A 57671-nucleotide genomic window follows, 5' to 3' on the forward strand; every position below is an offset into this window, starting at 1 on the left:
TTGTGGCTGGCAGCGCCCGTCCACCGCAGCATGCAGCTTCGTGTTGAGTCCGCCCTTGGTGCGGCTCATGGCCTGTTGTTCCTGGCCTCCGGCGGGGTTGGCCCCGTCCCGGTGGACCTTGATGTGGGTGGAGTCAATCATGCCGAGGTTCTTGCCTGCATGCCATTTCATCTGCTGCATGGCCTGATCCCAGAGACCGGCCTTGGCCCAGCGGCGGAAGTGGCCGTAAACAGTTTCCCAGGCAACGCCAGGGACGTCCAAAGCACGCCAGGAGCCGCCTTCTTTGAGCACGTGCAGAACACCTGCGATGACCAGCTTCAAATCACTGAGAGGCCGACCTGGTCGGAGCCCAGCCTCCTCTTCCTTCTGGTATTTAGGAATCTATGGATTTTATAACCTCGGCCAGTTTGGGAACGACGGCTTGGTATTTTGGGTGCAGGTGCATCCCTCTTGTTAGGCCATTTTTAGAACTTGTACAGTTTTAAAACACGCCCTAAGAAGGCATAAGCTAATCGCATCCTGCTTCCCCGTGGCTAACACGGTGAAGCAGGATCGTGAAAATCATAGATTTCTCTTGTCGTCGCGATAGGAGTGCTGTCGTTGAACGCATCAAAAAAGAGATCCGAAATCTGGAACCAACAGACATCGAAGCACTACTTCGTGACCTTCAGAATGAGTATGTAATGCATTCTCCTGATGACGACGAGATTTCCGTAGAGGCAGAATGGGGGGCTGAGATTGACCGCCGGGTGCAGGAGATTGAGGAAGGAACGGTAGGGAGGATTTCCGGCAAAGACCTGCGCCGCAGCACCGAGGCGCTTTTTTGCCGAACTTGGCCTGCGAAGCTAAATATCCTTTGAACTACCGCCTGCCAAGCCTCTGGCAATCTTGGATGTGTTATTCTCCAGCGCCCTCTTTCCTGGCTGCCAGCAGTGTCACGATGAGGACGAAAAAGCACATTACGACGGAGAACAGCGGAAACTGCAAGGCTGCCGGGAGGCTATAAATCAGCGCAAGTGCAGGGATCCATACAAGCCAGTTAGTCATCATCACAGCAGGGCAGGTTCGCATCCAAAATTCGCGGCCCAAGGAGGCGCGGGTGCGTTTCCAGTTCGCTCCCAGCTCGATCCAGCGAAGGGCAATAAGGTAAGTAGGCACAAACCAGATGGGGCTGAAAACGAACTGGTCGAGAACCACTTTTTTGAGCAGGGTGAAAACATCATTGCCATGTCCAAAGACGAAGCCTTGAAAACGGTAAAACAGGTCGATTTCCATGCCGCGATAGCCCCAGAAGAGCATGCTCAGTAGGAGGCGTTTCCAGCGTCCGCCCTCTGGCAGCATGCCCATCAATGACTGAACACAGAAGGGGAGCACTGCGGCCGCAAAAATTGTGGAGGTCAGCGAGAAGGCGAAAGACCAACGCAGTTTAAAGTTCCCAATAGCCTCCCAGCCTCCCGCCACTGCGGGGACATGGTAATAGGAGGTCACTAAGGTGATCACCAGCACGTTCAGCAGCAGGCATGCAGTTCGATTCTGACGGAAGGCCGCTCCAATCATGCTGAAAATTCCGGGCGATTGGGGAAGGGGAGATGGCATGGATTGCAGACTTGGGAGAATATAATGATGGCCAGAATGCCATTCCTATGAGTCAGACTGCTGCGCAACTGGAGCTTCATTACACACGTTAATCTACTGCCCATGCCAAATTTCATCCTTGCCGCCACGGATCTTCATCGCAGTTACGCCTTGGCTGAGTCCGCTGTTCCAGCCTTGCGCGGGGTTTCGCTGCAATTGGAGGCGGGAGCCTTTGTGGCTGTGATGGGGCCATCTGGGTGTGGAAAATCCACGCTGTTGCAGCTTTGCGGTGCCATGGATAAGGCGGATTCAGGATCGCTGAAACTGGACGGACGGGAAGTCACCTCCATGACGGATACGGACCTGACTCGACTGCGCAGAGAACGAATCGGGTTTGTGTTCCAATTCTTCAATCTGTTGCCGACGTTGAGTGTGCTGGAAAACATCGCCATGCCGCTTTTACTGGCGAGGGTGAATGAGAAGACCGCTTTTGAGAAGGCCCGGGTTTTGGCAAAAAGGGTGGGCATTGATCATCGGTTGGGACACTTTCCCAATCAGATTTCCGGCGGGGAAGCACAACGTGCAGCTCTGGCCCGTGCGGTGATTCACGAGCCGGCATTGCTGATTGCGGATGAGCCAACGGGCAGCCTCGATAGCACCAATGGACAACGTGTTTTGGAACTGTTCCAAGAACTGAACCGCGATCTAGGAGTTGCGATTCTGATGGCGACACATGACGCCCAGGTCGCTGCCGTAGCTAAACAGGCTGTTCGAATGAAGGACGGGAGGGTGGTGGAATAATGGAAGTCTTGAATCAGGAGCCGATGTCTGAATCTGGCCGGATGACACGGGCTTCATCCTTGTTTGTACAATTCATTTTGCGGCCCATGCGGAAAGAACCTGCGCGCACAGCACTCACAGCCCTGGGGGTGATGCTGGGAGTGGCGGTGATGCTGGCGATTCAACTGGCTAACAGCGGCTCTCTGCGCGGGTTCTCAGCAGCGCTGGATGCGGTTTCTGGCAAGGCAGCTCTTGAGATCACTGCGCCGCCATTGGGAGTGGATGAAACTTTGCTGCCCGGGATGTCTTGGTTGCGAGAATACGGCATCGCCACACCAGTGATCGAATCCGATGTGATGGCGGTGGTCGGTGAGGGACGCGAGATGCTCCGCATCATCGGGGTAGATGCCATGCGGGATCCTGCGCTGCGAGATTATGCAGTAGCAGAAGGCAACTCCAGTGGTTCTTCTTCAGCGACTGGCATGGAACTCATGGCATTGCTGGGCAAGCCGGATTCGCTATTGATCACGAGCACTTTTGCGGAAAGGCACGAATTGCAAGCTGGAGATAAAATCAAACTCCAGATTGGGGATCGTGAGCGGCTTTGTAGCATCACGGCCATTCTGGGCAAAAGCGGACAAAAGGGGAAAGGCGGCACGCAGTCGGCGTTGGCTGCCCAGTCGCTGGCCATCATGGACATTGCCAATGCTCAAGTCATCCTGGGTAAAGCAGGGCGGGTGGACCGGGTGGAACTACGGCTGCATGAAGGTATTCCCGTGGAGAATGCCGAACAAGAAGTCAAACAACGAATGTCTAAAGGGCTGTCTGTGCAGAGACCGCAGAGGCGAAGTGCTGCGGTGGAAAAGATGCTCGCCGCTTTTCATTTCAACCTGACCATGCTGTCGGGCATTGCTCTCGTGGTGGGCGTGTTCTTGATTTACAATACGGTCTCTGTGGCGGTGATGACGCGGCGGCGTGAGATCGGGATGCTGCGTACTCTTGGGGTGACACGGGGGCAGGTGCTGCGTTTGTTTTTGGGGGAGGCGGCACTGCTCGGCCTCATCGGCGCTGTGCTGGGAGTGCCTCTGGCCAAGGTCCTGGCGGAAGCGGCGATCGCACTGACTTCGACAACCGTGGACACCCTTTATGTGGCGACTGCCGCGCAAGTGCCGGAACTAGCCTGGCAGCATTGGGTCATGGCTTTGGGCATCGCTTTACCGCTGTCTCTATTAGCTGCTGCATTACCCGCCCGAGAGGCCTCGCGGGTGACACCTGTGGAGGCGATGCGAAGCGATGCAGGCATGCTTTCTGATGCCCATCGTTCATCGTTATGGAAGGCGGCAGTGCCGGCAGTTCTTTGTTTGATCGCTGGTTATGTCGCGGCCGGGCAGCCTGCGGTTTCTGGGCTGCCACTGTGGGGGTATTTCGCATGTTTGTGCGCCATTGCTGGAATGTCTTTGCTGGTTCCGTTCGTTCTACGTGGGACTGCGGAAATTCTGCGGGGTTTTCTTGGGCGTTGTTTCGGCATTGAAGGCAGGCTGGCGGCATCCCAAATTCGGGCTTCCACACACAGGCTTTCGGTGTCAGTGGCTGCATTGGCGGTGAGCCTAGCTTTAACCGTGGCCATTGCGGTCATGGTCGGCAGCTTCAGGCAGACCGTGCTTTATTGGGTGGACCAGACTCTGGGGGCGGATCTATACATCCGCCCAGGTACTCCTCCACGCAGTCAGAGCCCGCCCACTTTTTCTGAACCCACGCTCAAAATTTTGCGCGAACATCCTGCGGTGCTGGCCTTTGACGGGCATCGTTCCATGGACATTCCCTATCAGGACAGGATCATCAAACTGGGGGCGGGAGATTTCGATGTTCAAATGCAGCATGGCCGCATCGCCCTAAAGACTCGAGGCAATGCCAAAGCCATCTTGGAACAGGCGAAGGCAAAGGGGGAGGTGTTCATTTCGGAAAGCTTTGCCTTGCGTTTCAAAGTTAGGGAAGGGGATGCCGTTACCCTTTCCACTCCGAAGGGTGAACATGCTTTCCGGGTTGCCGCGCAGTTCTACGATTATTCCAATGACAGTGGTACACTCACCATGGATAAAACATTGTTTAATAGTTGGTTTGGCGAAAGCCAGCCTACCCATGTGGCCATCTATTTGAAGCCTGGTTTTGATGCGGAAGCGGTGAAGACGGAACTGGTGCAGCAACTTGATGGGCGGGGTTTTGTCGCCATCTTTACCAATGCGGGCCTGCGACAAGAGGTGCTGCGTATTTTCGACAGCACCTTTGCCATCACCTGGGCGTTGGAGATCATTGCCATCCTGGTGGCCATGGCGGGGGTGGCTGCAACTATGATGACCCTTGTGCTGGAGCGAAAGGATGAGATTCGACTGCTGCGCATTGCGGGTGCAGAGGCTTCGCAGGTGAGGCGCACCATTGTCATCGAATCCGGTCTGCTGGGAGCGGTAAGCCAGGGGCTGGGTTTGGTGGTAGGGATGCTTCTGTCCCTGGTGCTTATCCACGTCATCAATCCTCAGAGCTTTGGCTGGAGCATCCAGTTTTACACACCATGGCTGTTTTTATTGGGCTCAACTTTGCTCACGGTGATAGGCACCATGATCGCGGGACTTTGGCCTGCCCGCCGCAGTGTCTCGCGGACGTTCATTGCTTGCGCAGTGCTGGTTCTGCTTTGTCCGGCGGCTGCATCTGCGCAGGAGTGGAAACCATCGCGGCCTGGCTATGAGTATGTCTTTCCAAGAGATCACGGCCAACATCCTGAGCATAAGATAGAATGGTGGTATTTTACAGGGAATCTGAATTCAAAAGAGGGACGGCGCTTTGGTTATCAGCTCACCTTTTTCCGCATCGGTGCTGTGGCTAAGCCCGAGGTGGATTCATCCTGGGCCCTGCGAGATGTATGGATGGCCCACTTGGCAGTCACGGATGCAGCGGGCAAGGAATACCATCATGCGGACCGCTTGAATCGGGCGGGGCCAGGGCTTGCCGGTGCGACAGAACAACGAGTCTGGAATGAGGACTGGGAGTGTCTAACCAAGCCGGAGGGGAAGTTCACACTCTCGGCTGGTGATCATGATTTTAGTATCGAACTGGAACTGTACTCGGGAAAACCTGCCGTCATTCACGGAGAGGCGGGCATCAGTCAAAAAGGTGCTACACCTGGCAACGCCAGCCATTATTATTCGCTGACGCGAATGCCTACAAGTGGAAGCATAAGACTGGGAGCAGAGACATTTGAAGTCACGGGGGAAAGCTGGATGGATCACGAATTCGGAACCAGTTTTCTTGAGAAAGGGACGCGCGGATGGGATTGGTTCAGCGCTCAGCTTAGTGATGGGAGTGAACTGATGCTTTTTCAGTTGCGAGGGGATGCGTCCGTGGATTCCAGTGCAGGAACCTGGATTGGGCCGGATGGTCAGGTGGTGGCCTTAACAGCCAAAGATTTTAAATTGACTCCGGGCAAGATTTGGAAGTCCCCAGGAGGGGCGGCTTACCCTATTGAATGGCGGATTGAAGTGCCCTCACAGGGTCTGTCCCTGACAAGCACCGCTGTCCTGCCGAACCAGGAGTTTAGAGCGGATACGACGCCAGGATTGGGGTACTGGGAAGGCGCGGTGGACTATAGTGGGAAGGCTGGAGAGAAAACTGTCAGCGGCCAGGGATACCTGGAGATGACAGGGTACTCCGGCCGGGCGATGAGTTTGTGGTTTGGCCAGGAGGAATGATGTCTTGAGACAAGTGGCCGCCTCGGGGTATTCTAAAGAAGCAAAAATAACATGAAACAAAGACCTGTTTGCGGGGTCTCATACCACAACTTATGAATTCCTGGTTTAAAGGCATCCTTATTTTCAGTGTTGTGGTCTGCCTGCTCTCCTTTGGCACGCTGGCCTGGCTGGCCGTGAAGACGACAGATGTGCCGGAACAGTCGGCTAAAAAATCACAGGCCTGGGATTGGGTATTTCAGCCGACTCAAGTTGGGCAGGATGCCGTCACTGCCGCTTTGGATCAAGCTGCTGCCGAGGCGGCCCGGTCCGTGGATGAATTGGCTGAGCGTCTTCAAAAGCTCAATTCAGCCCCAGGCGTGAAAGCGAATGAACTGCTGCTCACCTTCAAATCCCCTGAAGCGCTGAGGGCTTTCAAAGAGCGGGCGGCAGCTTTAGGATTGAAGGTTCTTCATGATGATGAGCGACTGCTTACGGCCAGAGTCGGCTACACTGATCCCGCCGCGATGGCGCGGGAACTGCGGCAAAATGCTGCCGATTTGGACAACATCGGCCTCAATTATCTGGCCTGGGTGCCTGGTCTGCCAGATCTCAGCCAAGTAGATACGGCAAACGCCGGGGGCACTGTTCCTTTTGGCGACAGCGGTCTGAACGCGATCGGGGCCGCCAGAGACCGTCGTGCCTGGGGAACCGGAACAACGGTGGCGGTGCTTGATACAGGTGTGACTGACCACGCCATGCTGGACAATTCTAAGATCACGCACATTGATCTGGTCAACGATGGTGAGGCACCGAATGGGCATGGAACGGCTATGACCTCACTCATTGCAGGGGTGGATGCACAGGAGGGAGGCGTTGCGCCTGCCTCGCAAATTCTCGATATTCGTGTGGCCGATACCAATGGGGAAAGCAACACGGCCTTGGTGGCCGAAGGCATCATGCGAGCGGTGGATGAAGGGGCGTTGGTGATCAATATCAGCCTTGGTACCACAGGGGATTCTGCGATGCTGCGCAAAGCGATTGATTATGCCCAGGACCGTGGAGTGATCGTCGTGGCAGCGGCCGGAAACGAACAGCAGACAGCTCTGGCATATCCCGCCGGGTATGAAGGGGTCATTAGTGTGGCTGCAGTGGATGCTTATGGCAACCAGGCCATCTTTTCCAACTCCGGAGAAAGCCTGACCATTGCCGCACCAGGTGTCGGCATTGTTTCCGCCTATGCGGATAACCGAATGGTCATCAGCAGTGGTACTTCCCAAGCGACGGCCCTCACCTCAGGGGTTGTTTCAGCGATGCTCGGTTTTGGTTATTCGGCAGAGAGTGTTACTGCGGCATTGATCAGCAATGCCAAGACCACCGGTGCTCCTAAGTCGCAGGTTGGCGCTGGTATTGTGCAGATCCCTCAGCGTTAAACGGGCTGCCGTTTTTTGAGGAGGGACATGGCGATAACAACCCCAGTGATGAGAAGCATCGCTATGGAAAAGACATCTCCCCACTGGGCATAAAATGTGAGTTTCCCAGCCTTCGGGACTTGCACCTCCCCTGGCAGGCAGCCTTCGATGAAGGTATTCCCCGTCTCTGGGTCCGAAAGTCGTGAAGTGATCTGACCATAGGCATTGATGAAACAAGAGATGCCTGTATTGGCAGCCCGGACCATGGGACGATGCAATTCTATGGCGCGAAACTTGGCGTTAGCCAGATGCACTTCTGTCTCGGTACTCTCGAGAAACCAGCCGTCATTGGTAATGTTCACCAGCATCTGCGGAGCCGGTCGGACAAATCTCCTGGCCAGACGTCCCACTGTATCTTCAAAGCAGATCAAGGGGATCAACTGCACCTGCGGCTTCTCCAAAAGAAGGGGCTCGGCCTTGGTGCCTGGCGCAAAATCTCCCGGCAGAACGCCCTTCAGAAACGAGAAAGGCGGGATATTCCGGTATGGGAGATACTCGCCGAAAGCTACAAGATGGATCTTGTTATACTCCTGGCGGTTTTCATAGTTGTCCCGAAATAGAACGGCCGAAACATGGCCTTGACGCCCTTCTTCATGCAACTCAGTTCCTGTTAAAAGGCTGTAATCTCCCAGTGCCAGTAACTCATCAAAATAAGGCTTATGATCCGGCAAGCCATGAAGATGAACGGGCAGTGCACTCTCTGGCCAGATGACCAAGTCGGTATGGGTGGTCCCATCGCGGGCTTCAGCGTAAAGTCGGGTAAAGGTACTCAACCGCTGATAGACTTGCGGGCCTAACTCACCTGACCAGGCATCGACTTGGGCCACATTCGGCTGCACCAGAACGGTGCGAACGGTCATGGTCTCTTCGGTTCGTTTACCCGCCAGTTTTTGCATGCCGTATCCCGCTACCGCGAGAACTACGATCAATGCAAAGGTGAAGTCCAAACGAGACCGACAGCGCTCGGCATGGCCGTAGGAGCAGATCATTCGCCCAATCGCATTCCAAGCCGTGCAGGCGACAAAGACCGGCAGGAAGGACAGTCCCATGACCCCCACGACGTCGGTGATCTGAATCAGGACATCATTCTGGTGCAATGCTACACCGAGACCGTTCCAGCCGAAGCCGGAGAATAACAAAAAGCTTCGTACCCATTCCAGTCCTACCCAGGCTGCACCCGCGATAAAGGCGGAACGCAGCGAAACCCAGGTGCTTTCCTGCCAGCGGGACTTGGACAGTCTCTCGAAATCAGGCTTGGCAAACCGACCGACGATCCACGCCCAAGCACCGAAATAGAGAGCGCAATAAAGAGCCAGTCCAACGACGGCCGCTGCGCCGAGAAGCTCCGATTCCCAGCCTATCCAGGCATCATCGCGTGCCCCGGCGATAACCCGTGATGAATGCCGTAGCCAAGCCAGATTTGGAATCCAAAAGGCGGCCCCGGCCAGCCAGCCGGAGAGGAAAAGTGAGGAGGTCTTTGCCCTCTCATTGCTTTTGATGGGCCATAGCAAAAACAGCAGGGGAAAAAGCCACAGCCATGCGGCCAGTTCAAAATTAGCCCCAGGAAAAGCCAGGGTCAAAATTCCGCCACTGATCAGCGGCAGGAGAAAACGAGGGAGGCGGTTAAGGAAACGCATGTAGCTAAATTTAAAAGACGCTCCTGACCAGGCCACCATCCACACGCAAAGCAGCACCATTGATGGCCGAAGCCAACGGGCTGCTGACGAAGGTGACAAAGTCCGCAATTTCCTGCGGCTTAATGAGGCGCTCGATCAATGATGTGGGACGGTTTTCCTGCATGAAGCGGCGTTCCGCATTCTCCTGCGTTTCATCGGGAAAGATGTCCTTCACAAACTTGGTTACTCCTTCTGTTTTGGTAGAGCCCGGCATGATGGTATTGACGGTGACCGCAGTGCCTTTGGTCAGTTCAGCCAAGCTGCGGGAAATGGAAAGCTGCATGGTCTTGGTGGCCGCATAGTGGGCCATTTCGGGCGACGGGCTCACGGCTGATTCGCTGGAGATAAAAATGATGCGCCCAGTGTTCTGGGCGATCATTTGTTTCAGGTAATGGCGTGCCAGACGCACACCGCTCATGATGTTCACCTCAAACAGTCGCTGCCAGTCTTCATCGGTCTCATCAAAAAAGCCCACGGCTTCATAGATGCCGAGGTTGTTCACTAGGATGTCCAGTTTCGGATATTGGAGCACCGTTTGCACCGCAGCTTCAGCCGTCCCGTTGTCTGCAGCCAGAGCCTCCAATTTTGCATCAGGCACTTGCTTGAGGATGTCCGTCATCGCGGACTCCACGGCCTCAAGGCTGCGGCCATTGATGATCACCGTAGCTCCTTCACGAGCTAATGAGGTGGCGATCTCTTTGCCAATGCCACCACTGGAGGCAGTCACGAGAGCGAGTTGATTTTCAAGTTTAAGATTCATGATGAAAGACGGGCTGAATGCGCATGTCATAGCGCATATCGACGTGTGTATCCAGGAATACGGACAGTCGCATGGATGAAGCGGAAAATGTCAGACGTGCTGGCGTGCTGACAGCCGATATTTTTAATGACACCCTTTCTATTAGCAAATGACACCGCATGACCTTTTAGCCCCGCAACAATTGGCCATTTCTCTGGGTTTAGGGTTGTTGCTGGGATTGGAGCGTGAGCGATCAGAAAGCTCCATTGCTGGCATCCGGACGTTTCCATTTATCTCACTACTGGGAACAGTCTGTGCGCAGGTGGCCGATCTCTCTTCACCCTGGATCATTGCAGCCGGACTGCTGGCCGTCACGGCGATCGTCATCACCGCCAATTACACCAAAATCAAAAATGGCGAACGTGATGCAGGAACAACCACCGAATTTGCCGCCGTGCTGTTGTATGGGGTAGGGGCGTTGATCGTCGTGGGCAGTATCGAGGCTTCACTGGTGGTGGGAGGGGTGATGGTCATTTTGCTGCATTTAAAGGGGCCGATGCATCGCATGGTCAATGCCATGGGGGATCATGACGTCCGCGCCATCATGCAGTTTGTGCTCATTTCCCTCATCATCCTGCCCGTGCTGCCGAATGGGGACTTCGGGCCTTACGGGGTGTGGAATCCATTTAAAATCTGGCTCTTGGTCGTGTTCATTGTCGGTATCAGCCTCAGCGGATATGTCCTGTACAAAATCTTCGGCGCACGTGCTGGGGCTATCCTCGGTGGGGTCATCGGCGGTCTTGTCTCCAGCACGGCCACCACCGTCAGTTTCGCACGCCGTTGTGCCAGTGATCCCGCCCTGGCACCGTTGGGTGTCCTGGTCATCATGATAGCTTCGTGCATCTCACTGGTGCGTGTTTTGGTGGAGGTCGCCGTGGTGGCTCCGGGCATCCTTCAGGCAGTTGCGGCTCCTTTGGGCATCCTTCTGGGTTGGTGCCTAGTTATATCAGTGGGCCTGTATTTTTTAAGCCGCAAGAGTGTCGTTGAGATGTCAGAGCAAAAGAATCCGGCTGAATTTAAATCAGCCATCTTTTTTGGTCTTCTGTTCGCTTTAGTCCTGTGGGGAGTGGCGGAGGCAAAGGAGCGTTATGGGGAGGCTGGAATGTATGTCATCAGCGTCATTTCCGGGCTCACAGACATGGATGCCATCACGCTTTCCACTGCCGGTATGGCGGCATCAGGAAACATTAGTACACGGGTGGCATGGCACTCCATCGTCGTGGCAGCCATGGCCAATTTTGCCTTTAAACTGGCTGCTGTCGCCATCCTGGGCTCTGCTGCGTTGATCTGGCGTACCGCGATCTCCTTTGGTCTGGCGGTGGCCGGGGGCGGTCTGTTACTGCTTTTGTGGCCGTGGTAAATCTCCCTCACATGCACTTGCGCATGACCGTCGCTCAGGCGAGGTCATCAATTCATGACAAATGCCGAAGTGCCAACCTCCCAACCCCAGTCCCACTCCTGGCTGGTGCGCATTCCTGAGATCTTTGAAGGCGTGGCTGGAGAAGTCTTGGAGCGGTTTGGAGCGACATCGACAACACGTCTGGGCCAGGATTACTACCTCATCAAAACGCCCAAGCCTTCGGCCATCCATGAGTCTGAATCTGCCAAATTTGCGCGGTGGAATCTGCCCCTAGATCACAGTTGGCCCTGCAATCCCCAAAAGATGGAGGGATTCATTGAGAAAGCTGCGCAGACCCTGCTGAAGAAATTTGGTGACCGGCAGCCCCAGGGACTGTTCATCGGACAGCTCAATCCCACCTCTCCAGACAAGTATTACAAAGGCCTGGCCTCCAATCTCCGCGGCCGGGCTTTGCAGTTATTCCCCAAACTGGACGCCAACACCGTGGAGGAGCAGGCTCCTGAAAAGCCCACCTTGTTTTGTCTAGTGGGCAAAGAAGGGCTCTTCTGTGGCATGCAGAGTCCGCGCTTATCCAATGGTCTTTATGCCGGAGGCAGCAAATACATCGACCAGGATTCACCGGATATCATCAGTCGTGCCGGGGCTAAAATTGCCGAAGCGCTGCACTATCTGCTGCTGCACCGACCGCCCCTGGTTAAGGGCAGTCATTGGGTGGAGCTTGGGGCCTGCCCCGGTGGGATGACATCGGAATTGCTAGCAAGAGAGCAGCGCGTCACGGCCATTGATCGGGCACCGCTGGACCGTCGGTTGGACAACCGGCCGGGATTAAAATTTGTGCATGCCGATGTGGCCACCTTTACCCCACAGGCTGGCACCGTATATGATGCTGTTCTTTCAGATCTCAACGGCCCACCATATGAATCCATGGATCATGTCATCCGCCTGTCTAGGTTCCTGAAACCTAGAGGGCTGGTTGTTTTCACCCTTAAAATTCCGCGGATTGAGAGCGTGGACGAGCCCTGTGAGCTTTTCCGCAAAACGGTGAAGACCGCAACCAAAGCGGGCCTTCGTCTCTTCGCCCAGACCCATCTGACGTATAACCGGCACGAGTTCACCCTGTTTTTCGAGAAGGTATCTTGAGGAATACACCGTCTTGCAGAACGCTCCGGATTGATCGAAAGAAAGTCGTTCATGCTGCCCCAAGTTGTCTTTGTCCAAAACTCCGTTCACCTGGCCGGGGCTCAAAAGTCCCTGTCCCGGCTGCTGAGTGCACCCGGGATGAAGCCGCATGATCCGGTGTTGCTGGCGGGTCAGGAGGGCTGGCTCACCCAGCATTGCAGCGCCCATGCCGTTCGCTGGTTGCGCCTGCCTTTTCCTGCTTCTCGCAGTCTTGCCGGGCGTCTATGGGGAAACTGGCTTTTTGCGAAACAGGCCGCCAAGTCGCTTCGCACTCTGCTTGAAAAGGACCGCCCACTCATCGTGCACACGAATGACCATCCAGACAGCCTGCTGGGACTGGCCTTGGCGCGGGAACTGGCTGCTGTGCCGTTGCTGACATTGAGGACGCCAGGGATGAGTCAGCGTGACTTTGAAAAGTATCGCTGTGGGGATCACTCGCACATCATCGCTGTTGGCGATGAGCTTTTTCATAAAGTGCATCCTTGGATCTCCGGCCAGCGGCCCCTCACCCTTGTTCATAACGGTGTCACCGCTGAGGAGATTCTCCCACCTCTTGATTGGCCTGCCGGGGAAAAGCTGGCTCGTGTGCTAGTGCTGGGCTCCATCATTCCCCGAAAAGGCTGGCAGGATCTTGTGGAAGCTCTTCTGATTCTGGAATCCAACCTGCCTGCCGGGCCGCTTCCCGAGATTCATTTCCTTGGAGATTTGCTGGGCCAGGATGCTGCTGCCACGCTGGATACGGCCCGGCTGAAACGTTTTGCGGTGTCTTTTCTCGGCGTTGATGAAAATTACCGGGAGCGCCTTCGCCAGTATGCCTTGGCGGTGCATCCTTCGCGGAGTGAAAGTTTCGGCATGGCGGCTCTGGAATGTGTGGCCGCAGGAGTGCCATTACTGGCCGCGACCAGCGGAGTGATCCCGGAATTCATTCCCAACGAAACCTTTCTGTTTCCTCCTCAGCAGTCCGCCGTGCTGGCTGAAAAACTGGCTTTGCTTCTCCAACTGGATCCCCCGGTGATCGCCTCCCAGTTTACTTTCTCAGAGGCTCAACGTACGATCCAAGACCGCTTTGCCACTCCTGGGACGGTCCGCAAACTTCATCAAATCTATACAGGGCTGAAGCCCGCCCATGCATGAATGCCGGAGCTGCGATTGTCAGTGATAAACAATTGGGAGATGTCTTGCTGCTGCAGCCGTCAGCACAGCATCTGGCCGGAGTGACTGGAAAAGATACCGCCTTGTTTGTGCGGGATGCGTTTCAGCCATTGGTTGAACTCATGCCCGGATGCACTTGGGGACCCGGAATCAAAGGCAGCTTTTCACAGGTATGGACCACGAATTGGAGCTCCAGGGCGGTCTGGCAGGCATTTCGACTGCGCTGCAAAAGGCGGATCCTCATCGTCAATAAAACCCGGCATCTGCGCTGGTGGTATCGTTTTGTGTTTCATGATGTGAGGATGGAACCAGCCAATGCCGAATACTGGGCACGCTATACCTGGAGGGTCATCAGCGGCCAAAAGGCAGAGGATTTTATAGCGCCGCGTTTAGAGACACCACCTGCAGAGTGGGGCCACGAAAAGTGTCCTGCAGGAGATTTCATCCTCATCAATCCAACGGCAGCCTGGTCCCGGAAATTTTGGGGAGCAGACCAATGGGCAGAAACCATGAGAAGACTGCCGCTGAACGGCAATTCCACCTTTGTCATTGCCGGAGGTGGATCCGAGCGTGAGAAGGCCCATTGCGAAGACATCGTTAAACATTATGGAATGCCGGTCTTGGATCTTTGCGGCAGAACGTCCATGAAGCAGTACCTTCACCTTCTGTCTAAAGCGCGAATGGTGCTATGCATCGACGGCGCTGCATCGCACCTAGCCCAGGCTTTTGGAGTGCCGACAATGACGGTCTTTGGCCCCACTCATCATCGGAAATGGCACTGGCCTGCCCCTCAGCACAGGGTGCTGGCAGCGTGTGATTTCAACCTCACCGCGGCGGGTGTGCCTAACGGGCAGTTATCAGCAACGGAAGTGCCTGTGGATGCCTTTTTGAAAGAGGCGGAACTCGTTCTCAAAACCCTCTGAGGCTACCTTTCAAGGCTGCTCCAATGCTCCCAGAGGTGCCACGTTAGAATTTGGCTGACGGGTCATTTCAGTAGCGTTTGATTGAACTGGCGAGTTTTTTTTCTGACTTTTCACTAACACTGAGCCGATACCGCTGACCAGACTCTGCCGACCCGTGGGCCAGTAAAACACATCCGCATACTGATGCTGGTGGTGGATTTGGTCGGTGCAAAACTGAGCGTCATTCTCCAGCCGGTGAAGCATACTTACCACGCTATCGACATCGGTTGCCAATAGACAGGCTTGGTACTCGTAGATAAGAGGGAAGCCGCGGTCAATGTTAGGTTCGTGCAGGAAAATCACCGGAACCCCGAGCACAAAGGCTTCCATTGCGGCTGTGGAATTGGCATTCAGCATGACCTGTGCCCTCAGAAGGTGCTCCTGCATGCTCTCTTCTGGCGGGATAATGCTCAGATTGGAGGGAGGATTCAGAGAATGGATAAACTGAGTGCGGACGTATAGCTCATCCTCATCCATGCCAATGAAGCATTGCGCTTTTTTCTTCCTGTCCCGCAGAGGATGAAATTTGATGTAAAACTGATGGTTAGGCATGCTCCGGGCCGTTTCTACCAACAGTAGATAGTGGCTGTAGCTGCGTTGCGGCTCCACGGTGGAATAAATGCCCGCGTAAAAGGTGTCCGCGTACAAGATGACGTTATTTTTTTGAGGCGCTTGCTCATCAGTGCGGGCACGCGGACTGCGATGGGACGCTACTAAAACGACTTTATCGGGATGGTGTCCGAGTCTTCCTGCGATGTGGTTGCTGCGTCCGCTATCACACAGCAGCCAGTCCGGAGTAAAACTGAAACGTGTTTCGGGAATGTGATCGTAGGTATAGGCAGCCACGTTGATTCCTAATTCTCCAGCTGCGAGGCACCAGATACGCTCATCCGTGTCCTCCTGTGTATCGCAAAGCAGCAGTTGTGGACGGGCCTTTTCCAGAAGCTGCTTGGCGCGCAAATACTTCAGGGCGAAGGCAGGATAAATGTCTCGTGATTGCTGCTCGCCCAGGTCTAAAAGAATAGATTTCGGATTTCCAGCGTCCTGCTGAAGCGTTTTCCCCAGATGTGTCTTACACTTTTGCCACCAACCTGCATATGCAGCTTTCATCCGTTCTAGCTCTGGTCCCTTGATACGGCCAAGAGCGGCCACTGAGATGTAAGCCCAGTCCAATTCTGCGGCCTGCGGCTGAGACCTCAGCATTCTGGCGACACGCCCACTGGTGCAGAGGATCTCAACAGGACGGGAAATGAGGGATTCAGGCGTCGCGGACGCCAAAGTGGCTGGCTTTTTCAGCCAACGGTTGATGAGCCTTTGCATCCGTCGTTTGATCGACAAGAATCGCTTTTCCTGGTCGAAAAACTCGACGTTCAATCCATACTGCGCCGCTACCTGTGTCCAGGCTCTAAAGCTGATACCAGCGCCAGCAGCAACGACGATGTGGTCGTAACTTCGCTCCGGCATAAACCTGCTGGCCATCTCTAGATTCACCAAATAAGGATTGATCCATTTGCGACAGATCATCCCCAGACAAGCGGAACGAAAACGGCGGTTCAGCGGCACTGTTTGATCTTCAGGAAGCTCAGACAGATAATACTCCAATAAATGGCTGCTCCTGATATCTGTCTGGAGCAGATCTTCCTTTTTCATGAGTTCGGTGCCGTTCACCCATGAAGCCGTCTTCGGACGCTGGTCTTTTGGCAGCAAGGTTTCCACCTCGAGAACATGAATTTCCTCCTCCTCCTGTTTTGACGCTGCAAAGTACTTCCTACAGGCGGAAGGTGCCAAAGAGCCATAAATAAACAGAGTCCGCTTCATTCGTTGTAGATCAGCCTTTCACTATGGAAAGCTGACAGATATGCGACAACTCTTTTTGCGGTGGAGTGCTCGCGGCCTCAAGATTTGCGCACTAGCCGCAGGGCACGAAGAACCATGAGCTGAACCACCCAAAATGCGGAACAAAGGCCTTGCCAAGCGCAGCTAGCCAAACCACCAATCCTGGGATCAGCATGGCTTCATTTCATTAAGCTTGGCCGGAAAACGGGATCCACCACGATCAGCCAACCTGTCCTTAAATCCAAAGAGTCTCCCTGAGAAAAAGACGATGAATAAATACCTTCGCAACTTTCTATTGAATTCCCGCATCCCGATGTTGGCTGAATGGGGCGCACTTGATTTAAGGAAGAAGCATTTGAAACGCCATGCCGCCCATCAAAAGGAGGTGTTTGCCCGTCTATACGACAACAATGCAGAGAAGATAACGGTGCTGAACGGGCCTTTTAAAGGCATGCGTTACATCAATGAAGGCGTATGGGGCTCCATCACTCCGAAGTGGATCGGCTCCTACGAAAATGAGCTTTGGCCTGTGATTCAAGAGATCCTTCAAAAGCCTTATCGGCGTATCATCGATGTGGGATGTGCCGATGGCTACTATGCGGTCGGATTCGCTCGTGCTCTTCCTGAAGCAGAAATTACTGCTTATGATCAAGATCCCGTTTCCCGGGACCAGACAGGTCGTCTCTGGGAGCTCAATGGTCGCCCTGGGTGTTTAAAATTGGGACGCTGGTGTGATCACGCTGCGCTTCAGGAAATAGGCGGTGCAGGCAGTCTTGTCTTTTGTGACATTGAGGGTGGGGAAATGGATCTGCTAGACCCCGCTCGATGCCCGGCGTTGAAGGAATCAGACATCCTGGTCGAAGTGCATAAGTATAAAAATCGTGGGAATGTCGAAAATGCGGATGAACTGACCGCGCGCTTTCAAAATAGTCACTCCATCACCCGAATCTTGGATACGGTTACAATTCCTCCGCTCAGTTCCGTAGAGTCTCTGGCCGGGCCAGCACTGGAGAAGGCCGTCGAAGAAGGCCGTACTAACGGTCAGATCTGGCTATGGATGGTAGCAGGCAAATAGCAGACCCTAGGGAGGTCGTCTGACAGAAAATTTACTTCAGCGCTGATAAGGACGCTGCACCGGGGGACGGCGCAGCCATGCGTAAATATCTTTTGTCATGCTGTCACGCACGGCCTGCTCAAAGGTTCGCATGCGATAGGCGTACAGATGATTCATTCCGACTTGCACTTTGCGGACGTGTTCTTGCATTAAAGGATGCTGAAAGAATTTTTCATTACGGTCCCGTTCCAGATCAGCTTCCAGGTAAGTCACAAAGAGGTAGAAGGGCTCAATGGATATCTTTCCGTCTCTGACGACCGGATGCAGAAACTCCTTTGTATATCGATACGGCACCGCCATGGTCATTTCCATGTGATGGACGATGCTACAGGTAAGTTGCGGGGGCATGGCCACACTGAGACCCCAGGCATCACACGCAAGCAGGCGTTCATAGGGGGTGTTGGGGCCATATGCATGGCGGCTGGTATTTCCGGTAACGCTCTCCGCTTGTTTTCCCCATGCAGTTAATGAACCAAACGGGTGAAATTGACGGACAGCTCCGGGCAGCTTGCGCACATAATCCGTAAACGCTCCCCGCTGGCTCGGGGTATTTTCAAGATCGAAAGGGATGTCCGTGTTGCACAGGGAAAAGGAGTGCGTGGGCACTATCATTGTGCCCGTTTCTCCAATCACTGAAGCGAGTGATTCATGAAAACCCTGTAAAGTGCCCAGTTTAGTCTTTGATTCGTGAAAGCCTAAATTGCCAAAATCTCCAGTGAGATAAACGGTGTCACTAGAACCTATTCCGAGCTGTGCCAGACCTTCGGAAATGTCCTTGTTCGTGTAGTGAGTTTTGCTGATCATAGCTCTATTTTACCGGACGGAGAAGCCCATTGTCGAGCAGCGTTTGGACAGCATCGAACAGCTCCCAAGCGGGCTTGTTTAGGATGTTGGCAATATCCAGCAAATCATGATTTCCATCACAGTAGGCCATGATGTTCACGAGCAGCCGCGCGGAATAATACCCCGCTGCATTTTTGACGCTGGTGGTAGGGTATAAATCTCGTTTGCTTAGCTGTGGCTCTCCCAGCGTGGTGGCTTGATAGTAGCGGTTCTTCTCCAGGCAGTTCAGGCATGTGCGCAACGCATCAAGACCGCCTTGCAGGCCGGATTCAGTGATCAGGCTAAGATCATCGGCAGACGTATGGTATTCAGGAAATGATCCATACCGGGTCCGCATGATGGAACACACGGGCAGATCCACCCCTGGCCAGCAGTAATTTCGCTCATCACTACCACGTTGAAGATAAGTATAACGCACGTGGCCGGGATGCTTGTGAGTCAACGTGTGCAGGGCTACCTTATCAGCTAAGGTGTCGCCCAGTCTCGATGGCATGTAGGAGTAAGCTCGGTCATCGCCTAGACAGGTTAGGACAAACCCAGCTTTGACATTCTTTTTTAGATGATCGAGATGCTTCGATAAATAAATCAGGCTGCCAATGGTCTCCGGAATAAAAACGAAACGGTAAGTATAGCGGCGTGAAGTCAGCCCCTGGAGGTATTTCGCCAGCCAGGTCGCAACTACGGGGCCGGACAATTCATTGTTTGCCATTGAGGGATGGCAAATGTAGGCCGAAAGCAGAATTTCATCCGTTGTTTCACCAGGGATGATAAGTTCTCCATAAGTGAGATTTCCCGCCTTTAGAGTCGAATCAATCACCGCTCGGTATTTACCCGGCTTTAATTGCTGGTGCTGCTGATGTGGAATACAAAATCCCCAGGTACGCTTATAATAGCTGGTGATGTATGGGATGACGGTCGGATGATCGGCAAGGGAATGAAGATGCGGTTGCAGTTCCTCCAAGCTCAACTCCAAATCCACGGGTGTTGAATAGCCAAGTACGTGCAGGTTGCTGTCCTTGAAATCAGCGATCACCTCACCATCGGGACCCGTGAGCCGGGCTCCTTTAATATTCCACTCTTCAGGCACCACCCAGTCAAAAGCTGGTGTGCCACTGGGAACTTCATGAATGTTCAAGCCTGGCAGGTGCTCCTGCAGGATCTGAAGAGTTTGACGCACTCCATCCCCGGTCAAGCTGCGGCAGATGGGGAAAAGCCGCGTTGCCAGCGCGTGCATGGAACCATTTTCGATCATTATATCTTAGGGGGGGAATGCAGCTTCAGTCTGTGAGGGCCTATGGGAAGCCCCTCACTGTATTAATGGGCTGCTTTCGCAGAAACTTCGGCTGACTAAAAGGGGGCGTAGGCAACCGGCAGCGTTAGCTAACCTTGCGGTAGATGTCGTTGATCGTGTTCAGATTTGAAATTTCCTCCTCATTGAATTCCAGATTCCACTTCTCCTGGACGCCCAGCAGGAGGGACATCTTGTCGAGCGAATCAAGACCCAGGTCTTTGAACGTGCGGTCGCTGTCCTTGGCAGGGTCGATCTCCAGGCCAGGAACGGCTTCACGGATGATTTCCACAATTGAGTTTAGAGTTTCGTTCATTAATATAAAATATTATAATTTGATGTAAGAGAGTCAGCAACTTTGCCAATCTAACAATCCCGTTGCATAAGAGAGCCCAACGCCAAATCCTGAGATTAGGATTCGTTTGGGTGAGCCTATTTGTAGAGTTGCTTCCAAGGTCAGCGGAATCGCGGAGGATACGGTGTTGCCGAGATCTGTGAGATGAAGTGGCACTTTGTCCTCTGGCAGGCGCATACGCTCGCGCAGTTTGTCCACGATGTACCGGCTCCCCTGGTGTAAAACCACGCGGTCCACTTCTTCCAGGGTCAGTTCTTGCCTAGTCAGCAGTGACTGGATTTGCTTGGGTACAGTGGTCAGGGCAAAGTTAAAAACATCACGGCCATTCATGGCCAGTTTGCCTCCACGATTGTTGATCGCGGCCCCGTTTTTACCCTGAGTTCCAAAAATAACATCCGTGAGTTGCCAGCCAGGAGCACCAGCCTCTAACAAACTGACGGTGGCAGCATCTCCAAATAGTAGGCAGGTGGCTTGGTCCGTTGGATCGATAATCGCCGAGTATGGGTCGCTGGTGAAGAACAAACCCTTCTGGATCTTGTTGGCCTGCATGAAGGAGATGATGACAGAAAGGCCATACACATACCCGGAGCAGCCCAAAGAAATGTCAAAACAAGCGCAGGCGTCTGCCAGACCTAGCTTCGCATGGACCACGGCCGAAGTATGGGGAATACCGTGACCATCGGGAGTCTGGGTGCAAACGACGACTGCACCTATATCATCGAGTGTGATGCCTTGCTTCTCCAGTTCACGCGCGGCTTTCACGCACAGGTCGGATGCCTGATCATCTGGTTCTTTGATCGCCAGGCTAGTGGTGCCAAGTTTACCTGCCAGAAAGTCATCTTCATACCCGAATATCCGTCCACGTTCACGCGTATCCACTCTTCCCGAAGGAATATGACCGACGATCCTATTTAGACGAACGGGGGACATTAGTGGGGGGTTGAAAAGGAAATGAAGCCGACCCGTTCGTTGTCGATCAAGATTTCGCTTCGGGTAAAACGGTTGGCGAGCACCTGTTTGAGTACTAGGACAAGGCTATTTACCGGCGCTGGGGGTAGAGGACGGCCAAGCTCCAGCTTGGCAAAGATCCATTTTGGACTCAGCTCCGGCAGTAGTTGTAAATGCAGACGCTTGTTGAGGAAAACGACCTGCTCAATGAGGCTGCCAACCGAAGAGTTTTTCAGTGAGGCGCTTTTGCCTGCCGTGTCCACGATTGCTGCGCTAATCACGTCCTTTTCATTGCAAGCTTCACGCACCACGACAGGGCGTGAACTTTCCAAAAGCGCAGCGTGCAACAGGGTGTCACCAGTTCCAAACCGCATTTCCGCCCGGAAACAAGGATCCTCGCGCAAATGACGCAAACTTTCTGTCCCGATTACGAGGTCGGGTTGCTTGGTTAGTAAGGAGTGAAAAATAATAGAGATGGTGCCCTCTGGAAGCCTGTCCCCGATCGCAGCTATGGCTCCCTCATAAAGTGCGGTGCCCTGCAAATACGGGCGTTGGCCCCGAAACGAAAGCTCGAGAGGGATAATTTCAGACATATCACTTATTTTTTGGCGGTGGGGGATTTAAATAGGCTAAAACTAATTGAACTTCTTCAGTGACGTATCCACACTTTGTGGTACGGGTCGAATCAATAAGTCTTTAAAGGACATATTTTGCACGACTGTAGAGACAGGCCCGAATTTGAAATGAATTACCCTACACATTCAAGAGGCAGATTTGGAAGGTAATTCGTGATTAGCGTCGGTATTTCAACGATTCAATAAGTGTTTACTTTGCGTTTTTTCTGTGAGGTAAGAAGATGTCGTAACTAAATAAAAGACTGTTAAACAGGAATAATCTCTGGATGTTCCGCAAGAAACTGATGCTTCAATTCGGCTAGCCGCCAGTCTTCAATAGTGTTGATGTCCTGTGTTTCAAGCTCTGAAAGCAACAAAGGCAGGCGTTTGAGCGATGCCATCGTCTTTAATTCACGCGCCAGAAAAGGGGCAGTGCGCACCCAGTACATCTGGGCAGCATCGAAGTACGTTTCCTCCAGATCCTGTGATCGCGAATATTGCATGGACTCACTTTGAAATACGACTCGGCTATCCCGGATAACCATGCACCGCGTGGCAGGTTGTGGGGTGCGCACGACGGTGATGATTCCTTCCGTCCCAGAGTTGGAGTCCAGCATTCTTTGGGCTTCCTGCAGTCGCTCTTTCCGGACGAGGGCCGCCGTCGCAAAAAGGCAGCAAGCGGTTTCAAAATGACGACCGCTTTTCGCATAAGTTTGCAAAACCTCTCTGATAACGCAGGCAATGCCAGTGTTGTCATCAGATGTGGACACACTCCTCAGAAAGGGCACACTTGCACCCCATTGCAGGGCTGTTTCTGCGATCTTAGGACAGTCTGTGGAGACCATGACCTCGCTGAAGCAGCCACAGGAAAGCGCCGCATCTATCGCATAACCAATGATGGGTTTGCCGTGAAAAAGACGGATGTTTTTTCCCGGCAGCCTTTTGCTCCCGCCCCGGGCTGGTATGATGGCTAGGCTCATGCGTTTAGGCCATCCGATGGCGTGCGGGCATCTCGCAGCTTTTTGGCAAAATGGAGCATCCGTGGCTGGTGCTCTGTGGTGAAGTTGCCAGACACAGACGCATGATCTGCCACGTTGGTGATCACAATGGAGCCCGCCATCACTTGGGCATGTTCACCGATTTTCACATGCTCACGGACAAAGCTCCCTGTACCGATGAAGGCCCCCTTGCCGATCACACATCGGCGGGCCAGCACACATTGATTGGAAACTACCACATGATCCCCTACCTTGGCCTCGTGACCCACCACACTATTCAGGCCAATGATGGAGGCGTGGCCCACTCTTGTAACGTCGGTATCATGGATGGATCTCACCACCGTGCTGCCGCTCATCAGGACAGCATGGTCTTCAATTTCCACATAACCCCCATGAGGAATCATGCGCGGCCCGTCCGGTGTCCGGTGGTAAAGGATTCCTTCCATCGCAATCCGGGCTCCAGGCTCCATGATAACATGGCTGCCAATGCGCGCCTGCTGCCGGATGACAACATTTTCACCAATGACGACATGGTCACCTATCCAGCAGCCATCCGCCACAATCGCGCTGGGATGAATGCGGCAGTTCACTCCGCGATGAGGTGTGATGGGAAGTTGGTAGCGCTTTTCTGCCACCCACCTTTCATGCAGCTTGTAAAAAGCTTCGCGAGGGTCTTTGCAGATGGCCACACCTGCGATGCCTTCGGTAAAGCTGGCGAGCTCCTGTGTGGTAATGATGCAGCTTATAGCAGGATTTTGGCAGGCCTGCCGCACATATTTGATCCCATCACTGAAGGCCAGTGTCCCAAGGGGCCTGGCATCCGCATATCCCAAGGTCGCAAACTCAGCGTTACGGAGGATGCTGCCAGCTTCAAAAAATTGGTCCAGTTTCTGCATAAATTAGAAATGTTTAAGCGGTGATCTGCTCGCAGATGCTTTTGATCGTGCTCATTTGACCGATCTGTTCTTCTGTAAAAGTCAGGTTCCATCGGTCCTGCACTGCTAGCAGCACTGACATCTTGTCTAGCGAGTCTATCCCCAGCTCTTTGAGTGACCTGTCTCCATCCGTGGCTGGGTCGATTTCGATGTCGGGTAGGGATTCGCGGAGAATGGCCACAACACTGGTCAGGGTATCGTTCATGCTAAAGATAGGTCGGGGATCAAATAGGGTCATTGGTTGAAGGAAGGCCTTCGCCAGATCCCGCCCACCGATGATTTCGCAGAATAACAAAATGTGGTTTTGTGTGTGTCAGAATGCGCACGTGACGCGGTTGCTGCTGGCTTATACACTTTCTCATCTTGACGTTTTTGAAATGGCTCGTGGCAGGTCCAAAAGTGCCGAGGCACAGCGCTTGGCCCCAAGGCCATCCTGAGCCTCCCAGCAGCGGCGGGCCATGTTTAGGCGAACGGTCGGATGGCTGAGCAAATAACTCAGTTGCTCCACAGCCGTTGCTTCCTGGATGTCCTGGATCGCTCCCAGGTTCAGGGCCATGCCCGCTGCCTGCCAGGACTTGGCTGGGAAGAACTGGTTATCGGCAATGCAGACAATGACGGGTGGCACACCGAGGCAGGCCAGTTCATGCAGGGAAGTGCCTCCAGCGCACAGGGCCAATTGGCAGCGTGCCATGAAAGGGGCCGGATGCCAGTTGTCCACATGGAGCTCAATGCGGGATGACTGTCGCGCCTTTTCTTTGATCGCTGGCAAGTGGGGATTCATGCTGCTGCCCATCACAATCCGCGTCCCTGTAAACTCCGTTGCATCTAGCCATTCGAGGGCTTTCAAAATCCCGCCCTGGTCATCTCCACCTCCGAATGTCAGCATGATGGAGCTGATTTCTTTGGAGGTGGGCGGCATCAGCTTGGATCGCATTTGGCGAAAATCCTCACCGACAAGCGCATAGCCCGGTCCGGTCAGAAACTGGGTATCATCAGCCGGTTTGCGCGTTGTGTATTCTTCCACTCCTGCGTCTGGCCTGGCGTCGTGCACAAGCGCTCCGAGAAGAGGATGCGTGTGCAGCGGATTGCCAAATTGCATCCACCGCAGACCCGCATCACGGAGAGGTGTTTGATAGCTTTTGTCCAGGCGGTAATGATCCACTACCCCTGCCTCCACCTTGTTTTTCTCACAGAACTTCACAGTCAGTTCTGCGTCCTTCTCCGGGCTGCAATCCCAGGGGATTTCATGCAGCACGGCATTGGCTGGAAAGTCCTGACCATTAAAATCCACCTTTTCATGCCGTATAAAAAAATGTGGGCGGGCACCTAGCGCACTGCATTCTCTGGCCAGTACACAGCAGCGTCGCAGATGCCCCAGACCTCTCTGTGGAGAAGCATCAAGGCGAAAGAATAGAGAGCGCATAGTTAGGAATTACTGCTCTCTGAAGGCCCTGGAACCGTCGCTGGACGTCCATAATAGGAGCGACCTTCGACTGTCATCCGGCATGCCGTGACAGAGAACAGATGGGGGTGGGGAATTAGTGGGGGGGAAGCAGATGAGGTGTTCTCTCATAAGGCTGACTCATGCTTATGTGGCAGCTATGAACCCTCAACTTCGTTATGGTTTAACGTTTTATAAGGGTATCTCACTTGCTTGCTAAAGATATCAAAAAACATTTTTTAATAGTGTCAAAACCGTTGCAAAAATTTGCTTGAAGCATTGTCTGGGACCGGTCAAAAAAGAGATTCCAAAAATCCGAAAGACTAGTCGTGGCCGATGAGATGACGAATGTCACTTACCCTTTCGCTGGACCTTCGGATGCGGTGGAGAGTTCGGATGTGAATTTTTTTTCGTATTCCCAAGTTGGATATCTGGGCTGTAAATGGAGAGCCACCAATTTCACCCGCAATATTGCTGGAGCCGCACCTTCGCTGGCCCTATGAAAGCGCTTATGTCGGATGAATCTCATCATGAACGCGAACTCGGGGGCCAGCTACTGGCCTCTGTCTCTCGCTCCTTTTATCTTACCCTGAAAGCTCTCCCTCGAGAGTTGCGGGAGCCTCTATCTCTGGCCTACCTGCTGGCGCGCACCGCCGATACTATTGCTGATACAGCCGCCGTCCCGGAGGATGTTCGCCTGGAATGTCTTCACGACTATGAGGCGCTGGTGCAAGGAAATGAGATGGACCATGACCGGCTGGCGCTGACCATACGTACGCGCTTTGTTTCCTTGCAGGGGGATGAGGCCGAGCGTCGGCTCATGGAACGTTTTCCGGATGGCATTGCCTGGCTCCGCACCATGCAGGGCGGCTCGTTAAATTCGATTCGAAATGTCCTGCATCACATCATCCGGGGGCAGATTCTCGATATCGAACGTTTTCCTGGGGATGGCCAGGTGCGTGCACTTAGCACAGCCAGGGAACTGGATGAATACACCTGGCTGGTGGCTGGCTGCGTGGGAGAGTTTTGGACGGAAATGTGCATCACTGAACTGCCGACCTCCCTGGACTCAACCGTTTCACTGGGCCAAATGAAAACCTGGGGAGCCCGCTTGGGCAAAGGCCTTCAGCTCATCAATATCCTCCGTGACATTGGTGAAGACATTCAGGATGGCCGCTGTTACCTGCCCAATGGTTTGAACGGCCCCGCTGAGCTAGAGGCGGAGTGGTCACAGTGGATGCTTGTCTGTCAGGAGCATCTTCGCTCCGGCCTGCTCTATGTCCAGCATGTGGCTGATGCCAAACTGCGTTACGCCACCTCGTTGCCTTTGCTGCTAGGCCTGAAAACGGTTGCGCGAATGAAATCTGCCACCTGGGCACAGGTGCAGAAAGGCATCAAAATCACCCGTCTGGACGTAGCTATGATTCTCGCGGAGGCCGCTCTGGCATGCCGCAGTCCTGAAGCTTTGGAAAAGCTCTACCGTAAAATGGAGGGTTGAAAAGGGGGTGATTCTATCATTGCCAGCCCATCATACAGGATACACACCCGAACTCTGAGAAGGTACCTGAGTGTCAAGGTTGCATTCCTGTCTTCCTGTATGTAGCTCTGTGGATGCGTTACTTCACGCTTTCTCTTTCTATCCTTCTCCTGGCCGGGCTGCCTGCCTGCAAGCGTATTGAATCCAAGCTCGACCGCCTGGCACGGGCCGCGGGCATTACCCCGGAGCTTCCTCCGGAGCAAAAAACTGCACTGGTTGAAGCTCCATTAACGCCGGAACAGGAGGCTATGGAAAAACGGCTCCAGGAAAGTGCTGTTTTTGAAGCCGCCAAAGAGGAGGATCTGCAGGCTCCGAAGGCGGAAGCTTTCGAACTCAACAAATCTGCCGTTGTTTCAATCCTGGGTTATCACGATTTCCGCGAGCGTGGCGGCAGTCCCATGATCATCGCTGCCAGCAAATTTAAGGAGCAGATGAAAGCCATCAAGGAATCCGGTATTCCGGTAATTCCTCTGAGTGATGTCATTGCTTGGCGAAAAGGTCTGAAAAACATCCCTGAAGAATCTCTGGTCATCACCATGGATGACGGGTGGGCAGGAGTTTACACCTATGCATACCCCATTTTAAAAGAATATGACTTCCCCTTCACAGTCTATGTTTACAAGAAATATGTCAACATTGGCGGTCGCAGTCTTAGCTGGGCGCAAATCAAAGAAATGACGCAGCATGGCTGTGAGATCGGGAGCCATAGCGTCTCCCATGAAAGCCTGCGTGCCAAAAAGGGCCGCACAGACGCAGAGCATCTCCAGTGGGTGCTGGGAGAACTCAAAGATTCCAAAGAATTCATCGAAAAGAATCTTGGCGTGCCATGCACCACCTTTGCTTACCCCTTCGGCGTCTTCGACGAGGTGATGGCGGAAACTGGCCTGCAAGTGGGATACGAAAGTCTAGTCACTGTTAACAGTCAAAAGGTGAATTGGGATACTCATTTGGGCAAGATAGGCCGCTTTATCATCCATGGGGAAAGTGATGCAAACTTCAGACTGGCCACCAGCTTTCGGGGCCGGGGAGATGTGACTTCCAATCACTTTTTGAAGACCGATGCCAAAGATGCTGATGGCAAAAAGCTTGTAGAAATGAGTCCTGGACCTGATGAAGTTATCAAGGACCGACGCCCTGTCATACGTGTTAATTTACAGCGTGTAGGCTCAGTCGTTCCTGGCACTGTTCGTCTTCGCATTGCGGGTCTTGGCACTGTTCCTGCACAGTATGATCCTGTGACCATGATGGTGGTCTATCCTTTGCCTTATCGCCTCCGTCGTCAGGACTGTGCCGTCACTCTCAGTTTCAAGCGTGCCGAGGGACAGCCGGATGAAGTGGTGACATGGCGTTTTAAAGTGGATCTGGAGGCCAGTTATCTTCCTCAATCTTGACTGGTATAGATAGGGCAATGAATAAGAAAAGTTAGCTAATATGCAAAAAGCACTAACCTTTGATTGACATTGGTTAGGAATACTCAGATTATAGCGTTCTAAATTAATCCAATATTACTATTCATGGCAAACTCATCCTTACCTTCCGTCGATCAACTAACCCGCGCTCTGGAAATCACCCGGCAGATTGAAAAGCTTCAGTCTGAACTTGAGGCTGTTCTTGGTGGTGATCTCAAAGCCGTAAAGAAGCTCGCAAAGGCTGAGAAGACCACGCCTACCGGTCGCAAAAAACGTACCATGTCCCCTGAAGCCAAAGAAAAGATCGCCGCTGCTCAGCGTCTTCGCTGGTCCAAGCAGAAGAAGGCTGATAAGAAAGCCGCTGTCTAATCTTCCACGCTTGCTCAGTATTTGAGCCGCCATTTTCTTGCCTCTGGCAAGCTCCAAGCGTAATGCCGCAGATCATGGATCTGCGGCATTTGCGTTATTTTCAAGCAGTGGCAGAAGCGTTGAGCTTCTCCCAGGCCTCGCGACGCCTTCACATCGCACAGCCAGCGCTCTCGCGTGCCGTTCAGGAATTGGAGCATGAGTTAGGCACTCGCCTTATTGAACGGGATCGCCGGACGGTGGCGCTGACTCCTGCGGGTGCTGTTCTTCTTCACGAAGCCGGTCTCCTGCTGGATAGATTTGAGGAATCCATGCGCCGTGTCCGCCGCACTGCTGCGGGTGAGGAGGGGGAGCTAAGATTGGGCTACATCGGCCCGCCGACCCAATGTTTTCTAGGCAGGTTGTTGCATGACTATCGCCAGCGTTACCCCCTGGTTTCGGTTCATCTGGAAGAGCGTACCCCGGAACGTGTTTGGGAAATGGTCGCCAAAGGCCGCCTCTCAGTCGCCCTGACTCGACCTTTACCAGGGCAGGGGGAGCGCTCTCTGGAGACCCTGCTTTTGCGCAAAGAACCCTTGGGCATTGTGGTCCCGCTGGACCATCCCTTTGCGGAACGTGAATCGGTCACCTGGAAAATGCTGGCTAAAGAGCCCTTGATCGTCCTGGCGCGGCGCGAGGGGGTCGGCCTGCACGATGAGATCCTCGCTGCGTGCCGCGCGGCGGGCTTCACCCCACGCATCGCGTACAGCCCCAGCCTCATGGGTACAGTGCTCAGTTATGCCGAGGCCGGTGCCGGAGTGGGCATCGCCACGGACAGTGTCGCCGCAGCCTCAATGTCATCGACTTTGCGTTACCTCAGTGTCACCCCTGAGCGCACCGTCCCCCTCGTACTCGTTTGGAATCCTGAAGAAGACCCGCCGCCCGTCAAAGCCTTTCGGGATCTGGTGACTGAGTGGCAGGGATCAGGACGCCTCTGGGAATAAACGAGCCCTAATGGCCGGGACAACGCGCCCTATAGTAGCTGGATAATGAGTACATCAGCAGGATGGACGCAGGGCCGCATTTGAGATAATGTGGGAGTTGTCAGATCCTGAGTTTGAGTCACGTATCTCATCTGTTCCAGATTTTAACTCCAAATCGATTCTTCCGTTTCCATGTCTTATCATGACCGCGACTATATGCGCACGGGACCTCCGTCCTTTGGAGAATGGCTCCGGGGCTGGACGGCCTTTCGCGTGGTGTTTGCGCTGAATGTAGCCGTCTTTATTGTTCAGTGGGTCTTTCAGGAAGCCTGGCTTCGAGATGTATTGACAGGTGAGCAAGTGCGCCCACTTGGAGGTGTCAGTGTGGATGAACTGACCAATGGTCATTTTTGGACACCTTTCACCTTCATGTTTGTGCATGATGGCTGGGGCGCATTTTTGGGAAACATGCTGCTTCTCTGGTTCGCCGGGCGGCGTGTTCAGGATGTCTATGGAGGCCGGAATTTCGTCTGGATTTATCTTGTCTCAGGCTTGGTAGGTGCGGCCGTGGAGATGGCCATTTCAGCCTATCTCCTGCATACGACCTCGACGGTTCTTATCGGTGCCGCAGCTCCAGTTCTGGGTCTATTATTGGCTTACGCCGTGGCCATGCCTGAAGAAGAAGTACCCTTGTTCACCTTCAATCTCTGGACTTTCACCAAAGGTTTGATGCTTGTGAATCTGCTCCTGGCAGGCCTTACCCTTTGGGGGAATTTGCCAGAGTGGCTTCCTGTTGGGGATGTTGCCTACTTTGCTCATTTGGGTGGCGGGCTTGCAGGCTGGTACTTTGCCCGCTCGTTAGGTTATGGTGGCGTCCACGCCCATCGGGTGCGCAATATTCAAGCCGCCGGCTCCACACTTCGCCGCCGTCCTGAAATGGCCCGTGTCCGGCGGCCTGCCGTGGAGGTTGATATGGAAGCCGTTAGGCGGGAGAATCCTCACAACGATCCTCTGGTCAATCTCATGAAGGATGAGATCGACCCCATTCTCGACAAGATCAATGATCACGGTATGGGGAGTCTAACCGACGATGAACGCCGTGCGCTAGATCGAGCCAGTCGGCGTCTGTCTAAATAACCTCTCTTTGCAGGGCTGTGATGTATCAGCTAAACGCCTTCTCTGCCGCCTCCAGACGCAGCACTTCGACCTGATGAATCTGCCGGTGCGCCGCTGATTGTAGGTGCGGCAGATCCAGGCCAGTATCCAGTCCCTGGAGTGAGCGCCAGAGCCGGAGTTTACCTTCGATGCCCAGGACAAGCACCTCCAGGGAAATCAGGAGGCCGAGATCGCCTTCACTGGATTTCACCTTAATTTGCAGGCCCTTTTCAGCAATCCACGCCCCTGCTTTTTTGAGCAAATTTTCATGGGTCTCATATCGGTCTAACAAACTCTTTAATAATTCCTGATCACCCGCGACCTCAGATTTAAGCCCTTTCATTTGGTCTGCTTCTGGACGTCCGGCATAAAGGGTGATCAGATGGTCCAGCAGCTCGATAGCCGCGACTGATCCTGCGAGGTGGTCCTTGAGGTAGGTGGTGAGGTTGTTGGTATTCACAATGATGTATCGTGTGATGCGATGTTGCTGCGTGTGAGCGGAAGAATACTGAGTCTGTAGATGTTCACTTTTGCCCTTCATCATCACAATAAGACTGCCCTTGCGCATGAACGCGGAAGTTTTCGAGCTTGGCAAAGAGGGCGTTGGGCGGCAAACTGCGCTTCTGTCCGCGTTTGTTCCTTTTTGCAATCCCATATCCTGACCTGACCTATGCCTCGCAAACTCAGCCATATAGCCCCCGACTGGTGGGATTACACCACGCTCGACAATGACCTGATCAATGACGCGGCCCGTCTGACAGAGCGTGATCTCCGCCAGCTCTCCCGTCCTGGCTTCAAAGTGGTGATGTACGATACTCTGGAGGACTTCTACCTGGCTGAAGCGCTGGAATACATTCATGCCTGGAAGCAGGCCACGGCTGACAATCCGGCGGGTATCTGCGGTCCCGTGGGGCCGACGGAGCAACTGCCACTGGTAGCACGGCTCATTAATGACCTGGGTATTTCCATCAAGGATGGACACTTCTGGGGCATGGATGAGTGGTATGACCCGGAAACGAAGAAGGAAGTCTCCATGGAGCATCCCTTGTCCTTTGAGAAGGCTGACCGTGAGCTTTGCTTTGACCGCATCCAGAAGAAACTGGTCATGCCGGATGCTCATATGCACTTCCCTAAAGCGGATGTGACTGAATACGTTAAAAGCTGGCATTCAGGCGTGCGCTGCATTGTGATGCAGGGTGGTCAGGGAGACATCAAACATTGGGCCTTCAATGATCCATTGAAGCGCAGTGGTAAATGGAAGACTGAGCCACCACCACCGGCTGAATACCGGAAGCTAGGTACCCGGATTGTGGATCTGCATCCGGTCACGCTTTCCCAAAATGCCCGTACTTCTGGCGGTGGTAACATCACGATGGTACCCCAGATGGCCATCACGGTGGGGCCGAAGGAAACCTGGATGGCGGAGAAGGTGAGCATCTGGCAGGCGGGGATGCATGACAATCCGCTAGGCCAGCGCCTGACGGCTCTGATGATCTCCAAGCGGCTGGCGGATGCGGCGGTGCCGATGTCCCTGCTGGCGGATCACCCGAATGTGCAATTCAACTACTTCCGTGGCGGCCTTGGAAGCTGCGCGGTGGAGATGCACTGATGGGGGGCTCTTAACGAGCCATATAAAAAACCCGCCTGGCCGATTAAGCCGGGCGGGTTTTGTTTTGAAGAGTTAGTTAGGCTTGAATCGCCTGATTAGCAGAGAGGCTCGGGTGCACTGTGATGCTGAAGTGCGGCTTTAACGAAGCCGTTGAAGATGGGATGCGGATCGTTAGGCTTGCTGCTGAACTCAGGATGGAACTGGCAGGCGACGAAGAAGGGATGGTCGGGCAGCTCGATGGTTTCAGCCAGCTCACCTTTTTGGGAGATGCCGCTGATGACGAGGCCGTGGGATTCGAGCTGGTCCTTATACTCTTCGTTGACCTCATAACGATGGCGGTGACGCTCGTTGATGATGGTATCCTGATAAAGCTCATGGACCTTGGTGCCAGGGGTCAGCTGGGTGACCCAGTTGCCCAGACGCATGGTGCCGCCGAGTTGTTTCACCTTTTTCTGCTCTTCCATCATGCTGATGACTGGGGCAGGGGTGGCCTTATCGAACTCAGTACTGTTCGCAGCTGGAAGGTCGCAGACGTTGCGGGCGTATTCGATGACGGCGATTTGCATCCCGAGGCAGATGCCGAAGAATGGAATGCCGACGCGGCGGGCATAGCCTGTGGCGAGGATCTTTCCTTCCGTACCACGGTCCCCGAAACCGCCGGGAATGAGAATACCTTGCAGTCCGCTGAGGTAGATATCAGGACCGCCTTTTTCGATGGCCTCGGCATCCACGCGGACGATGTCCACCTTGCAGTCATTGGCGGCACCGGCATGGGTGAGGGCTTCGTAGATGCTTTTGTAGGCATCCTGAAGTTCAATGTATTTGCCAACGACGCCGATGCGCACGTGATGGGTCGGGTGAATGACGCGCTGGACGAAATGGCGCCATTTACTGAGATCTGGCTGATGGGTGGTAAGATTGAGCTGCTTGCAGACGACGTCATCCAGGCGTTCTTCGTGGAGTTTAAGCGGGACCTCGTAGATGCTGTGCTTGACGTCGCGGACCTCAATGACATCCTCAATAGGCACGTTGCCGAACAGGGAGATTTTTTCGCGCACGTCCTGATCCAGAGGATGCTCGGTGCGGCAGAGGATGATGTGTGGGGCAATACCGATTTCGCGCAGCTTGGCGATGGACTGCTGGGTCGGCTTGGTCTTCAGCTCCTGAGCGGCTTTGATGTAAGGCACCAGGGTGGCGTGGATGAAGAGCACGTTGCCCTGGCCAATTTCATGGCCAAATTGACGGATGGCTTCCAGGAAAGGCAGGCCTTCGATGTCACCGACAGTGCCGCCGATTTCGGTGATGATGACATCGGCCGTCATCTTGGTGGCGACTTCCTTGATCCGGTCTTTGATCTCGTTGGTGACGTGAGGGATGACCTGGACGGTGCGGCCTTGATACTTGCCGGCGCGTTCCTTGTTCAGCACGCTTTGATAGACCTGACCGCTGGTGAGGTTGTTTAGGCGGGAAAGGTTGGTATGCGTGAAACGCTCGTAGTGACCCAGGTCGAGGTCGGTTTCGGCGCCATCATCCAGCACGTACACTTCACCGTGCTCATAGGGGTTCATGGTCCCGGGGTCAATGTTCAGATACGGGTCGAACTTCTGCATGATGACCTTGAGGCCACGAAGTTCAAGCAGGGTGCCGAGGGCAGATGCGGCAAGCCCTTTGCCCAATGAACTGACAACACCTCCAGTGACGAAGATGTATTTCATAGGCTGATGCTGCTGGGAGGTTGGCATGGGTCAGGAGGGTTGGGAAAGAAGCTGTTTTTCGATGGCGTCGGCCTGTTCAGGGGTGTCAACGCCGGGGGAAAGATCGTCGGTCAGGACGATGCGGAGAGGAACGCCGTTTTCGACGGCGCGGAGCTGCTCCAGGGATTCCGTCTGCTCAAGCCGCGAAGGTGGCCAAGCAACAAACTGGAACAGGAAGCTACGCTGGAAGCCATAAATCCCGAGATGGCGATAATGACGTACGCCAGCACTGGCATTGCGTACGTAGGGTAGGGGAGAACGGGAGAAATAGAGGGAATCACCCTTCACATCGAAGACCACTTTGACGACGTTGGGATCTGTGACCTGGGCCTCCTCATGGATGGGGGCTGCGGCTGTGATCATCCGCACCTGAGGTTCCCGGCGGAGGACGACGGCCAGCTCATCAATCAGAGCTGGGGAAATGAGAGGCTCATCCCCTTGGACATTGATGATGGTGCGGTGGTCTGGGAAAGAGCGTGCGGCTTCGGCGATGCGATCTGTTCCGCTGGGATGATCCGGTGATGTGAGGACCGCGCGTGCGCCAAAAGCGGCGGCGGCTTCGGCTATACGCTCGTCATCGGTAGCGATGATGATGTCATCGACTTCACGGCAGTCCTGGCAGCGTTCCCAAACATGCTGGACGAGCGGTTTGCCAGCGATGAGGTGGAGCGGCTTGCCTGGGAATCGGGTAGATCCCCAGCGGGCTGGTATGGCAACAAGGGTGAGTTGGTTTTCTGGGTCAGACAAGGGTGGTAACGGTACGGTTCAGTTGAGATGGCGCGGAGGCGTGGAAGGTGCAAGAGAAAGGATTTATGAGCGGCGATTTACGTCGTGTCATTTTACAGGTGAAAAGAATGAAAAACCGAGAGTATGGGGAGGATGGGGGTGAAAATCAAATTTCTCCCCATTTGGGGAGTGTTCAGCCTAAATAGTTGAAAATAAACGATTTGTGATGGGGATTTCCATCCCCATGTGGGGATTCTTGGGGGAAATGTGGCTGATGAATCCCCGAGCGCGACAAGCTGAAATATAAGCAAATGTGGCGGAAAATAGGCTGGTTGCAAAGATCCTGCTGGAAGATCTAAAGGTGGATAGTTTGCTCGGGTTCTGATCTGGCAGAATTGGCATCTGGAGAATGTCTGCGGCCTGGAGAATCTGGGCAAGTGAGTCTATACCCAACTTGGGCTAACTGGCGGAAAAAGTTTGTATTCCCGGGGGAGGTCTGTCTGACTTGTTTATCACGGGCTTACTCATGAGAATTCATCTTAACTTCGCGATCTTGCTTCTGCTGACCGCTTTCGTTCCTGGCAGCTCGGGAGAGGAAAAACCGAGAGAAGTTTTTTCTGTCACGGTATCCGGGACTGGGCGGCCGATGATCTTGATACCGGGTCTGAGTTGCTCGGGTAATGTGTGGGATGGGACAGTCGCACGATTCAAGGATCGCTATGAATGCCATGTGATGACTTTGGCTGGGTTCGCGGGCCAGCCTGCGATTGGAGAGCCGATGTTGGAGCAGATCCGTGATGGCTTGAGCCGGTATATCCGCGATCAGAAACTGGAGCGACCCGTCATTGTCGGACATAGTTTGGGTGCGTTTATGGCCTTTTGGCTCGGTGCGACTATTCCTGACCAAATTGGGCAGATTGTCGCCGTGGACGGGGTGCCTTATTTTCCGGGTTTGCTCGATAGAAAAGCGACTCCTGAATCTGTCAACGCGATGGCCAAAGGGATACGATCCATGTATGGCGGGCAAAAGAGGGAGCAGTTTGAAATGGCCATGCGAATCAGCCTGAGGGGCATGGTGACTGATGAAAAGGATTTTGAAAGGGTCTTAGCGGACAGCTTGAAATCAGCACCCAAGGCAGTGGCGCAAGCATTGTATGAGCTGATGACGATTGATCTGCGTCAGAAAGTCTCTGCTATCCAGGTGCCAGTGCTCATTGTCGGTGCCAGCGCCATGGCAACGACTCCCGAACAGAAAAAATCGCTGGAAGACAATTATCGGGCGCAGGTAGCGACGATCCCGCAGCATGAGGTGATCTTTGCTCCAAAAGCACGGCATTTCATCCAACTCGATGAACCGGCGTTTTTGTTTGGGGAGATGGAGCGGTTTTTGAAAACCAATAATGGGAAAAGGAACTGAGGCAGAGGGTGAACCGCCTTCGAGATATTCCCACAGACATGAGTGGATTATATCATGTGCTTTGACTTTGTGTGGGGCGGTCCAACTCAGACGGGGGATTCCAGTCTAGTTTAGGCGTAAAGAGGACTGCCATTTCGGCTTTATCGTTGGGGGATGTTTGATGGCGTATGGCCGAACTTTCTGAGCAATCTGACCGAATAAATAGAAGCACCTCCAGGACTGATGATCTTCCTCACTTCAAAGAGATCAATGGCACGGAATAGATCACTCAGTTTTTTGAAACCATGATTGCGTGGGTCAAAGGACCCCTGATTAAAGATGTGCTGGCCTACAACACCCAGGGAAGCCCAACCCTCTTCGCCCTCATTGGCAGCCACTGCGCTGCGCAGCATACTCATGAGTTTGGTATCCTGCTTCAGGTTGATTCCTTCATCCTTTGCATCCGATTTAGCGGTTGGCGCAGGCCTTTCGACAGGGCTTTCATCCAGATAAAGGAAGCGGGTGCAACTGTTTACAAAAGGAGTAGCAGCCCTCTTCCCACCAAAGCCGATCACCTGCTTGCCATCGGCACGCAGTCGCAGCACCAGAGGGGTGAAATCGCAATCCGAGGAGACGAGGCAAAAAGTCCCTACATTCTTGGTATATAGAATGTCCATCGCCTCAATCAACAGGGCCATGTCTGAGGCATTTTTCCCTTTCACCAGATCATAGTGCTGCATCGGTTGGATGGCATACTCATGCAGTATCTTCTCCCATGGCCCCAATTCGGGCTTCTTCCAGTTCCCATAAGCCCGCCGGATGTTGACGGCTCCATATGATGCTAGTTCCGCGATGATGAAGTCGATCTTTGCTGCGGGGGAATTGTCAGCATCAATGAGCAGCGCGATGTTATCGAGGGGTGAGGCCGGTTTCATGATGGGGATTCGATCACCCCTGTACTATGCGAGGTGGATACAGTGCGAGGCAAGTTTGCCAGATGGCTTCTTGAAGGCGGGTCATTTCGGCGGCTTCTTCGGGCTCGTGGTCGTCCCAGCCACCTAAATGCATGAGGCCGTGGATCATGTAGAGGGCGAGTTCGGCGTTGAGAGGCTGGTGATGTTCGGCACCCTGGCGGATGGCAGTATCGGCACTGACGAGGATTTCACCATGGTGGAAGGTGATGACGTCGGTGGGAGTGGGGTCGTCGAGGAATTCGGCGTGTACGGCTGCGATTTCTTCATCGGAGACGATGGTAAATTCGATCTCCTCCAGATCGTGAAGAGGAGCATCAGGGGTCTTGGTCGCCGCCAAGCAATGCGGTAGGGCGGCTTTGATGATGCGGCGCAGCCAGGGCAGGTCTGGGCGGTGAGTCTTTTGGCGGTTGTAGAGGGACAGCTTGGCCATCATCTCTTCAAGCGGCGGATGGGGGCTTGCGCACAGGGCGTTTTTTGTCTCCGCTGGCACCTGTCGCATATGGGTTATCCATGGCGGCACTCATTCCATCATTGGTCAGCTGAGCGGTGCCGGGATCCCGTGTGATGACGGTGGTGGAAGGGCTTTCGGCGACCTTCTGATATTTGATGCGGCTGTGCATCATGCTCAGGAGGGTCTTCACGAAGCTGGCTTTAACCTTGGCGAGATCGGCAATGGTGAGGTCGCATTCGTCAAGCTGGCCGTCTTTCATGCGGTCGAGTACGAGTTCGTCCACCAGGGCTTCGATACGAGAGGCATTGGGCTTTTCAAGGGCGCGTGAAGCGCTCTCGACGGCATCCGCCAAAGAGATGATGGCGGATTCTTTAAACTGGGGTGTGGGACCAGGATAACGGAAGACTCCTTCGCTGACTTGAGGGATATCGTCCTCTTTGGATTTCCCCTGCTCGACGAGGCGGATCATTTCTGCTTTTTGGTCGAGGGCGCGTTTATAGAAAAACCAGGCGAGAGAAGTACCATGATGCTGCTCAATGACATCAATAATGCTGACATTGAGCTTATGCTTGATGGCCAGATCCACGCCGTCTTTGACATGAGCGATGAGGATAAGGGCGCTCATGCGAGCGGTGAGGTCATCGTGCGGATTATCCGCCGGGTCCATGTTTTCGATGAAATACTCCGGCTTGGTGAGCTTGCCGATATCATGGAAATAAGCGCAGACACGAGTCATCGCGGCATTGGCACCGATGGATTCTGCTGCGGCCTCAGAGAGATTGGCAACGACCAGACTGTGATGGTAGGTTCCGGGTGCCTCAATGCTGAGGCGTTTCATAAGTGGGTGATTCAGGTCAGCCAGTTCCAGCCAGGAAACTTCCGTGGTGACGCCGAACATGCTTTCGATGACTGGCAGAAGGCCCCCAACAAGGAGACCTGTAATGATGCCGATGGCGAAGGGGACACCGAGAACGCGGCCAATGGATACACTGCCAGTGCCGGTGCCGGAGGCCTCATACAGCAGGAGGGAAAAAAGTGCAGCAACACCGCCGATATAAAGGCCGGCCATGAACAGGCGATTCCTCCGACGGACACGCTTGGTGAAGAGAACAACGAGGAAGCCGATGAGGGAGGAACTGGCGAGGAAGGTGATGGGATTCACCGCGACACAGACCATGGAGCCAAGCAAGGTGGAATAAATGGCGGCAAAGAGCCCCATTCTGCGTCCAAGAATGACCGAGAGTACCAGCGGGGCAAAGGCGTGAGGCATGGCCACCACAAGAAGAGCACCTGTCCAGCTCTGCTGATTGCCATAATCAAGCATGGCGACATTGGCCGCCATTTGTAATAGCAAGGTGCCAAGGACAAGAGCAAGCTCGGCATTGTCCTCCACGTCTTCTTTCAAGGCTACACGGAGATGTACGACCATGGCCGAGGCAATGGCGGCCATGCAAATGTAAGCGATAGGCTGGGGAGTGACCGTGCCTGGAATGACGGCGGCACCCATTTTCATCAAGATACCGAGGGCGATGAAAAAGGCGGCGTAAACAATCACCGTGGCCGCCGGGTGGGTGCGGATCTCATCAAGCAGATCACCTTCCTGATGTTTGAGACGCTTCTTCCCACAAGACAACCCAGCTCTTTGCAGCTTAGCACGGCGAATAGAGTCAAACATGAGTGGATTTTTCGGGAGGAATTGCCATAAAAATAGCACACTCCACGTCAGCAACAAGGAACGTTTTTGAGTATAATGTGTTCATGAGAACACTTTAAATTGAACGAATTCAGACCTGACGATGTTTGTCATAGGCCTCAATGATGCGCTGGACGACAGGCAGCCTCACGATATCCTTGGAGAGGAAACTGACGAATTTTACCCCTTCGACCCCTTGCAGGACTTCGACCGCCTCACGCAATCCAGAGCGAACGTGGCGGCGGAGGTCCACCTGGGAGGGATCGCCCGTGATGACACAGCGCGCACCTTCTCCGAGGCGGGTGAGGAACATCAGCATCTGCTCTGTGGTGGTATTCTGGGCTTCATCGAGGATGATGAAGGCATTTTTCAAGGTGCGACCCCGCATGTAGGCGAGGGGAGCGATTTCGATGGCTCCACGTTCGATCATGCGCTCGGCCTCATCTGGATCCAGCATGTCGTAGAGAGCATCATAGAGCGGACGCAGGTAAGGGAAGATTTTTTCCTTGAGGTCACCTGGCAAAAACCCGAGGGCTTCCCCAGCCTCTACGGCGGGTCGGGTGAGGACAAGGCGTTGAACCATCTTTTCCCTGAGGAAATGAAGTCCCTGTGCCATGGCGAGATACGTTTTGCCAGTGCCTGCGGGACCGATGCCAAAGACGACTTCATGCTCTCGCATGGCCTGGACATAGGCGATCTGGCCACGAGTCTTGACGAGCACCGGGGGCTTTTTGGAAGAACCTTGCAGGCGCAGGTTCATGATTGCATCCGCAGGCGCGTCACCGTGCTCCGTAAGCACGCTTTCGGTAATGAGGCGCAGGAGGGTAGGGGTGACATCGCCACCTTGACGGCGGACGCGCTCCAGCTGACCAAAGACTTCTTTGGTGGCAGCGATGGCTGACTCGTCGGCTTCAATGCGTACCCAGCCATCCCGGCTGGTGATTTGCACCTGGAGCAGTTCGGCAATGATGCGCAGGCCGGAAAGGTCGTGGCCGATCAGCTTCTGAAGAAACTGGGGCGACTCATAAGTAAGGGTTTCGACGGACATTAAACAGGTTGGGAAAGAGTGTCGAAGTGCTAGGCCACGGCGCGTCAACACGCACCTATGGTAGCCGCAAGGATTCAAGATTTAGCCTGCTCATCCAAGTTCTTTTGCCACCAAGCGCAAGACTAAGATAAGGATGATGGCAGATAGCCATGCATCACAAGGGAGCATACGGGTATCGACTCCAACAGGGTGACGTTTCATCGTCTGCTGAAGTCGATTTCAATGCTAGTGGTCGCGAATTATCGCGATGTTTAGCTTAACGGTAACCGTAGGCGAGTGCCCAATAGACACCCTTTTCCTTTTTGGATGTGAGGGAAAAAACGACGCTGTAGGTACCGGTCTTCGGAGGGTTCACCCGGACGGTGGCGAACATGCCTTGGGATTTGAAGTCGAGTTCGATTTCCTTGCCTGTTTCATCCAGGACCTGGAGTTCAAAAGTGACATCATCCTGGGCAGTGCCGAGCCAAAAGGCATATTCATTGCCTTTGAACATCTGATGCCGGACCATGAGTTTTTGGCCGCTTTTGACTTCTCCGTTCCAGTAGTCTTCCCGGACAATGAAGCCCTGTTCGACAAAAGGTACAGCGGCTTCCATGGCGAAGCTGTGCGCATCGTCAATGGTGGCATGGCTGAGCGGGGCGCTGAGGAGAAGCATGAGGCCCGTGAGGAGGGCAGTCATGCGATGAAGGAAAGAAGTGGGGGAAAGGGGCATGAGGTTTCCAGGGTTAGGGTTGGAGACTGGAGGCCTAAGTTACCGTGCTGCCTGGATATCTGTCAGGAGGCTATCGCAGGTTTTACCGATCTCGCGGACGCCGTCTTTCGTGAAGCCGTCCACAGCGCCTTCCATTTTGGCGAGGATCAGTTTGAGACCTTTAGAGATGTCAGAGACATTCGGATGTTCTTTTTTGTCCTTGGACATCTTGCCGATTGAGGAGATGAAATGCTCCACCAGCATCGGCTGGTTCAGCAGCTCAGCCCGGTCTGCGGAAAAGCTTTTGGTGATGACCGACGTCACGGAGGAAGTGCCGCGCAGCCAGCCACCCATGCTGACGCATTGGGAAAGGTCGGCATCCTTCATCTGCTCCATGGAATCACGGACGGTTTTTTGCGTTTGGTCGAATTCCTTGCGGATGCTGGCCCAGTCGGACTTGTCTGCGGCGTCCAGGATGGCCTGGGCATGAGGGCGGACGGATTTGATGAGGCCCAGGGCGGTGGCGAGGTCGATGACTTCACGACCGATGTCCTTGACGGCTTCTTTGTCCTCAGCTTGGACGGCGACGAAGCCTTCAGCCACGACGAGACCAAACATCAGAGAAAGCTTGGTGCGATCACCCGTCTTCGGCAGGTCCACGGTGCGGATTTCCTGGCGCCAGTTAGGCTCACCGAGTTTATCGAGGACGGAGAAAACTTCACTGGGAACGGGGACGACGACATCATCCACCACCTGGCCTGGGAAGGCTTGCGGATCGAATTCCTGGACACCCGAGTTGGCGGCCTGGCCAGCAACTGGGCTGACGGAGACAAGTGCCGCGAATGAGGTGGCAACAAAAAAGCAATGAAGAGGGGATCGGTTCATGAGCAGTGAGACGGCAGAATCAGGTGAGAAAATTCAAGTGTAAGAAAGCCGCGAATGGACGCAGCCGCAACCGCTTTGACAGACGCTGTTACTTCTTCGTAGAAGAGGGCTTGGTCGGCGGTCCCTGAATATAATAATCACGCAGAGTTTTGGTTTCCAGCAACTGAACCTGGTCCACCTTTATCAACGAAGAGTACATAATAGCCTCCGCCAAAAAGCCTGAAAATTGTTCGTATGTCGGGGCATTGTCCTGCTTGGAGCCGACGACTTTGCCAAACTGGAGCTTGGAGAGGGGCGCAGTGGGAGCCTTTATTTTGGCGGTGGCGCGGTATAGTTTCCCTGGGGCGTCCCGGGCGCGTAGCTCGGCAATGCCATCGCTGGACCAAGTAAGGATGGCGGTGCAGGGGAGGGTGCAATCCACATCACGGCTAGTAATGGAAACAGTGGAGCCACCACTGCGGAACTCGGCGACCAGCTTTTTGGTCTTGTCCAGTTTGAGGATGACTGCGGCTCCTCCATCTCCGGTCAGGGTCAGGAGGCGCATGGGGAGGCGGGTGCCATCCGCCTGGAAAACTACACCCAGGGTCATGCCGGGCATGCCACGGGGAGCTGGTGAACCGAAGGGGAATTTCTCTTTTTCACTGGCGGCATCGCTAAGAGACATGGCGATAGGGCGACCTTCCCGAGGGCGGAAATCCAGCACGGTGCGGTTCGGCTTGGCCCCAATGATGCCGTCTTTAGGCGTGGGCCAGAAGGTGCGTTTGGGGGCGTGGGAACTGCTTTTATTGTAGGCCCGCATGAGGTTGTCATTGGCCAAAGGCGAGATGTCATGCCATTCCAGGACATCGGAATCCGGGGTGGCGAGGCGTCCGTCTTTTCCCGTGCCGCCAACTCCGGCCACCAGATGAAGACAAATATCTGTATCCGCTGGTGGGAAAAGGCGGTCCTGGGGGAGCTGGTACGTGACCTCGGCAGGGCCACTGGAGCCGAGGAGACCCGAGGAGGCTGCACCTCCGCTTTCGGGATCGTTTTTGCCACTGAATAGAAACCAAACACCGGCAAGAAGCAAAACCGCAGCGACGCCTATGGCGGCGATGAGCTTGACGTTTGGCCCCTTTTTTTCCTCCTCGTGAACGGAAGCCGATGAATGCAGGCGCACTGAAGGCGTCTTGGTGACGCTGCCAGTGCGTCTGCTAGCCGTGGTGCGACTGGCTGGTGGGCTGGTGCGAGCCATCGGCGTGGTCTGAGCGGCCATCTCAATAATGGGCTCGGCATCCGGGATGACTTCGAGAACCGGCTGAGCATACGCTTCGGCTGGTTGCTGATAATACCCTGGCTGAATGGGAATGGTGCTGGTGGTGGCGCTGCCGGGATACAGAGACTGAGTGTAGCTGCCTGGCTGCTGGCCATAACCTGGAGGCATCCAGGGCATCATCGGGGGAGCCGCAGACATTTTTTCCCAGGCGCGAAATTCTTCGATGGCTTGCTGCGCGCCCGTGGGGCGGTCTTCAGGATTCAGCGCCATCAGACGCAACACCCAGGCTCCCAGCCACGGCGGGACGTGGGGAGCGACAAGATTCAGAGGAATGATGTCGTGGTTGATGTGTTTATCGATGACCTCATTGAGAGTCTCGCCATCAAAGGCTTTGCGGCCGGAGAGAGCTTCGTAAAAAACGCAACCGAGGGAGTAAAGATCAGTCCGCACGTCCACCGGAGCACGGGTGAGCTGCTCCGGTGCCATGTAGAAAATGGACCCCATGACGGTGCCCTCTTGGTCCTCGGTCTGTTTGCGCGCTCGCATGCCAGCACGGGCGAGACCGAAATCGATGATTTTAGACTGCATGCGCCCACCAGGGAGGCGCTCGACCTTGATGTTCTCCGGCTTGATGTCGCGATGGAGAATATGGCGCTGATGCGCGGCCAGGAGGCCTTCGAGACTCTGGGATGCAAGTTCCTTGAAATCGTCATAATGAAGAGGACCGCGGCCGACGACATCGGCGAGGTCTTCTCCCTCAAGAAGCTCCATGACCATGAAAAGACCTTCCGCATCGCTAGCCACGTCAAAAATGGTGACGATATTAGGATTGCGGAGGGAGGCGAGGGCATCGGCTTCACGGCGCAACTCTGTTGCCAGGTTTTGATCTCCGGTGGCATCGTTGGCTGACATGAGGCGCTTGATGGCGACCCAGCGCTTTAACTCATTGTCGTAGGCACGAAAAACTGCCCCCACGCCGCCAGAGCCGAGTTTGTCATAAATCTTGTATCGTTCCGCCATCCAGGTATTGGGGGTATACTAAAAGTAAGCGTAGGAGAATCCAAGGCTCCGGGGTTTGGCAAGAGCGATGTTTGTTAAAATACGGCTGAAAGTCAGAAAATGAGCGTGTTAAGCCCTGCTTTGGTCAGTATGACCGCTCCTGCAAGATGAAAAGGGCGGGTTTTGCACTTCTGTCCTCATGGTTTGACAATTGTTTCGTTGCGCCTCAAGGCATTATTTGCGTCTCTCTTGGGAAATTGGGGTGGCTTAAGACTGGGTAATCTTGGGCGACTTTTGTCCGTGCGTTAGCAAATTTTGGGTACGTATTGACAGCTTGCCGCTATTGAGTATCTGTCGCATTGCATTGCAAACGAATCTCAATAGCGTATATTTGATGAAGTTACATTTATCTTGGCCTCGCCGCTCTCCATGGATGCTGTTCCTGCTGACTAGCTGGCTATGCGCGAATATTCAGGCTGAAACCAACTCATTTGAGTCATCCGATGATCTCGCGGGTTATACCCTTCTGACAACAAATGCCAATGTGACAATGGTCCAGCAAGCGGGGGTGGGGACTGGAAACCCTGCCACTGGCGGATTGAAGCGTTTGTCCACGACCTCCAGTGACACCACCGCTTTGGCCCATCAAGTGGCTAGCAATACGGCAGGTGCCGTGACGCAGTGGAAGCAATCCATTCTTTTAAATTTTAAAGATGTGGAAGAGATCACCACTGGAGAAAAGAAAGCGGAGTGCAGGATCGGCTTCATCTCCACGACGACAAACTCGGGCAACCTCAAGGAATTCCTCCACAAGACGCACAAAAGCATCCATTTGAAAATCAAGGCTGAGCAGAAGCCTGGGGATAACAAGAGCCGTAACCTGGAGTTTGAGGGCAGCAATTTTGCGACAGATAAAGAGGTGAAGTTTGGAGGTCAGACTTTTAACGACAGCAGTTATTTTGACGACTGGCTGCGCGTGACGTTGACGGTGAATCGGACATCTGCTTCTACCTTCAGTGCGACGATCACCTTGGAATCCCTGGGGCTGGATGGGACCCAGACCCCTGTGCTGCTGCGTACAGCGACACAAGCAGGCCTGGAGAATGCGACGATGAGCGCGGCCAGCACTGTCTATGCTGCCTTTTTGATCAATACGGACAAGTCCGCGAACATGCCGGTTTATGTGGATGATCATGAGGTGGAGATGACGGCCGTGACTCCAGAGCCACCTGTCGCTCTTGCGGCATCCGACGTGACGTCGAACGCTCTGCGGGCTAACTGGCAGGCCAGCAGCGGGGCAGGCAGTTACATCGTGGAACTGACAACCGCAGCCAATGCGTTTGCTCCAGGGACCTTCATTTCTGCCACAGGCACGGGCGGGCAGGCGAGTGGATTCGAAGTCAGCGGTAGTGATTCGTCCAGCACTGTCATCACGGGCCTGGGGGCGAATACCGCTTACGTTTACCGAGTCCGTGCCGTGAATGCTGCCGGTAACAGTGGTGAGTCAAATCCCATCAACGTGAGCACGCTGGCCATGAATGCCAATGTTCCTCCGACGCTGGATGCCATCCCCGATTACCCGGTTTTGACGCCGACTGCCCCTGAGCAGGATATTGAACTGAGCGGCATTACTGCGGGGTTTGGCGAGTCCCAGACCCTGATCGTCACGGCTGTTTCATCTGCCCCATCCATCATCCCTCATCCACGGGTTCTATACACCAGTGACAACACAGTCGGAACTCTTCTGATGAAGCCTGCGGGCGCTCTGGGGACGGCAACCATCACAGTGACGGTCAATGATACCCAGCCTAACAACAACACCATCACGCGGTCATTCACCGTGGAAGTGAGGCAGCCACCGGTGGAACTGAGTTTTGATGAGGCGCCCGACCTGGACAATCTGACGGTCACGAATCAAAACGCTACTTTGACCCATTCGGCTACTGCCGGGATAGGTTCGCCTGCTGGAGGCGGTGCCATTTTCCAGGGCAATGCGACTGGGTCCGACCAAGCCATGCTGGCTTTGCGGGATCAGGCCTATCCAGGTCCGGCTCCGACTTTGATGCGGCAGTCCATTTGGGTGAATTTCAAGGAAGTGGACGATGACGAAACCAAGAAGCGCAAGAGTGAAGTCCGCATGGGCTTTGCCGATAGCCCAAACATACCGAGTGAACTGAAGAAGTATTTTGAGGAGGGCAAGCGCGCATTGCATTTAAAGGTGATGGCAGAGAATGATCCACAGGACAGCAGCAAGGATCATGTGATCAAAGCCCGAGTGACCAGCTACAATGGCAGTCAGAAACAAGAATCAGCAGAGCTGGTGGTTTCCGATGAGACGGTGATGAACCATTGGCTGAAAGCCACCTTCGAGGTGATGGCTGTGGGCACCGTGCAGTTTCAGATGACCTATAAGGTGGAGGACTATGGTCCGGATGGCACCACACTCTTGGGTACGGTTTTAGAAGGCGCACCCTTCACGGTCACCAACGGTACTTTGGTCTCAGCACCGTGGATCTACGCTGGATTTTACGTGGATACGGAAAAAGGCACGGACATGAAGACCTACCTGGATAATCACTTGGTGGAGATCCAGAACTTGCCCCCTGAAACCCCAGTGGCCATGGCTGCTCATCAAATCACCAGTTCTTCGTTTACCTCGAATTGGGAAGTGCCTGTCGGCCCCTATCCGAACGGATTTATTGTGGAGGTGGTACGCGCTACGGATACTTTCACCGCTGGCAAGTTTATCTCGGCCACTGGCAGCACCGGGCAGACGACAGGTATCCAGGTGATCTTTGCCGATCAGCGCAGCCTGCGCGTACTCAATCTCGCTTCCAACACTTCTTATAAATACCGGGTGCGTGCGCTCAACATTGCCGGAGAGAGCGATAATTCAGATGCGATCAATGTCACGACACTGACCACGGGCTCAAATTCGGCACCGACTTTAAACCCTATTTCGAATCAAGAAGATATCGCAGCCAATGGAGGTCTGTTTACCGTTCTTCTCAGCGGCATCAGTGATGGTGGCGAGTTCACCCAGGGAGTCACAGTGACGGCTTCATCAAGCAACACGGCGTTGATTCCATCAATCCAGGTGAATTACTACGATCCGGAAGATGTCGGCTCGATCACCTTTACTCCTGTTCTAGGGCAGACGGGTACGACCATCATCACTGTGACAGTGAATGACGGGGAGTCCGTGAATAACACTCTGGTACGCACGTTTACAGTCAATGTAGTCAGCCCAGTATCGGCGCTCGCATTTGAATCGGAAGCGGATGAGGGTGAATATCTGATCGTTTCAGAACAGTCTTCACTGGCTCAGACTGCGGATGAAGGGACTGGGACACCGGCTGGTGGAGCGTTCAAGTTTGAGCGCACGGCACTGCCCACTGAGCATGTTTCCCTGGCCTATCGTCGGGTGCGTTTTGATGCTCGCAGCATTCCTCATGCGCGCACCAGTCTGATGATGAATTTGAGCAACGTGCTCAACATCACTTCCGGCAATAAAGACAAAGCTGAAATTACCTTGGGCTTCATCGGTAGCACGACGCCGAACTCCAAGATCAAGGACACGTTCAACAAGACTCACCCTTCTATGTTCGCCAAGCTGAAGTTTGAACATGGCGATGGGAGTGACAGCCAATTGGAAATCGAAGTCGGCAGCTACAATGGCAGCAACGACAGCAATAGCGGCAAGAACTCGCTAGATAATTTTAACGCTGCCGAAAACTGGCTGAGGCTGGACTATCATTTTGTGCGCTCGGGATATGACCAGTATCTGTGTGCGTATGAGCTTTTCGACTGTGGACCGGATGGCACTTCTACTCCCGTGCTGCTTCTCTCCAGTGATGCGGTGACGGTGACGAATACGGCTTTCTTTAATGACAGCAGCATCTACGCAGGTTTCCAGGCAACAGGTGAGAAGCAGGGGCACACGGCCTTCTGGTTCGATAACCACGTCGTGGATGTGAATACGACGGCTGCGGATGCCCCTGTGAACCAGGCGGCGAATGACTATACTGATACCGGTTTCACCATGGCCTGGGCAGGCGGCATTGTGGGGCGTGAACCGACAGGTTATGTGATTGAGCTTTGCGACGCTGACGATGCCTTTGCTCCAGGCACTCTGATTTCTGCCGCTGGCGTCGGTGGGCAGGCCGAAGGAATTCTGGTGGAAGATGGTTGGGCTTCTGAATACCCCATTTCCGGCCTGCCAGTCGGGCAGACGTATCTCTACCGGGTACGGGCTTTGCGTGGCACTGAACTGAGCGCGGTCCAGCCTCCTGTTCAGGTGACGATTGCCCCGCAGACCCCGGCACAGTCATTGGAAGACTGGCGTCTTGCTTGGTTCGCGAGTGAATTGCAAGATCCTGCAACTCTGCCTGAAAATGATTATGACCAGGACGGTGTGACAAACATCGCTGAGTATGCCATGGGGCTGAATCCGCGCGAGCCTGATGCCTGGCTTTCGCAGCCGCGCTGCACCCTACAGTCAGGCTATCTTTGCCTCACTTATCGCCGCCGGGCCAACATGGAAAATGTACAGATCGTCCCTCTGGCCAGTGGTGATCTTGCAGCTTGGAACAGCCAGGGACTGGTGACTCTGTCCATTTCCAGTCCTGATGAGGAAGGAATCGAAACGGTCATTGTGCGAGATGCAGTTCTCCAGTCTTCCCGTAGCCGTCGGTTTATGCGCCTGGGTCTTGATTTTTAATCCCAATGTTTGCTGATTCTAACAATGCCATTTCTGCTTGGCTGGTTCATCGCGACCAGTCTGCTGCCAGATGGCTTGTGCACACGCACAGCCCTCAGGTGCTGAGCCTCGCCCGTCGTTGGGGCGCTCCTGCTGAGATGGAACAGGATGTGTTGCAGGAGGTTTTCATGCGTGTTTTCAAAGCCTTGCCCAGACTGGATCTGACGCAGCCGTTTGCTCCTTGGCTGACAGTGCTCGCCCGCAATACGTGTTCGAAATTGCGTCGCCGCTGGTGCCATAGGCATCGTCTGAGTGCCTGTTTTGAGAACGCAGCTCTGGACGTTGATACCTGTGAATTGGCAGATGAGCGGGACGCGCATCAGATCATCGCCTCACAAGAGCGGCAGGACCTGTTGGATGAAGCCATGCGGCAACTGCCGGAGCGTGATCGCAGCCTGTTGAACCTTCAATACGGTGAGGGCCGCAGCGGGTCAGAAATAGCCACTGCGATGGGCGTCTCTGCAGGCACTGTCAGAGTATCCATTCATCGCATCCGTCACCGCCTCACCCAGGAAATTTCCCGTTTATCGAACCTTTGATTTTTATACTATGAGCACACCCAAAACACCTCCCGCTCCACCTTCCTGGTGGTCACCTAAAGCAGGCATCTGGCTTGCCGTCCTCTTCGTCGGCGCTGCTGGATTTCCATACATCGCTTCCACCACCAAACTCCTGGCTGAAGGCAAGCCTGTGACGCTGGATGCAGTTAAAGATGTGGCGGAAAAGGACATGATGAAAAAAGAAAAAGAGCACGCCAAAGACGACGCCAAAAAGTATCGTGAAATCAAGAGCCTTGCTGTGGGTGCCGATGGCACCGTCTGGTCTGGTGGCAAGGCTGGCATCTTCCGCATGAAGGATGGTGCTTGGCAGGCTGTGCCGGGGTATGCAGATATCGAGGCCAAACAGATCTCCGTGGTCGGGAACGGTTCCGTCCTGGTGACTGGCAAGCAGGGCGTCTATCGTCATCAGGGCGATGCCTGGACCCAGGTTTATGAAGGCGAAGCGCATACGGCTGCTGAATCCGCTGACGGGACGCTCTACGTCACCACCAAAGAGGGGTTAAAGAAAAAAAGCCCTGGCGCTGAGTGGACGATGATGAGCGATGGATTTCCTGTGACGGAAGACAAGTGAGTTGATTTTTATCCCCCGTTACCCCCATGGCCTCAAACTGGAAACTCACCAATCGTGTCTGGCATGCCAATCTCGGTATGCTGGCCGCGATCACGCTGGGCATCATTGCCCTGTCGTGCCCGTTCATTGCTCATAAGTGGGAAGCTGGGAAGTTTCTAATGGAGATCCATTACGGCAAATTTCTGCCAGCGCAGACCCGGTGGATCTGGATTGATTCACAGGGACTCCTGCTAGGTTTTCTGGTGGTCTCGGGCGTGCTCATGCATCGGAAATCGGTCAAAAAAGCAGCCAGCACCGCCGCGGATGATCCGGCGGTGGCAGGGTCCTCTGTAACCATTCTCAGCCTGGGGGATGATGCCCCCGCTCTTGCCTTTGCCAATGGTGCTGAGCAGATCGGCCTGCGTGCTTTTCGGGGGCAGCCTGAAGCCTTGAAAAATCTGGACCTGACGCTGGAGCGGTGGTTAGTGCTCACGCATGGAGGAAGAACTGAGCCTGCCCATATCGCCTCGCTAACCGAAAGTGTTTCAGCGTTAAAAAAAGGCAGTTTAAAACGTCTGGAATTCGCGATTGAATCCGGCGCAGAAGCTCCCCTGGCAGATCTCATTGCCGCACTCACCGCCGCTGGTGCAAAAGCAATGAAACTGGATAAAAGCCCGGCGGCCTGGCAGCCTACCGTCATTGAGCATCTGCGCACTCAGTCGCCCACCCTAAAGGCTCGGCCCGCAGCTAAAGTCAGACCTGTGGTAAAACCTGCATCTGGTTTTACCGTGTTGGAAATCCTGATCACCATGGTGATCATCACGGTCCTCATTAGCGTGACGGCGAGCTCCTTCCAGTCTCTCAAACGCAAAGACGGTGTTCACGACGCGGCCTTGGAATTTGCCCAGATCCTGCGTGAGGCACGTCAGATGGCCAAGCGTCAAAATACACTGGTGAGAGTTGCACTGACAGCACCGGTGATGACGGGTGTGCTCAATGACTTTGGCCTTACTGAAGATGATCTCCGGCCGGGTTGTGGGGTCTATGCTTTCCGTGTTCCCGCGGATCAACTTGAGCCTGTTGCATTTACCCAGCCGACAACCGCCTTTGAAAAAAATGCCAGCTTGAGGGAGACCTCTCCGCTTACCCGCGTGCCACTGCCGCGCAGTCTCATTGGTGGATGGACGCAAGCACCTGGGCATGCAGGTTGGCACCGCTGGAATGAGCACGTATGGATTGGTGGACCTGTGATGGAGCAGTATCTGAAAGGGGACTTTGAAAGCTATTCGTCCCTGATGCTATACCAACCTTCCACCACGTGGGCTGCCGAGCGTAATGAGGATGACCGCAGCATCAGCCCTTTTTCCACGTATCCCCCTGAGATGCAGCGGACGCCCTATCGCCATCCCCCCCGTCCCACCGCACTGGCTCTGGCTGAAAGCGAAGAAGTAACACTGGACGATGGTACTCAGATTCCCGCCCAAGAGATCTGGGGCACGGCTCCTGTTGTCCAGTGGAGTGAGGTCAATTCAGAGAATGACCTGCCCATGGCAGCCGTTGACTTTACGCCCGAAGGACGCCTTGCCGGTACAGTGTTAACTGAGGTGGAGTTTCATTTCCGTCCGGGTCCTGAGCGCGAGCCGCTCTATAAAGTCATTATCCGCAGTCACGATGGGGAGGTTCACATCGAATGAATTTCTCCCGGACAGCTCTCGCGAAGATTGCCTCCACACGCCGCGCAGGTTTCAGTCTGACTGAAATCATGTTTGCCCTGGCTTTGGTGGCAGGCTCCGCGCTGCCTGTTTTGGGACTGCTGAGTGTGGGGCTGCTGGATGCCAAGGAGGCCGGGGACCACCGCCTGACGGCAAATCTTCGCAATACAGTCCACCAGCTTTTATGTGATCCCGCCTGGCCAGCAGAGGCTGTTGCCACGGGGGAATGGGATGCCATACGTTATTTTGACGATCAGGGCCGCATGATCGAGAACGCCCGCAAGGAGGAAGCCGCAGTGATCATGCGCATGAAGTCCCTGCCAGGCATGGGTTATCAAAGTGACTGGCTGGAAACCGTGCAAGTGACCTTCCAGTCAGGGGACCGTGAGGACATCGTCACCCGCACCCTGGTGCAGCGGCGCAAGAAGCCTCAGGGATGAGTTGAATCTGGCATGACCCACCACCTGCTATCCACGCAACGCCGTCATTCAACGGCGACTGCCGCAGCTGGATTCTCCCTGGTGGAGATGCTAGTGTCCACTGTGCTGACGGTTTTGATCTGTGTCTTGGTGGCAGAAATGTCCACGAACATGCTGGGCAGTGTAAGCTCAGCCAGCGGGAGGCTGACAGCGGCACAAAAGCTCGATCAACTGCGCCACATCCTGGGGGATGATCTGGCCCGGCTCCCACGCCTTGAGGACGGAGAAAAGAGGCTGCAAACCACCTCCGATGACCAGAAATGGACCATCGAGATCAACCTGCCTGCGCGGGCGGAGGTGCTGCGGCGTGAAGGCCGTGCCTGGCAGCAGGTGATTTATCATTGGGACCGCGAAAAGGCTCTGATTAGCCGTGTGATTCTGGATGCCGAAGGCGAGCTGTCCCAGCCAGAGATCATCCTCACTGGCGTCATTTCTTTCACGCCGGAATGGCTTGAAAACAGTGCTGTGGAAGAGGATGGCGAGAAGGACTGGACTCGCGCAGCGTTGCCAGCCATTTTACGCCTCAATGTGCGCCTGACCGATGTGTGGGAAGAGGGCAAGGCGGAGGAGCAGACAGCCCAGGCCAACCGGGTGCGTGACTTTGAATTGCTATTACCCGTGGGAGGCGGAGTCAGCCTGTGAAACGACTCCAATCTAAGCTTCCATTACGCAAAGGAGCCGCCTTATTATGGGTGCTCTTACTCTGTGGCTTCATGGCGGCTGTGGCTGTGGCTTTTTTAAGCAGCAGCAGCATTCAGAATAATGCCGCACGCCTGGATCAAGCGGACGTCCTAACTGATGAACTACTGCAAGCGGCCCAACAAGAAGTGTTGGCAAAATTGCACGAGGGTTTTTCGGTGGAGGTTTCCGGTGCTTACAAGGGACACGTGGCGGCAGCCCCAGGGCTGCTTGAGGTGAGGCGCTATTATACTCCGTGGAATCGTGGCACCCAGGTTGGGGCCGCAGCCTTCTTGGGCACGCCGGCCTCGCCCGCCCCGTTTTCGCAGCCATTCAGTTCCAAGTATGGCAAAAATCTGGCGAACCCTCGCTACATTCCTTTGTTCTCCTGGAAAACCTTTGCCCCGAGACTGAAAAATATCACAGTCAGAAACGGCAGTCCTGCGCGGACGAATCCTGATTACAATCCGTCTCTTTCCTTTAATCTCAATACTCCGCGCAACCCATTTACACCCGGGGCATGCCTGCTTTCAGGCGTCCCCGAAGAGTCCGAAGCCCTCATTCGTGAACGGATAGGAAAAGACTGGAGCGGTGACGGTTTTCGTATCGGCACGGGTCAAACCAGTGCTGAGCGCCCGGTCTGGGTGCAATGGATTCCCATCCTGAAAGATCCGGCCTTACCGGCAAGTGTGACCAATCCCATTATTGGTCGTTATGCATACTGGGTGGATCTCGAAAACACCAAACTGCATGTGGGTGAACCCATGCAGGATCTGCGGGAAACACGCCAGTATGCACGGCTCATCGGTGAGCCTGATGCAGTGGAAAAGGGTGGCTCGTGGTATGATCAAGGGGCCAGTTCTTCCATGCGTGCCCTGCGTCTGGCCCTGGAAGGCGGGCTGCCTGCGGTCGAGAAGGGGAGTGCAGGTTTCACTGCTCGCAACGGCAGTTCGGGCATTGGTTTTGCACCCGGTGCCGCTCAGGAGGCCCGGAACTCCTGGCTGGGATGGGTGGATGGGAGGCCTCCCATGGCTGCTGGTACGCGAGTGGTGGATTGGAGCTTTTTTTGCGCTCCCTGGCCACGTGGCTTTCAAGATTTCACCATTGGCACAATTTTGCAGAAGCGTTATCGCGAATGGGAAAACAGCCCGGCTGAAAAACCAGTTCACCCATGGCTTCTACGACTTCCGCAGACGAATGATGAATCAGACGAAACACAGGCTAAAGCTGCCCTCTTGACTCAAGTGGCCACGGCTGGGCTAACCAACTTTGGTCATGAAGAGGAGCTGGATCCTCTCGGCAGGCCTAAGCTGAGCCTGATGGAATTTCAGCTTGCAGCTACCGCCAACCGCAGCACCACCGTCTCCCTCACGTCCATCGAAGGCAGCACACTGTGGAAGCGTGTGACGGATGATGCCTATGCGGCTTGTTATTTCCCCGGTCTGCTGCCCATGAAAGGTGTCAAAAAATCATTGGCAGATAGCTTTAACCAGTTCGCCGGCACGGGCAATGCAGGCGGCAAATCCAATGGCAAGGCCGCGATGCTGCAAATGCTGGTGAATGTGGCGGAGGCGGCACAACCAGACACTGTGGCACCGGTCATTGATGCGGACAAGGGCATCGTCGGTGCGCGCTCCATGCCTTATGTGGCAGAGGTCAGCACACGCGCTCGCAGTGCCCTGTGGCTGTTGCCGGAGGATATCCGCTCTGATAAGGACGTGCTTCTCAAGCTGAATGCCCAAGGCGGATATGAGTTTAAACACCCCTATGAAAATGTTGAGCGTAACCTGCGCTTTTATGCCACGCACGTCACTGTGGACTTGTGTCTGGGGTTGGTGAATCCGAATCCGTTTGAGACTGAAATGTTCACCGGGGAGATTGAGGTGGACGTGGATTGGGGGCCGCTGCCCTCCACCGCTATCGTGAAAAAAGGCTGGCTGAAAGCGACTCTGGAAGGACAGTATGCGCTCACCCCCGAGGCAGGAAAAGACCCCAAGGCCGGGCGTGTAACCGGCCACGCAGTCAACATCCATCTGGGGGTGGTACCAGCTTCCATTCTCAATGACAACGCCCGTGCCAGTGCGCTACGTATCAAGGGATGGCGCATCCTGCGCAATGGGCAGGTCTGGCACCAAGTGCCCATCCGCCATCCTGGCGGCAGTGCCCCCCGCGAGTGGTGGCAGATGGCGGCCAGCGGTAACAATGCTGGCAGTCCCTCCAGTGCCAGTGATGATGAAAGCCTGCAATCATTGCATGCCTATACTGAAGGTGGATACCGTGCTGTTGGCTGGTTCACCAAGCGGACGATGGACAGCCTGATTCCCCAGACTCTATTTGTGACTGGATGGACAGGAGATGGGCAAAAAGATGCCCAGCTAAAGGAACGCGTGGAGTTTTGGGAAAACTTCACGCGCCGCACGGCAGTGCTTGAGCGTGTGGTCAGTTTGGATCCCGTGGTCGGTCATCGCACTGGCACGGCATCCCCTGCGGGCTTTTTCGGCAGCGGCCATTTTTATGGCATGCTAGGGCATACGTGGCGGCATGCCCCGGTGATGCCTCAGGTCGCCGACCTTCCCGCCGTCGCTCCTGCGAGTGGCCAGAAATTCCCGCCGTTGAAAGTCAAAAGCAGTACGGCTCAGCTATGGACTGTGCTGGCGGGAGGCTCGACAAGTCATAACGTACAGGTGCGCCAGCCTGGCGAAGACCGGCTGCGCAAAGGCAGTGTGAGCTGGGATATTCCCACCTGGACCACGCAGGCTGATGCGACCCTCTATGGAGGTGAATATCTGACTCAGGAATACGAGCAGGGCACGGCGAGCGAGGAGGAGGATGAGGAAGATGAAGACTTGGGCGAGCCTGGGCTTCCGGCTTCACTCACCGCCATTTATCTTTGTCCCGCCGTGGAAGGACCTGCGCCGCAGGGAAAGCTGCCCTTTTATGAACAAAAGGATGACGACGGTTTCACGATTAACTACAGTAAAGACGGCACAGCGGCCACTGCCTCTTTCAGAAGCATGGATGTGGAACTGGATGATGCTGGTAAAATCCCTGCAATTGATAAGGACTACATAAAACGTGGAGACAACAAAAAGGGACCACGTTCCTTCTTCTGCTCTGCGCCTCCCAAACGTCCATTCGTCTCCGTCGGTGAGATCGGCTTCTGTCACTCAGGCTTCCCGCAGACACCAATCCTGGTGGGGCCAGAAGAGGGCCGCACGGAATATCAGCTCAACAGTCCCCGCAATGGTCCGCCTATGCGCATGCTGCTGGATCTGCTGGCCGCCCCCCGGTTTACCAATGCTCTGGGCGGGACAGTTTCCGAAACTGAGTGGATGGGGGGGCAAGCTTCGACATCCTCTCACCGGCATGCCTGGAACGTTAATACCCTGATCGCCCATGATGACTACATGGCTCTGCGCCAGGGCGGAAGCACCCTGCTGGAACTGAAAAAAGAACAGAACCCCTCGACCCTGCCTGTGCATGCAGTTTGGTCGCCAAATGCCCAGGGCTTCGCCCGACGTGAAACGGGGGCAGACGGCTATCTGGGAAAAAATGCGGAGGATCTCGTCAAAAAAGATCCGGGGCATATTCAGGACCGTCATCTTCGTCCCGGCATCAACCTCAGTCGGCCATGGAACATGTGGTTAGGCGTCATAGCCGGAGACTTTACTCCCTCACGCTCTGGGGACAGCCTCTCCTGGGGGGCTGGCAATTCAGCGGGCCTTTTCTATGGGCCTGCTCTCATGACCTGGAGACCAGGCAAAGGCTCTGGCTCCGGTAGCAATGCGTGGGTGGACTTTAAAAGTCAGCTTCCTGGGCATGGACGTCTCCTGGCGCTGGGAGAAGATGGCCGCAAAGATGACAAGAACGAAAACGCAGATTACCTTAAAGGTCGCTTTGCCGCTGATCAAAACCTCGCGGCCCTGGACCCCAATTTGTCCTTTTATATGCCTGCTCATTTTGCTACCCGGATGAGCCTGGTGCCTATGCGCCACTTCATCAGTGATCTGGCTCTGGATTATCATCAAAACAATCATGAAAGCGATTGGCTGCGCCTGAAGACCGCCCTCAATCCAGGCATCGGTGGCCAGACTCCACCCGCGCCAGACGGCGAGCAGGACGCGGCAAAAAAATTAGCCGGTGCAGGTTTCCCCGGCGGGTATCATTCCACAGGTGTTTACTACCAGGCTCCCATGGCCCTCCTGACGAATCAAGCCGGTGTCAGTGCCAATGCTTTCACTGCTTACATCGTCGTTCAGTCATTGCGTGATCGGGGCAAAGCGCGATCTGGCGTTGCCAATTCCGGCATCGGACACTGCGACCCGGATGACGAAATCCTGGCAGAACGATGGGCCCGCGTCATCCTGGTCAAGAAACTGGTCGCCAACGCACCTCCTACTTTTGAAATCGTTTTTCGGGATATTGCCGGAAGATGATTGGCAACTTCACAACCTCTGGCGTGTAGCCTTGTCTTTTCTTGCTTGACGAGCGCCACAGGTCTCCGACCATCCGCGCACATGTTTTTCCTCACCCCTCGCTACCTGAAGCATGCAAAAATGCTGCACAAAGGCGTCACTCGTTTCATTGATTACAAGCGTGATCTGCTGCCGCCAGCCAAGCTGGAAGAAATCTGCGATCTGAGGCGCAGCCTGGAGGGGGCAATGAAGGCACGGGACAGGACGAGGCTGGCGGAACTCAATGAACAGATCAATAAAGTCTGTGAAAGGGCACTGCCGGAGGCGGCTCCTAGCGAAATTGGGGATAATGTCGAGGTGTTCTTTGTTGCGATCGTGATTGCGCTGGGCATCCGGGGATACATTGCACAGCCGTTTCAGATTCCAACAGGCTCCATGCAGCCGACTTTAAACGGCATCACCGCGCAAGCCACGGCGGAAGATCCTCGCCCAGGCTGGCTAGGCTACTTGGGGTCTTTTCTCACTAGCACCCGGCATATTCATGTGGTGTCCGATCATACAGGGT

At 54.5% G+C, this 57671-nt stretch carries 48 protein-coding genes (1 of these 48 running past the window's edge); 24 read left to right on the plus strand and 24 right to left on the minus strand.

Annotated features, from left to right (window positions below; translation table 11 throughout):
- On the minus strand, positions 1–381 hold a 381-nt coding region (locus tag EI77_RS24065; protein ID WP_341806088.1), incomplete at its 3' end, for a transposase.
- 173 nt (positions 382–554) lie between these two features.
- On the opposite strand from EI77_RS24065, the gene EI77_RS13975 reads away from it, so the two are divergent.
- Positions 555–860: an addiction module protein gene (locus EI77_RS13975; RefSeq protein WP_133795912.1), complete on the plus strand. Its 306-nt coding sequence runs from the start codon at positions 555–557 to the stop codon at positions 858–860.
- Positions 861–897: 37 nt separating this feature from the next.
- Here EI77_RS13975 and EI77_RS13980 read toward each other — a convergent pair whose 3' ends face one another.
- Positions 898–1557, minus strand: coding sequence for a hypothetical protein (locus EI77_RS13980; RefSeq protein ID WP_133795913.1), 660 nt, complete (start codon positions 1555–1557; stop codon positions 898–900).
- A gap of 141 nt (positions 1558–1698) precedes the next feature.
- Here EI77_RS13980 and EI77_RS13985 point away from each other — a divergent pair, with 141 nt between their 5' ends.
- From EI77_RS13985 to EI77_RS13995, 3 genes are all read left to right on the plus strand, one after another.
- Positions 1699–2376, plus strand: coding sequence for an ABC transporter ATP-binding protein (locus EI77_RS13985; protein ID WP_208300356.1), 678 nt, complete (start codon positions 1699–1701; stop codon positions 2374–2376).
- Between the two features lie 86 nt (positions 2377–2462).
- A complete protein-coding gene (locus tag EI77_RS13990) occupies positions 2463–6095 on the plus strand; it encodes a lipocalin-like domain-containing protein (protein WP_166647258.1) in 3633 nt (1210 codons plus the stop codon).
- 92 nt (positions 6096–6187) lie between these two features.
- Positions 6188–7504: a S8 family peptidase gene (locus EI77_RS13995; protein ID WP_133795915.1), complete on the plus strand. Its 1317-nt coding sequence runs from the start codon at positions 6188–6190 to the stop codon at positions 7502–7504.
- Here EI77_RS13995 and lnt read toward each other — a convergent pair.
- Positions 7501–9180, minus strand: a complete 1680-nt coding sequence (gene lnt / locus EI77_RS14000) for an apolipoprotein N-acyltransferase (protein ID WP_166647259.1) — start codon at positions 9178–9180, stop codon at positions 7501–7503. The two genes, EI77_RS13995 and lnt, sit on opposite strands and share 4 nt — an antisense overlap.
- 10 nt (positions 9181–9190) lie before the next feature.
- Positions 9191–9979: an SDR family NAD(P)-dependent oxidoreductase gene (locus EI77_RS14005; protein ID WP_133795917.1), complete on the minus strand. Its 789-nt coding sequence runs from the start codon at positions 9977–9979 to the stop codon at positions 9191–9193.
- A 148-nt stretch (positions 9980–10127) separates the two neighbouring features.
- Between EI77_RS14005 and EI77_RS14010 the strand changes: the two genes are divergently transcribed.
- From EI77_RS14010 to EI77_RS14025, 4 genes are read left to right on the plus strand one after another with little or no spacing between them, the layout of a single operon-like run.
- Complete coding sequence (locus EI77_RS14010) at positions 10128–11378, plus strand: MgtC/SapB family protein (protein WP_133795918.1); 1251 nt, start codon at positions 10128–10130, stop codon at positions 11376–11378.
- Between the two features lie 54 nt (positions 11379–11432).
- Complete coding sequence (locus EI77_RS14015; RefSeq protein WP_133795919.1) at positions 11433–12518, plus strand: SAM-dependent methyltransferase; 1086 nt, start codon at positions 11433–11435, stop codon at positions 12516–12518.
- Between the two features lie 51 nt (positions 12519–12569).
- Positions 12570–13691, plus strand: a complete 1122-nt coding sequence (locus tag EI77_RS14020) for a glycosyltransferase family 4 protein (RefSeq protein WP_133795920.1) — start codon at positions 12570–12572, stop codon at positions 13689–13691.
- Positions 13688–14632: a glycosyltransferase family 9 protein gene (locus EI77_RS14025; protein WP_133795921.1), complete on the plus strand. Its 945-nt coding sequence runs from the start codon at positions 13688–13690 to the stop codon at positions 14630–14632. Before EI77_RS14020 ends, EI77_RS14025 begins: the two co-directional genes overlap by 4 nt.
- Before the next feature lie 9 nt (positions 14633–14641).
- Here EI77_RS14025 and EI77_RS14030 read toward each other — a convergent pair whose 3' ends face one another.
- A complete protein-coding gene (locus tag EI77_RS14030; protein ID WP_133795922.1) occupies positions 14642–16459 on the minus strand; it encodes a glycosyltransferase family protein in 1818 nt (605 codons plus the stop codon).
- Between the two features lie 316 nt (positions 16460–16775).
- Here EI77_RS14030 and EI77_RS14035 point away from each other — a divergent pair, with 316 nt between their 5' ends.
- Positions 16776–17582, plus strand: a complete 807-nt coding sequence (locus EI77_RS14035) for a class I SAM-dependent methyltransferase (protein WP_133795923.1) — start codon at positions 16776–16778, stop codon at positions 17580–17582.
- Positions 17583–17618: 36 nt separating this feature from the next.
- On the opposite strand, the gene EI77_RS14040 is transcribed toward EI77_RS14035, so the two are convergent.
- The 9 genes from EI77_RS14040 to EI77_RS14080 form a co-directional block, all read right to left on the minus strand.
- A complete protein-coding gene (locus EI77_RS14040; RefSeq protein WP_133795924.1) occupies positions 17619–18425 on the minus strand; it encodes an AAC(3) family N-acetyltransferase in 807 nt (268 codons plus the stop codon).
- 4 nt (positions 18426–18429) lie between these two features.
- A complete protein-coding gene (locus EI77_RS14045; RefSeq protein ID WP_341806067.1) occupies positions 18430–19716 on the minus strand; it encodes a DUF4910 domain-containing protein in 1287 nt (428 codons plus the stop codon).
- A gap of 124 nt (positions 19717–19840) precedes the next feature.
- On the minus strand, positions 19841–20068 hold the full coding sequence (locus EI77_RS14050) for an acyl carrier protein (RefSeq protein WP_133795926.1): 228 nt from the start codon (positions 20066–20068) through the stop codon (positions 19841–19843).
- Between the two features lie 33 nt (positions 20069–20101).
- Positions 20102–21037, minus strand: a complete 936-nt coding sequence (locus tag EI77_RS14055) for a ketoacyl-ACP synthase III (RefSeq protein ID WP_133795927.1) — start codon at positions 21035–21037, stop codon at positions 20102–20104.
- On the minus strand, positions 21037–21648 hold the full coding sequence (locus tag EI77_RS14060) for a hypothetical protein (RefSeq protein WP_133795928.1): 612 nt from the start codon (positions 21646–21648) through the stop codon (positions 21037–21039). Before EI77_RS14060 ends, EI77_RS14055 begins: the two co-directional genes overlap by 1 nt.
- A 287-nt stretch (positions 21649–21935) precedes the next feature.
- Positions 21936–22649 carry a pseudaminic acid cytidylyltransferase gene (gene pseF / locus EI77_RS14065; RefSeq protein ID WP_133795929.1) on the minus strand — a complete coding sequence of 238 codons (714 nt, stop codon included), beginning with the start codon at positions 22647–22649 and terminating at the stop codon, positions 21936–21938.
- Positions 22646–23563, minus strand: a complete 918-nt coding sequence (locus EI77_RS14070) for an LbetaH domain-containing protein (RefSeq protein WP_133795930.1) — start codon at positions 23561–23563, stop codon at positions 22646–22648. Before EI77_RS14070 ends, pseF begins: the two co-directional genes overlap by 4 nt.
- Before the next feature lie 13 nt (positions 23564–23576).
- Complete coding sequence (locus EI77_RS14075; protein WP_166647260.1) at positions 23577–23807, minus strand: acyl carrier protein; 231 nt, start codon at positions 23805–23807, stop codon at positions 23577–23579.
- A 153-nt stretch (positions 23808–23960) separates the two neighbouring features.
- Complete coding sequence (locus tag EI77_RS14080; RefSeq protein ID WP_133795932.1) at positions 23961–25025, minus strand: PseG/SpsG family protein; 1065 nt, start codon at positions 25023–25025, stop codon at positions 23961–23963.
- A 529-nt stretch (positions 25026–25554) separates the two neighbouring features.
- On the opposite strand from EI77_RS14080, the gene EI77_RS14085 reads away from it, so the two are divergent.
- The 5 genes from EI77_RS14085 to EI77_RS14105 all read left to right on the plus strand — a co-directional run bounded on the left by EI77_RS14085 (position 25555) and on the right by EI77_RS14105 (position 30454).
- Complete coding sequence (locus tag EI77_RS14085) at positions 25555–26541, plus strand: phytoene/squalene synthase family protein (RefSeq protein WP_166647261.1); 987 nt, start codon at positions 25555–25557, stop codon at positions 26539–26541.
- A gap of 113 nt (positions 26542–26654) precedes the next feature.
- Positions 26655–27971: a polysaccharide deacetylase family protein gene (locus tag EI77_RS14090; RefSeq protein WP_133795934.1), complete on the plus strand. Its 1317-nt coding sequence runs from the start codon at positions 26655–26657 to the stop codon at positions 27969–27971.
- Between the two features lie 123 nt (positions 27972–28094).
- A complete protein-coding gene (locus EI77_RS14095; protein ID WP_133795935.1) occupies positions 28095–28358 on the plus strand; it encodes a hypothetical protein in 264 nt (87 codons plus the stop codon).
- Between the two features lie 74 nt (positions 28359–28432).
- A complete protein-coding gene (locus EI77_RS14100; protein WP_133795936.1) occupies positions 28433–29338 on the plus strand; it encodes a LysR family transcriptional regulator in 906 nt (301 codons plus the stop codon).
- 171 nt (positions 29339–29509) lie between these two features.
- Entirely contained in the window at positions 29510–30454 is a 945-nt protein-coding gene (locus EI77_RS14105) for a rhomboid family protein (RefSeq protein ID WP_133795937.1), read from the plus strand.
- Between the two features lie 25 nt (positions 30455–30479).
- On the opposite strand, the gene EI77_RS14110 is transcribed toward EI77_RS14105, so the two are convergent.
- Positions 30480–31040, minus strand: coding sequence for a hypothetical protein (locus tag EI77_RS14110; protein ID WP_133795938.1), 561 nt, complete (start codon positions 31038–31040; stop codon positions 30480–30482).
- A gap of 102 nt (positions 31041–31142) precedes the next feature.
- Between EI77_RS14110 and EI77_RS14115 the strand changes: the two genes are divergently transcribed.
- Entirely contained in the window at positions 31143–32081 is a 939-nt protein-coding gene (locus EI77_RS14115) for a sugar phosphate isomerase family (protein WP_133795939.1), read from the plus strand.
- Between the two features lie 95 nt (positions 32082–32176).
- Here EI77_RS14115 and pyrG read toward each other — a convergent pair whose 3' ends face one another.
- Positions 32177–33796 (minus strand): CTP synthase, encoded by a 1620-nt coding sequence (pyrG, locus tag EI77_RS14120; protein ID WP_133795940.1) that lies wholly within the window; start codon positions 33794–33796, stop codon positions 32177–32179.
- Between the two features lie 30 nt (positions 33797–33826).
- Positions 33827–34582 carry a 3-deoxy-manno-octulosonate cytidylyltransferase gene (gene kdsB, locus EI77_RS14125; protein ID WP_166647262.1) on the minus strand — a complete coding sequence of 252 codons (756 nt, stop codon included), beginning with the start codon at positions 34580–34582 and terminating at the stop codon, positions 33827–33829.
- Positions 34583–35087: 505 nt separating this feature from the next.
- Here kdsB and EI77_RS14130 point away from each other — a divergent pair.
- A complete protein-coding gene (locus tag EI77_RS14130; protein ID WP_133795941.1) occupies positions 35088–35978 on the plus strand; it encodes an alpha/beta fold hydrolase in 891 nt (296 codons plus the stop codon).
- A 140-nt stretch (positions 35979–36118) separates the two neighbouring features.
- On the opposite strand, the gene EI77_RS14135 is transcribed toward EI77_RS14130, so the two are convergent.
- The 7 genes from EI77_RS14135 to EI77_RS14165 all read right to left on the minus strand — a co-directional run bounded on the left by EI77_RS14135 (position 36119) and on the right by EI77_RS14165 (position 43974).
- The gene (locus EI77_RS14135) at positions 36119–36892 is read right to left on the minus strand and encodes an NYN domain-containing protein (RefSeq protein WP_133795942.1); all 774 of its coding nucleotides are present in this window, start codon (positions 36890–36892) and stop codon (positions 36119–36121) included.
- Positions 36893–36905: 13 nt separating this feature from the next.
- Positions 36906–37364: an rRNA maturation RNase YbeY gene (gene ybeY, locus EI77_RS14140; RefSeq protein ID WP_166647263.1), complete on the minus strand. Its 459-nt coding sequence runs from the start codon at positions 37362–37364 to the stop codon at positions 36906–36908.
- Between the two features lie 4 nt (positions 37365–37368).
- Positions 37369–39057, minus strand: coding sequence for an HD family phosphohydrolase (locus tag EI77_RS14145; RefSeq protein WP_133795944.1), 1689 nt, complete (start codon positions 39055–39057; stop codon positions 37369–37371).
- Between the two features lie 109 nt (positions 39058–39166).
- Positions 39167–40123 carry a PhoH family protein gene (locus EI77_RS14150; protein ID WP_133795945.1) on the minus strand — a complete coding sequence of 319 codons (957 nt, stop codon included), beginning with the start codon at positions 40121–40123 and terminating at the stop codon, positions 39167–39169.
- 256 nt (positions 40124–40379) lie between these two features.
- A complete protein-coding gene (locus EI77_RS14155) occupies positions 40380–40802 on the minus strand; it encodes a hypothetical protein (RefSeq protein WP_133795946.1) in 423 nt (140 codons plus the stop codon).
- Positions 40803–40874: 72 nt separating this feature from the next.
- Entirely contained in the window at positions 40875–41699 is an 825-nt protein-coding gene (locus tag EI77_RS14160; RefSeq protein WP_133795947.1) for a hypothetical protein, read from the minus strand.
- Positions 41700–41787: 88 nt separating this feature from the next.
- Positions 41788–43974 (minus strand): serine/threonine-protein kinase, encoded by a 2187-nt coding sequence (locus tag EI77_RS14165; protein ID WP_133795948.1) that lies wholly within the window; start codon positions 43972–43974, stop codon positions 41788–41790.
- A 412-nt stretch (positions 43975–44386) separates the two neighbouring features.
- Between EI77_RS14165 and EI77_RS14170 the strand changes: the two genes are divergently transcribed.
- The 8 genes from EI77_RS14170 to lepB all read left to right on the plus strand — a co-directional run.
- On the plus strand, positions 44387–48673 hold the full coding sequence (locus EI77_RS14170; protein WP_133795949.1) for a fibronectin type III domain-containing protein: 4287 nt from the start codon (positions 44387–44389) through the stop codon (positions 48671–48673).
- A gap of 5 nt (positions 48674–48678) precedes the next feature.
- The gene (locus EI77_RS14175) at positions 48679–49251 is read left to right on the plus strand and encodes an RNA polymerase sigma factor (RefSeq protein WP_133795950.1); all 573 of its coding nucleotides are present in this window, start codon (positions 48679–48681) and stop codon (positions 49249–49251) included.
- Positions 49252–49261: 10 nt separating this feature from the next.
- Positions 49262–49843, plus strand: coding sequence for a hypothetical protein (locus EI77_RS14180; RefSeq protein WP_133795951.1), 582 nt, complete (start codon positions 49262–49264; stop codon positions 49841–49843).
- A gap of 26 nt (positions 49844–49869) precedes the next feature.
- Positions 49870–51516 (plus strand): pilus assembly FimT family protein, encoded by a 1647-nt coding sequence (locus tag EI77_RS14185; protein WP_133795952.1) that lies wholly within the window; start codon positions 49870–49872, stop codon positions 51514–51516.
- A complete protein-coding gene (locus EI77_RS14190; RefSeq protein ID WP_133795953.1) occupies positions 51513–51974 on the plus strand; it encodes a prepilin-type N-terminal cleavage/methylation domain-containing protein in 462 nt (153 codons plus the stop codon). The genes EI77_RS14185 and EI77_RS14190 overlap by 4 nt, the downstream gene beginning before the upstream one ends.
- Before the next feature lie 12 nt (positions 51975–51986).
- Positions 51987–52655 (plus strand): PulJ/GspJ family protein, encoded by a 669-nt coding sequence (locus EI77_RS14195; RefSeq protein ID WP_133795954.1) that lies wholly within the window; start codon positions 51987–51989, stop codon positions 52653–52655.
- A 50-nt stretch (positions 52656–52705) separates the two neighbouring features.
- Positions 52706–57127 carry a hypothetical protein gene (locus tag EI77_RS14200; protein ID WP_133795955.1) on the plus strand — a complete coding sequence of 1474 codons (4422 nt, stop codon included), beginning with the start codon at positions 52706–52708 and terminating at the stop codon, positions 57125–57127.
- Positions 57128–57208: 81 nt separating this feature from the next.
- Positions 57209–57671, plus strand: the 5' portion of a protein-coding gene (gene lepB, locus EI77_RS14205; RefSeq protein ID WP_133795956.1) for a signal peptidase I. Its footprint extends 797 nt past the window's final position; only the first 463 of its 1260 coding nucleotides appear in the window; it begins with the start codon at positions 57209–57211; the stop codon falls past the right edge of the window.

This window comes from Prosthecobacter fusiformis, from assembly GCF_004364345.1.
Classification (GTDB): Bacteria; Verrucomicrobiota; Verrucomicrobiia; order Verrucomicrobiales; family Verrucomicrobiaceae; genus Prosthecobacter; species Prosthecobacter fusiformis.

Coding starts and splice junctions, on each gene's coding strand:
- EI77_RS14070 (WP_133795930.1), bottom strand. CDS start 23,563: ATGCAGAAACTGGACCAATTTTTTGAAGCTGGCAGCATCCTCCGTAAC.
- EI77_RS14080 (WP_133795932.1), bottom strand. CDS start 25,025: ATGCGCTCTCTATTCTTTCGCCTTGATGCTTCTCCACAGAGAGGTCTG.
- EI77_RS14115 (WP_133795939.1), top strand. CDS start 31,143: ATGCCTCGCAAACTCAGCCATATAGCCCCCGACTGGTGGGATTACACC.
- EI77_RS14055 (WP_133795927.1), bottom strand. CDS start 21,037: ATGTCCCCCGTTCGTCTAAATAGGATCGTCGGTCATATTCCTTCGGGA.
- EI77_RS14150 (WP_133795945.1), bottom strand. CDS start 40,123: ATGTCCGTCGAAACCCTTACTTATGAGTCGCCCCAGTTTCTTCAGAAG.
- pseF (WP_133795929.1), bottom strand. CDS start 22,649: ATGAGCCTAGCCATCATACCAGCCCGGGGCGGGAGCAAAAGGCTGCCG.
- EI77_RS14040 (WP_133795924.1), bottom strand. CDS start 18,425: ATGATCAGCAAAACTCACTACACGAACAAGGACATTTCCGAAGGTCTG.
- ybeY (WP_166647263.1), bottom strand. CDS start 37,364: ATGATGGCCAAGCTGTCCCTCTACAACCGCCAAAAGACTCACCGCCCA.
- EI77_RS14135 (WP_133795942.1), bottom strand. CDS start 36,892: ATGAAACCGGCCTCACCCCTCGATAACATCGCGCTGCTCATTGATGCT.
- EI77_RS13995 (WP_133795915.1), top strand. CDS start 6,188: ATGAATTCCTGGTTTAAAGGCATCCTTATTTTCAGTGTTGTGGTCTGC.
- EI77_RS14105 (WP_133795937.1), top strand. CDS start 29,510: ATGTCTTATCATGACCGCGACTATATGCGCACGGGACCTCCGTCCTTT.
- EI77_RS13980 (WP_133795913.1), bottom strand. CDS start 1,557: ATGATTGGAGCGGCCTTCCGTCAGAATCGAACTGCATGCCTGCTGCTG.
- EI77_RS14155 (WP_133795946.1), bottom strand. CDS start 40,802: ATGACTGCCCTCCTCACGGGCCTCATGCTTCTCCTCAGCGCCCCGCTC.
- EI77_RS14160 (WP_133795947.1), bottom strand. CDS start 41,699: ATGAACCGATCCCCTCTTCATTGCTTTTTTGTTGCCACCTCATTCGCG.
- EI77_RS14190 (WP_133795953.1), top strand. CDS start 51,513: ATGAATTTCTCCCGGACAGCTCTCGCGAAGATTGCCTCCACACGCCGC.
- EI77_RS14005 (WP_133795917.1), bottom strand. CDS start 9,979: ATGAATCTTAAACTTGAAAATCAACTCGCTCTCGTGACTGCCTCCAGT.
- EI77_RS14130 (WP_133795941.1), top strand. CDS start 35,088: ATGAGAATTCATCTTAACTTCGCGATCTTGCTTCTGCTGACCGCTTTC.
- EI77_RS14015 (WP_133795919.1), top strand. CDS start 11,433: ATGACAAATGCCGAAGTGCCAACCTCCCAACCCCAGTCCCACTCCTGG.
- EI77_RS14035 (WP_133795923.1), top strand. CDS start 16,776: ATGAATAAATACCTTCGCAACTTTCTATTGAATTCCCGCATCCCGATG.
- EI77_RS14185 (WP_133795952.1), top strand. CDS start 49,870: ATGGCCTCAAACTGGAAACTCACCAATCGTGTCTGGCATGCCAATCTC.
- EI77_RS14165 (WP_133795948.1), bottom strand. CDS start 43,974: ATGGCGGAACGATACAAGATTTATGACAAACTCGGCTCTGGCGGCGTG.
- EI77_RS14025 (WP_133795921.1), top strand. CDS start 13,688: ATGAATGCCGGAGCTGCGATTGTCAGTGATAAACAATTGGGAGATGTC.
- EI77_RS14020 (WP_133795920.1), top strand. CDS start 12,570: ATGCTGCCCCAAGTTGTCTTTGTCCAAAACTCCGTTCACCTGGCCGGG.
- EI77_RS14085 (WP_166647261.1), top strand. CDS start 25,555: ATGTCGGATGAATCTCATCATGAACGCGAACTCGGGGGCCAGCTACTG.
- EI77_RS13990 (WP_166647258.1), top strand. CDS start 2,463: ATGCGGAAAGAACCTGCGCGCACAGCACTCACAGCCCTGGGGGTGATG.
- EI77_RS14045 (WP_341806067.1), bottom strand. CDS start 19,716: ATGATCGAAAATGGTTCCATGCACGCGCTGGCAACGCGGCTTTTCCCC.
- EI77_RS14195 (WP_133795954.1), top strand. CDS start 51,987: ATGACCCACCACCTGCTATCCACGCAACGCCGTCATTCAACGGCGACT.
- EI77_RS14010 (WP_133795918.1), top strand. CDS start 10,128: ATGACACCGCATGACCTTTTAGCCCCGCAACAATTGGCCATTTCTCTG.
- lnt (WP_166647259.1), bottom strand. CDS start 9,180: ATGCGTTTCCTTAACCGCCTCCCTCGTTTTCTCCTGCCGCTGATCAGT.
- EI77_RS14095 (WP_133795935.1), top strand. CDS start 28,095: ATGGCAAACTCATCCTTACCTTCCGTCGATCAACTAACCCGCGCTCTG.
- EI77_RS14060 (WP_133795928.1), bottom strand. CDS start 21,648: ATGTCTGAAATTATCCCTCTCGAGCTTTCGTTTCGGGGCCAACGCCCG.
- EI77_RS14100 (WP_133795936.1), top strand. CDS start 28,433: ATGGATCTGCGGCATTTGCGTTATTTTCAAGCAGTGGCAGAAGCGTTG.
- EI77_RS14145 (WP_133795944.1), bottom strand. CDS start 39,057: ATGTTTGACTCTATTCGCCGTGCTAAGCTGCAAAGAGCTGGGTTGTCT.
- EI77_RS14050 (WP_133795926.1), bottom strand. CDS start 20,068: ATGAACGAAACTCTAAACTCAATTGTGGAAATCATCCGTGAAGCCGTT.
- EI77_RS14175 (WP_133795950.1), top strand. CDS start 48,679: ATGTTTGCTGATTCTAACAATGCCATTTCTGCTTGGCTGGTTCATCGC.
- EI77_RS14110 (WP_133795938.1), bottom strand. CDS start 31,040: ATGCGCAAGGGCAGTCTTATTGTGATGATGAAGGGCAAAAGTGAACAT.
- pyrG (WP_133795940.1), bottom strand. CDS start 33,796: ATGAAATACATCTTCGTCACTGGAGGTGTTGTCAGTTCATTGGGCAAA.
- EI77_RS14170 (WP_133795949.1), top strand. CDS start 44,387: ATGCTGTTCCTGCTGACTAGCTGGCTATGCGCGAATATTCAGGCTGAA.
- EI77_RS14075 (WP_166647260.1), bottom strand. CDS start 23,807: ATGAACGATACCCTGACCAGTGTTGTGGCCATTCTCCGCGAATCCCTA.
- EI77_RS14090 (WP_133795934.1), top strand. CDS start 26,655: ATGCGTTACTTCACGCTTTCTCTTTCTATCCTTCTCCTGGCCGGGCTG.
- EI77_RS14180 (WP_133795951.1), top strand. CDS start 49,262: ATGAGCACACCCAAAACACCTCCCGCTCCACCTTCCTGGTGGTCACCT.
- EI77_RS13985 (WP_208300356.1), top strand. CDS start 1,699: ATGCCAAATTTCATCCTTGCCGCCACGGATCTTCATCGCAGTTACGCC.